Annotated in this window: 50 protein-coding genes and 1 tRNA gene (1 of these 51 running past the window's edge); 34 read left to right on the top strand and 17 right to left on the bottom strand. The window is 32.9% G+C overall.

What is annotated here, in order from left to right; genetic code table 11:
- Positions 1–198: 198 nt before the first annotated feature.
- Complete coding sequence (locus JS605_RS15275) at positions 199–2,028, bottom strand: SLC13 family permease (protein WP_203258596.1); 1,830 nt, start codon at positions 2,026–2,028, stop codon at positions 199–201.
- Between the two features lie 312 nt (positions 2,029–2,340).
- Between JS605_RS15275 and bshB1 the strand changes: the two genes are divergently transcribed.
- The 4 genes from bshB1 to JS605_RS15295 all read left to right on the top strand — a co-directional run bounded on the left by bshB1 (position 2,341) and on the right by JS605_RS15295 (position 5,459).
- Complete coding sequence (gene bshB1 / locus JS605_RS15280; RefSeq protein WP_203258597.1) at positions 2,341–3,060, top strand: bacillithiol biosynthesis deacetylase BshB1; 720 nt, start codon at positions 2,341–2,343, stop codon at positions 3,058–3,060.
- A gap of 167 nt (positions 3,061–3,227) precedes the next feature.
- A tRNA-His gene (locus JS605_RS15285) sits at positions 3,228–3,303 on the top strand.
- A 187-nt stretch (positions 3,304–3,490) separates the two neighbouring features.
- Positions 3,491–5,068, top strand: a complete 1,578-nt coding sequence (locus tag JS605_RS15290; protein WP_203258598.1) for a glycoside hydrolase family 19 protein — start codon at positions 3,491–3,493, stop codon at positions 5,066–5,068.
- A 7-nt stretch (positions 5,069–5,075) separates the two neighbouring features.
- A complete protein-coding gene (locus tag JS605_RS15295; RefSeq protein ID WP_203258599.1) occupies positions 5,076–5,459 on the top strand; it encodes a hypothetical protein in 384 nt (127 codons plus the stop codon).
- A 310-nt stretch (positions 5,460–5,769) separates the two neighbouring features.
- On the opposite strand, the gene JS605_RS15300 is transcribed toward JS605_RS15295, so the two are convergent.
- The 3 genes from JS605_RS15300 to JS605_RS15310 form a co-directional block, all read right to left on the bottom strand.
- Complete coding sequence (locus JS605_RS15300) at positions 5,770–7,851, bottom strand: DUF4139 domain-containing protein (protein ID WP_203258600.1); 2,082 nt, start codon at positions 7,849–7,851, stop codon at positions 5,770–5,772.
- 119 nt (positions 7,852–7,970) lie between these two features.
- A complete protein-coding gene (locus tag JS605_RS15305; RefSeq protein WP_203258601.1) occupies positions 7,971–8,390 on the bottom strand; it encodes a thiol-disulfide oxidoreductase DCC family protein in 420 nt (139 codons plus the stop codon).
- Between the two features lie 18 nt (positions 8,391–8,408).
- On the bottom strand, positions 8,409–10,307 hold the full coding sequence (locus JS605_RS15310; protein WP_203258602.1) for a tetratricopeptide repeat protein: 1,899 nt from the start codon (positions 10,305–10,307) through the stop codon (positions 8,409–8,411).
- A 308-nt stretch (positions 10,308–10,615) separates the two neighbouring features.
- Here JS605_RS15310 and JS605_RS15315 point away from each other — a divergent pair, with 308 nt between their 5' ends.
- A complete protein-coding gene (locus JS605_RS15315) occupies positions 10,616–12,160 on the top strand; it encodes a thiol-activated cytolysin family protein (protein ID WP_203258603.1) in 1,545 nt (514 codons plus the stop codon).
- Positions 12,161–12,371: 211 nt separating this feature from the next.
- On the opposite strand, the gene JS605_RS15320 is transcribed toward JS605_RS15315, so the two are convergent.
- On the bottom strand, positions 12,372–14,540 hold the full coding sequence (locus JS605_RS15320; protein ID WP_203258604.1) for an endonuclease MutS2: 2,169 nt from the start codon (positions 14,538–14,540) through the stop codon (positions 12,372–12,374).
- 157 nt (positions 14,541–14,697) lie between these two features.
- On the opposite strand from JS605_RS15320, the gene sppA reads away from it, so the two are divergent.
- On the top strand, positions 14,698–16,461 hold the full coding sequence (sppA, locus tag JS605_RS15325) for a signal peptide peptidase SppA (RefSeq protein WP_203258605.1): 1,764 nt from the start codon (positions 14,698–14,700) through the stop codon (positions 16,459–16,461).
- A gap of 93 nt (positions 16,462–16,554) precedes the next feature.
- On the opposite strand, the gene ccsA is transcribed toward sppA, so the two are convergent.
- The 5 genes from ccsA to JS605_RS15350 form a co-directional block, all read right to left on the bottom strand.
- Complete coding sequence (gene ccsA, locus JS605_RS15330) at positions 16,555–19,689, bottom strand: cytochrome c biogenesis protein (protein WP_239000374.1); 3,135 nt, start codon at positions 19,687–19,689, stop codon at positions 16,555–16,557.
- A gap of 73 nt (positions 19,690–19,762) precedes the next feature.
- Complete coding sequence (nrfA, locus tag JS605_RS15335) at positions 19,763–21,262, bottom strand: ammonia-forming cytochrome c nitrite reductase (protein ID WP_203258606.1); 1,500 nt, start codon at positions 21,260–21,262, stop codon at positions 19,763–19,765.
- 11 nt (positions 21,263–21,273) lie between these two features.
- The gene (nrfH, locus tag JS605_RS15340) at positions 21,274–21,876 is read right to left on the bottom strand and encodes a cytochrome c nitrite reductase small subunit (protein ID WP_203258607.1); all 603 of its coding nucleotides are present in this window, start codon (positions 21,874–21,876) and stop codon (positions 21,274–21,276) included.
- A 9-nt stretch (positions 21,877–21,885) separates the two neighbouring features.
- Complete coding sequence (locus tag JS605_RS15345; RefSeq protein ID WP_203258608.1) at positions 21,886–23,163, bottom strand: alginate export family protein; 1,278 nt, start codon at positions 23,161–23,163, stop codon at positions 21,886–21,888.
- Between the two features lie 198 nt (positions 23,164–23,361).
- Positions 23,362–25,005 (bottom strand): acyl-CoA carboxylase subunit beta, encoded by a 1,644-nt coding sequence (locus JS605_RS15350; protein ID WP_203258609.1) that lies wholly within the window; start codon positions 25,003–25,005, stop codon positions 23,362–23,364.
- A 141-nt stretch (positions 25,006–25,146) separates the two neighbouring features.
- Between JS605_RS15350 and JS605_RS15355 the strand changes: the two genes are divergently transcribed.
- The 7 genes from JS605_RS15355 to ettA all read left to right on the top strand — a co-directional run bounded on the left by JS605_RS15355 (position 25,147) and on the right by ettA (position 30,383).
- The gene (locus JS605_RS15355; RefSeq protein ID WP_203258610.1) at positions 25,147–25,677 is read left to right on the top strand and encodes an NADPH-dependent FMN reductase; all 531 of its coding nucleotides are present in this window, start codon (positions 25,147–25,149) and stop codon (positions 25,675–25,677) included.
- 3 nt (positions 25,678–25,680) lie between these two features.
- Positions 25,681–25,962, top strand: coding sequence for a GNAT family N-acetyltransferase (locus tag JS605_RS15360; protein ID WP_203258611.1), 282 nt, complete (start codon positions 25,681–25,683; stop codon positions 25,960–25,962).
- 5 nt (positions 25,963–25,967) lie between these two features.
- Positions 25,968–26,405, top strand: a complete 438-nt coding sequence (locus JS605_RS15365) for a MarR family winged helix-turn-helix transcriptional regulator (RefSeq protein ID WP_203258612.1) — start codon at positions 25,968–25,970, stop codon at positions 26,403–26,405.
- Between the two features lie 107 nt (positions 26,406–26,512).
- The gene (locus JS605_RS15370) at positions 26,513–27,382 is read left to right on the top strand and encodes a pirin family protein (RefSeq protein WP_203258613.1); all 870 of its coding nucleotides are present in this window, start codon (positions 26,513–26,515) and stop codon (positions 27,380–27,382) included.
- A 220-nt stretch (positions 27,383–27,602) separates the two neighbouring features.
- Positions 27,603–28,319 carry a pirin family protein gene (locus JS605_RS15375; RefSeq protein WP_203258614.1) on the top strand — a complete coding sequence of 239 codons (717 nt, stop codon included), beginning with the start codon at positions 27,603–27,605 and terminating at the stop codon, positions 28,317–28,319.
- 103 nt (positions 28,320–28,422) lie between these two features.
- Positions 28,423–28,605, top strand: a complete 183-nt coding sequence (locus JS605_RS15380; RefSeq protein WP_042243884.1) for a CAL67264 family membrane protein — start codon at positions 28,423–28,425, stop codon at positions 28,603–28,605.
- An 86-nt stretch (positions 28,606–28,691) separates the two neighbouring features.
- Positions 28,692–30,383 (top strand): energy-dependent translational throttle protein EttA, encoded by a 1,692-nt coding sequence (gene ettA, locus JS605_RS15385; RefSeq protein WP_203258615.1) that lies wholly within the window; start codon positions 28,692–28,694, stop codon positions 30,381–30,383.
- Positions 30,384–30,637: 254 nt separating this feature from the next.
- On the opposite strand, the gene JS605_RS15390 is transcribed toward ettA, so the two are convergent.
- Positions 30,638–30,877 carry a hypothetical protein gene (locus JS605_RS15390; RefSeq protein ID WP_203258616.1) on the bottom strand — a complete coding sequence of 80 codons (240 nt, stop codon included), beginning with the start codon at positions 30,875–30,877 and terminating at the stop codon, positions 30,638–30,640.
- Positions 30,878–31,202: 325 nt separating this feature from the next.
- Here JS605_RS15390 and JS605_RS15395 point away from each other — a divergent pair, with 325 nt between their 5' ends.
- The 10 genes from JS605_RS15395 (at position 31,203) to JS605_RS15440 (ending at position 42,098) form a co-directional block, all read left to right on the top strand.
- Positions 31,203–32,546 carry a microtubule-binding protein gene (locus JS605_RS15395; protein ID WP_203258617.1) on the top strand — a complete coding sequence of 448 codons (1,344 nt, stop codon included), beginning with the start codon at positions 31,203–31,205 and terminating at the stop codon, positions 32,544–32,546.
- A 199-nt stretch (positions 32,547–32,745) separates the two neighbouring features.
- Entirely contained in the window at positions 32,746–33,810 is a 1,065-nt protein-coding gene (locus tag JS605_RS15400) for a hypothetical protein (protein ID WP_203258618.1), read from the top strand.
- Between the two features lie 161 nt (positions 33,811–33,971).
- On the top strand, positions 33,972–34,331 hold the full coding sequence (locus JS605_RS15405; protein ID WP_203258619.1) for a four helix bundle protein: 360 nt from the start codon (positions 33,972–33,974) through the stop codon (positions 34,329–34,331).
- A gap of 66 nt (positions 34,332–34,397) precedes the next feature.
- Positions 34,398–36,362, top strand: a complete 1,965-nt coding sequence (locus tag JS605_RS15410) for an AAA family ATPase (RefSeq protein ID WP_203258620.1) — start codon at positions 34,398–34,400, stop codon at positions 36,360–36,362.
- The gene (locus JS605_RS15415) at positions 36,352–36,936 is read left to right on the top strand and encodes an NUDIX domain-containing protein (protein WP_203258621.1); all 585 of its coding nucleotides are present in this window, start codon (positions 36,352–36,354) and stop codon (positions 36,934–36,936) included. Before JS605_RS15410 ends, JS605_RS15415 begins: the two co-directional genes overlap by 11 nt.
- An 88-nt stretch (positions 36,937–37,024) precedes the next feature.
- Positions 37,025–38,260, top strand: coding sequence for a DUF6638 family protein (locus JS605_RS15420; RefSeq protein WP_203258622.1), 1,236 nt, complete (start codon positions 37,025–37,027; stop codon positions 38,258–38,260).
- Between the two features lie 39 nt (positions 38,261–38,299).
- Entirely contained in the window at positions 38,300–38,839 is a 540-nt protein-coding gene (locus JS605_RS15425) for a hypothetical protein (protein WP_203258623.1), read from the top strand.
- Between the two features lie 202 nt (positions 38,840–39,041).
- Positions 39,042–40,736, top strand: a complete 1,695-nt coding sequence (locus tag JS605_RS15430; RefSeq protein WP_203258624.1) for a hypothetical protein — start codon at positions 39,042–39,044, stop codon at positions 40,734–40,736.
- A gap of 20 nt (positions 40,737–40,756) precedes the next feature.
- The gene (locus tag JS605_RS15435) at positions 40,757–41,524 is read left to right on the top strand and encodes a hypothetical protein (protein ID WP_203258625.1); all 768 of its coding nucleotides are present in this window, start codon (positions 40,757–40,759) and stop codon (positions 41,522–41,524) included.
- 76 nt (positions 41,525–41,600) lie between these two features.
- Positions 41,601–42,098, top strand: coding sequence for a hypothetical protein (locus tag JS605_RS15440; protein WP_203258626.1), 498 nt, complete (start codon positions 41,601–41,603; stop codon positions 42,096–42,098).
- On the opposite strand, the gene JS605_RS15445 is transcribed toward JS605_RS15440, so the two are convergent.
- Positions 42,095–43,048, bottom strand: a complete 954-nt coding sequence (locus JS605_RS15445; protein ID WP_203258627.1) for a bifunctional helix-turn-helix transcriptional regulator/GNAT family N-acetyltransferase — start codon at positions 43,046–43,048, stop codon at positions 42,095–42,097. The genes JS605_RS15440 and JS605_RS15445 overlap by 4 nt on opposite strands.
- Positions 43,049–43,355: 307 nt before the next feature.
- Between JS605_RS15445 and JS605_RS15450 the strand changes: the two genes are divergently transcribed.
- Entirely contained in the window at positions 43,356–44,237 is an 882-nt protein-coding gene (locus JS605_RS15450; RefSeq protein WP_203258628.1) for a chromosome partitioning protein ParA, read from the top strand.
- 153 nt (positions 44,238–44,390) lie between these two features.
- Positions 44,391–44,972, top strand: coding sequence for a Crp/Fnr family transcriptional regulator (locus JS605_RS15455; protein WP_203258629.1), 582 nt, complete (start codon positions 44,391–44,393; stop codon positions 44,970–44,972).
- Between the two features lie 145 nt (positions 44,973–45,117).
- Here the strand turns inward: JS605_RS15455 and fumC are convergent, their stop codons facing one another.
- Positions 45,118–46,515: a class II fumarate hydratase gene (gene fumC / locus JS605_RS15460; protein WP_203258630.1), complete on the bottom strand. Its 1,398-nt coding sequence runs from the start codon at positions 46,513–46,515 to the stop codon at positions 45,118–45,120.
- A 188-nt stretch (positions 46,516–46,703) separates the two neighbouring features.
- On the opposite strand from fumC, the gene JS605_RS15465 reads away from it, so the two are divergent.
- On the top strand, positions 46,704–47,345 hold the full coding sequence (locus JS605_RS15465; RefSeq protein ID WP_203258631.1) for a peroxiredoxin: 642 nt from the start codon (positions 46,704–46,706) through the stop codon (positions 47,343–47,345).
- Positions 47,346–47,710: 365 nt separating this feature from the next.
- On the opposite strand, the gene arsC is transcribed toward JS605_RS15465, so the two are convergent.
- The 3 genes from arsC to prfB form a co-directional block, all read right to left on the bottom strand.
- A complete protein-coding gene (gene arsC, locus JS605_RS15470) occupies positions 47,711–48,052 on the bottom strand; it encodes an arsenate reductase (glutaredoxin) (protein WP_203258632.1) in 342 nt (113 codons plus the stop codon).
- Complete coding sequence (locus tag JS605_RS15475; RefSeq protein WP_203258633.1) at positions 48,052–48,669, bottom strand: HAD family hydrolase; 618 nt, start codon at positions 48,667–48,669, stop codon at positions 48,052–48,054. Before JS605_RS15475 ends, arsC begins: the two co-directional genes overlap by 1 nt.
- A protein-coding gene (prfB, locus tag JS605_RS15480) for a peptide chain release factor 2 (RefSeq protein WP_203258634.1) occupies positions 48,666–49,776 on the bottom strand; the annotation gives its coding sequence in 2 pieces (ribosomal slippage) (positions 48,666–49,712 and positions 49,714–49,776; 1,110 coding nt in all). The genes JS605_RS15475 and prfB overlap by 4 nt, the downstream gene beginning before the upstream one ends.
- A gap of 219 nt (positions 49,777–49,995) precedes the next feature.
- Here prfB and JS605_RS15485 point away from each other — a divergent pair.
- From JS605_RS15485 to JS605_RS15515, 7 genes are all read left to right on the top strand, one after another.
- Positions 49,996–51,015 carry a glycosyltransferase family 2 protein gene (locus tag JS605_RS15485; RefSeq protein WP_203258635.1) on the top strand — a complete coding sequence of 340 codons (1,020 nt, stop codon included), beginning with the start codon at positions 49,996–49,998 and terminating at the stop codon, positions 51,013–51,015.
- A 15-nt stretch (positions 51,016–51,030) separates the two neighbouring features.
- Positions 51,031–51,999, top strand: a complete 969-nt coding sequence (locus tag JS605_RS15490; RefSeq protein ID WP_203258636.1) for an ATP-grasp domain-containing protein — start codon at positions 51,031–51,033, stop codon at positions 51,997–51,999.
- Positions 51,989–52,654 (top strand): HAD family hydrolase, encoded by a 666-nt coding sequence (locus JS605_RS15495; RefSeq protein WP_203258637.1) that lies wholly within the window; start codon positions 51,989–51,991, stop codon positions 52,652–52,654. Before JS605_RS15490 ends, JS605_RS15495 begins: the two co-directional genes overlap by 11 nt.
- Positions 52,655–53,097: 443 nt before the next feature.
- Positions 53,098–54,135, top strand: a complete 1,038-nt coding sequence (locus tag JS605_RS15500) for a glycosyltransferase (RefSeq protein WP_203258638.1) — start codon at positions 53,098–53,100, stop codon at positions 54,133–54,135.
- Between the two features lie 7 nt (positions 54,136–54,142).
- Positions 54,143–55,165 (top strand): glycosyltransferase, encoded by a 1,023-nt coding sequence (locus JS605_RS15505; RefSeq protein ID WP_203258639.1) that lies wholly within the window; start codon positions 54,143–54,145, stop codon positions 55,163–55,165.
- A gap of 23 nt (positions 55,166–55,188) precedes the next feature.
- Positions 55,189–55,767 (top strand): beta-1,6-N-acetylglucosaminyltransferase, encoded by a 579-nt coding sequence (locus JS605_RS15510; protein WP_203258640.1) that lies wholly within the window; start codon positions 55,189–55,191, stop codon positions 55,765–55,767.
- A gap of 8 nt (positions 55,768–55,775) precedes the next feature.
- Positions 55,776–56,075, top strand: coding sequence for a beta-1,6-N-acetylglucosaminyltransferase (locus tag JS605_RS15515; protein ID WP_317194161.1), 300 nt, complete (start codon positions 55,776–55,778; stop codon positions 56,073–56,075).
- A 52-nt stretch (positions 56,076–56,127) separates the two neighbouring features.
- On the opposite strand, the gene JS605_RS15520 is transcribed toward JS605_RS15515, so the two are convergent.
- Positions 56,128–57,258 carry a hypothetical protein gene (locus tag JS605_RS15520; RefSeq protein WP_203258641.1) on the bottom strand — a complete coding sequence of 377 codons (1,131 nt, stop codon included), beginning with the start codon at positions 57,256–57,258 and terminating at the stop codon, positions 56,128–56,130.
- Between the two features lie 297 nt (positions 57,259–57,555).
- Here JS605_RS15520 and JS605_RS15525 point away from each other — a divergent pair, with 297 nt between their 5' ends.
- Positions 57,556–57,671 carry the beginning of a threonine aldolase family protein gene (locus JS605_RS15525; RefSeq protein ID WP_203258642.1) on the top strand. The gene runs 901 nt beyond the window's last position, so the window shows 116 of its 1,017 coding nt (coding positions 1–116); it begins with the start codon at positions 57,556–57,558; its stop codon lies beyond the right edge, outside the window.

The raw sequence follows: 57,671 nt of genomic DNA on the forward strand, positions 1-57,671 counted from the left end.
CGCGCCAAAAGCAGAGGATGGGACTAATACAGGCAATGGATCTTTAAATCTAGCCGGCAGGAAAGTTCACCCATCCTTATCTTTTGGAAAATTAATATAAAATCATTTTACAAACCTAAGAGCCGGCAGGCAGGCCTGACCCTTTAGGGTAACGCCCAAAAAACAATTAACTAACTTATTATTAATATTTTCATCTTTCTAAAAAGGCCATATTATTGGTACTAATAGTAGGGATATGATAAAGAATATTAAAAGTAAGGGTGCTCCAACTTTTAAATAGTCCATAAATTTATAGCCTCCTGCAGACATTACCATGGCGTTTGTTGTGGTGCCTACTGGTGTTAAAAATGCAGTTGAAGCACTAATGGCAACCACTATCATAAACGGTTCTGGAGAAATGTTTAAAGATGTTGCAGCTAAAATGGCTATGGGGGCCATAAGTACTGCTGTTGCGGAGTTATTAATAACCTGACTAAAGGTTGTGGTTAGTAAAAATATACCACCAAGTAACATTACAGGAGATACCGAACCTAGATAGGTTACTAAAGCGTTGGCAACCAATTGTGCAGTGCCAGTTTTTTGTAATGCTACACCCATGGGGATCATTGCAGCAATCATTACAACACTGGTCCAACTAATACCTTTATAGGCCTTTTGCATGGGCACACAGCCTGTAAGTAAAACAATGCCTGCACAAATTAGAGCAGCCATAGACCCTGGCACCAACTTAAATACAAGAAGCCCAATCATGAGTAATAATGCGCCTAGAGCTATAAATGATTTTGAATTTAAACTATCTATATTTTTAGCCATGCCTTCTGGGCTACCACATACTACTAAGTTTTCATGTTGTTGTTTTAAGCTTTCTATGTTTTCCCATGATCCTCTTAGTAAAAAGGCATCTCCAACCTTTATTTTTATGTCTTTCTCTAAAAGAGGTTTGTTGTTTCTGGAAGCAGCTAGCAATTGGATGCCGTAGCGTTTAAAATAATCGCCTAATTTGTATTTTCTACCAACTAGGATTGAATTAGGGTTAACAATAACCTCTGTCATTCCCACCTCTTGGTTTACCAGGTTGTTTTTTAGCTCATCAGTTACAGGTTCTAGAGGTAGTAAACCTAATCTGAATTTAATCATGATTTTATTGATATCTTCAGTACTCCCTTTTACAGTAATAATGTCATGATACATAAAAACGGTTTGATGATCTGGAAATTCTACAAATTGGGGAATGCCTTTTAGTGGATTGGGATGTCTTCTTTTTAAGCGTATTATAGAAATACCATGCTCTTTTTCAAAATTCCAAATTCCTATTTTGGTGTTTAAGAGTGGGGAAACCGAACGTACACGAAGTCTGTAATAATCGCCATCAATTTTATAAGCTTCAATCCATTTATGAAACGTAGTTTCAATATTTACGGGTTTGTTGTTGGTCTTGTTTTTTGGTAGCAATCGGTACCCTATATATCTAAAATATACCAATGCGATAATTAGTAATGGTAAACCTATCAATCCAAATTCAAAAAACGAAAATCCATCATAACCACTTTCAACAAGGGCGTTACTAGCTATAATGTTTGGCGGTGTGCCAGTTAGTGTTAGTAACCCACCCGTGTTAGATCCAAAAGCCACAGGCATTAACATTTTAGATGGTAAAGTGCCAATACTCCAAGCTGACGATATGGTAAGTGGCATTAAGGTAGCCACAGTACCTGTATTACTCACAAAACCAGAAAGTATACCAGAACCTAGAGAAACGATAACTAAAAGTTTAGGAATGCTTTTACCTGCCCATTCCACAAACTTTTTACCGGCTAAGGCGGTCCATCCCGTTTGAGATAAGCCTTCACCAATAATAAACAATGCGGCAATCATAATAACGGTTGGGTTACTAAAACCGCTCAAGGTTTCTTTGGCGTCTAATATTCCTGTTAAAAACAGACTTATCATTGACAGTAGTGCTACAATATCTGGTGTAAATTTACCCCATACAAATAATGCAATGGTTACTACTAGTATGGCAAGCATTAAATAGATCATGTTTTCTAAATTATTGGGTTTGTCTTGTTATTACGGTGTAAAATTACTTTGGCATATGTCCAATAAATATGACTATCGTCATTCTTTTCATGTCATCTTCATTTTTATGATATTGTTGTTTTATTAGCATTAAGAATTAGAAAAGATAACACGAAAACGCTTTCGTATTATCAGGTTACTAAATAAGCTTATCTTTATACTGTAATTATTGATAGTATGTTGGGCGTATTCGAATAAAAATGTGTGTATCTTGATATTTTTAATGCTGCATATCGTCCAAAATGAATAAAATTGTAATATATGAAGTTAGATATACTTGCTATTGGGGCGCATCCAGACGATGTAGAGTTAGGTTGTGGAGCAACAGTAGCGAAAGAAGTAGCCAATGGTAAAACAGTAGGGATTATAGATTTAACTCAAGGAGAGCTAGGAACACGAGGTACCGCTGAGACGAGAAAGGTTGAAGCCGTAAATGCAGCAACAATTCTAGGTGTGGCACTTAGACTAAATATGGGGTTTGCTGATGGTTTTTTTGTAAACGATAAATCACATCAACTAGCCATTATTACAAAGCTTAGAAAGTACCAACCTGATATTGTGTTGTGTAATGCGATAGACGACAGACATATAGACCATGCTAAAGGTAGTAAACTGGTAAGCGACGCCTGTTTTTTAAGTGGTTTGGTTAAAATAGAAACTAAAGATGAACATGGTAAAGTACAGCAACCATGGCGTCCTAAATTTGTATACCATTACATGCAATGGAAAAATTTAGAACCAGATATAGTAGTTGATGTTTCTGGTTTTGTAGATACTAAAATGAAAGCAGTTTTAGCTTACGAAACCCAGTTTTACAGTGAAAAAAGTAAAGAACCAGAAACACCTATTTCTAGTAAAAATTTTACAGATAGCGTTTTATACCGGGCAAGAGATCTGGGAAGATTAATAGGTACTGAAGCAGGAGAGGGGTTTAATGTAGAGCGATATCCTGCGGTTGACAGTCTTTTTGATTTGAAGTAGCTTCTTTTTAGAATATATACTTTTAAAAATTAAAAAAACCTTTGTAGAAATTCTTAAATCTGTTACATTTGCACTCGCATTGCAAAATGCGTTTTATACAACGGTTTAGCTTAGTTGGTTAGAGCATTGCTTCTGCTAAACTTTTTTAAAGTTTTATAAAAAAATATGGTGGTTGTAGCTCAGTTGGTTAGAGCGCCTGATTGTGGTTCAGGAGGTCGTCGGTTCGAGACCGATCTTCCACCCAAAAATACCAAGCCTTTCAAGAAATTGAAAGGCTTTTTTTGTTTTGTTAGTCCTTCAAGTACCCATATGTTATTTTTTGTAAGAATTTTATAATTTTTGTGTTATTATTTTATTATATTTGAAATAAATGTATACTTTTTAGTAAATTAAATATATTTTTATTTATTTATTTTTAAATAAAATAATTGTGAAAGTTAGAGTCAGCTTACTAACAAAAATTGTGATTTCTATTCTAGGGATTGTAGTTTTTCTTACTAATTGTGAAAAAAATAGTATTTCAGTTGAAGAAGAAATACTTGATACTCCAGTTAAAATTCAAGGACAGCCAATTTCAATTGAGATTATTGACTATTCTGATGAGGATGAAATACTAAGCGGATTGAGAAATACATACCATCTAGATAAACACATTGGACTAAGAGATTCAGGTAACATACAAACAAAATCAACAAAAAGCAATTCAGGTATAACCGTTTATACAGATGTTGTTAAAAAGATTACCAAAGGAAATTATAGTTCATATACTATGCTAATTAAGTCGTTAGATGATGATAAAAGTACATTTTATAACCTAACTGTAGAGGAATATGGAGATTCTACGGGTATGTTTGTTACACAATATAAAAACTTTTCTACTAAAACGGGAAAGTCATCTTTAACAAGTAAAACTTCGTCTTTAACAGGCATCTCAACAAAAAGAATAGATGGGCTACAGGAGCCTGTAGATAAAGAAGACTTTGGAAATGAAAACGGAGGTTCATCTGGAGGAACTGGAGGTGGGGCAGGTTCTGGTTCTACATATCCTACAGATTGTGATGGTATAGTTATTACTACACAAATAGCTGTACCTTATCAATGCCTTTGTAATCCCCATCACTGGCCTTGGGAACACTGTGATTGTCACACTCAACCAGGATATACTTATGAAGATAGTTATGAATGTGCTCCAATTTCTAATATTGGAGGTACGGGAGATACAGGAGTAAGTACTGTTGGCGGAACAGGAGATTCAGAAAATAGTAGCGGTAACTTACCAAATACATCATTGACAACACCTGTTAATCCAGACGGTAGTGGATTAGCTGATGATTGTAATACAAAGAAAGAAGATTTGAAAAAAATATTTCCTAATGCAAGTGATGCAGATATGAAAACTCTGGCTTATGTGTTGAATGAAAAGGCAGCGGATTTTGGTATTGATACGAAAGAAGAGTTACAGCACTTTTTAGCCCAAGCTGCGCATGAGACAGGAGGTTTTAAAAATTTGGGTAGTGAAGAGAACTTGAATTATACGACTAAATCAAGACTTCTAAGTATTTTTAAAAAATATTTTTCAGAAACTGACACCATAAAAAAGAGAAAGCCAGACGATTATGTGAAGAATGCTTCTAAATTGGCTAATTATGTTTATTGTTGTAGAATGGGTAATGGAAAAGAATCGACTGGTGATGGATACAAATATAGAGGGAGAGGTATCTTTCAATTGACTGGTAAAGAAAACTATACCAATTTTAAGACATGGTATAATGCAAAATATGAACCAGACAATGATTTTGTAAAATCACCTGAGACATTAAAGGATAATGATACCATAGCCATTCTAAGTGCGCTTTGGTTTTATAAAACCAAAGTTCTTGATAAGGTAACTGTAGATTCCACTACGACTGTAAAAAAAGTTACATTAAAAGTTAATGGTGGAGATAATGGTATAGAAGACCGGAAAAAACATTTCAAAAAAGCAAAAGACTCAATAACATGCAAATAATTTTAAAATGAAAAAAATTAATATAGTATTAATAATTCTGTTTTTAGGTTTAATATTTAACTGTAAAGCGCAAGAACGACAAGCAAATATCGCGACTGAAATCATTGGAACATGGATATCTGAAGATGATGCCAAAGTTAAATTGGTTTTTAATACGGATGGCACCTATACGAGCTATTATGACAATGAACCGACAGCTGTATTTAATTATTCTATTACTGATAAATGTGGTGATGAATATGATATTAATTCATGGTTTCTTAAAGCTATCGATAGGGATGATAACGATGAATATTGTTATGAACTCTATGGTGCTAACAGTCAACCAGGTGGTATTCTATCAATGAGATCAATGTTAAGTGGTAAAATATTCGTATATAATAAGAGCTGATAAATTTCTATTAAAACTATATGAAAAATATAAATGTAGTGCTGATATTATTGTTTTTTGGTTTCCATTTAAGCAGTTAAGAGGAGGATAATATGTCTTGCTATAATTTAGATTGGTAAAACTTTTATAAATTGGAAGTACAGTGTTTAATATTATCTGCTTCTAAGGAGACAGTCACAGGTTAAATTCTATTGTGATCTCTGGAATAAAAAGGCTTCTCAGAAAAGGAAAGCCTTCTTGTTTATATTTTTACATGTTAGAATTTAACATACAGGGATTTGTTTGATCATTATTTTTTAAATGTTTTAGTTTACAAATTAACCTTCCTATACCTAGGATATTTTACAACATAAGAGAATTTGTAGTTTTTAGTAACGCTGGATTCAATATTAGCTTTCCACGTTAAAATACCTTTTTTACTATTGTAATTAGAGTTTCCAGAATTGATATCATCTACTTTAATATCCTTATTTTGACTTATTGGAATTCTATCTACAATAACCACATCAATAGGCATGGTTTTATTGTTTTTTATTTGGATATCATACCCTTTTTCAACGATTCTATTGTTACCTATAAAATTGGTTTTCTTAAAATCGTTATTTGATGTTCTTGTAATAACCACATTTGGGTCTACACCTAAAGATACGGTTAAGCTATCTGTTGTTGCATACGGATTAATATGAGTAACACCAGAATAACTGTCTTCGAAGTAAATATTAGCTTCTCCTGGGAGCAAGTTTAGTTTTTGCCAATCTCCAATTTTTGCAGTAAGAAATACATTTTCATTAATCACAGGAGCTGTAAAGTATGAGAATGTGGCTGGTAATTTAAAATTATCAATTTCAATAACTGTTATATCTCCATCTGATACTACGGTTGATAACTTCTGAATTTCAAAGCTTGTATTGGAAATACCTTCAGTAATGATATCTCCATTAGATGTATAGTTGCCTTGTTTTGTAGTTATTACAATAACACCATTGGAAGCTTTGCTGCCGTATATGTTGGTAGCGGAAGAATCTTTTAATACATCGGCAGATGCAATCATACCTTCATCTAATTTTCTAAAATCACTAGGGCTACTAATAACTCCATCTATAACATACAGTGGTGTGCCTTTGGTTTTAAGAGTGCCAATACCTTTAATTTTAATATTTGATTCGCTAGGAACTGTAGAAACACTACCAGAAATAGAACTACTAGATTGAGTACCATAACCTACTATTACAACTTCGTCTAGTTGCGCTGTGTCTTCCTCAAGACTAAGATTTATAACACTAGAATGAATAGGAATAGTTTCGGTTGTAAACCCTAAATAGGAGAATACTAAAGCTTGCCCTTCATTTACTTGTAGGCTATAATTGCCATCAAAATCAGTAGCAACGCCATTAGCTGTACCCTTAACCAACACATTAACTCCTGGTATAGGGGTGCCACTGGCATCGGTAACAATACCACTTATGGTTTTTACAAAAGGATTAAACTTATATTGGTATTTTTTTGTTGCGTTTTGTGATTGATAATTGCTATTTCTACTTATAAAGTTTAAGTATTTGGTATCTACTACTGGCTTTAAATTATTGGTATTGGGGTCGTTTGTTGAAAGTGTTAGTTTTACATCTTCCCAACTTACACCTGTAGTTTGATATACATGTGCTTTATAGTTTAACTCCAAAGGTTTGTTTATATTTTTTGCTTTTAAGTCGTATATAGGAAACCAACCAGCATGTGTTACATTGTATTTTATTACTAAATTAAGTTGTTTACTAAGTTTAGAGTTTAACTTTACTTTTATTTCTCCTGTTTGTATTTTATCATCAACATTTAATTCAGCGAGTTGTTTTTTTATATCTGTAATCTGTTTGTCATATGCTCTCTTCTTTTTTAATGATTGATGGATTAAAGTATTCAACTCAGTTATACGTTTTCTATAATATGCTGCAAATTGCTTCAACTTATCCAAGTTTACAGTTTGGGTGTTATTGCCAAGCTTTCGGTTCTCTTCTATAAGTTTTATTTCTTGTTCATAACCTTCCATAAGGTTTTGCTCCAGTTGCATAGCATCATTTATAGTTTCAATTTCGTTTTGGAGTTTTGTTACAGCTTCTGTTTTATCAAATTTTGTAATATGATTAATCGCATAGTTTATAGATAGAATCGACGCATCATCAAGACCAGAGATTTGAATGCTATTTTCTTGGATGAAAGGGGAAAGTTTAACAAAAGAAAACTCTGTAGTACCTTGAGGTATTGAGATTTTTGCGTGACGTGTTACCTGAGCACCATCAACAAAAACTGTTACTGCTTCTATTGATGATGTTGTAGGATTGGTGTTTTTGGCTAATAAAACTGAAGTGAATAGTAAAAATAGAATACAAAGCTTTTTCATGATTAGTTATTTAAAGTTTGTTTTAAAACTATAACCAATCAAAATGTTATAAAATAAGTATTGAGTAAGTTGTACTTATAAATGAGTTAAGTATTAGTTTAAACGAGTTTCTTTTTAACTTAATCTAAAAACTTACTCTTCAGCTCAGGAGTAGGAATCATACATGCATCCCTTTTACCGTACCATTTATAACGATTTTTAGCGATAACATCATAAACCCAATTGCTAATGAATGATGGAATAATAAGAAATATACTCAATATTTTGGTGGGAAACCCTAATTGAGCCGCTACTTTTAACGCTGCAGTACTCTTGTAAGTAATACCCTTTTCGGGAGTATATAAGATTATGGAGTCTACCTTGCGAGTATCGATATTAAAATGATCAATTATTTTTTTACCAGTTTTACTTTGCAGTGCAGTAAACATAAAACGCTGGTTCTTATCATGTCTTATAACATATTGCACAGAAGAATTGCAGAGGTTACATACACCATCAAAAAGAATCAATTTTTTATCTTTTGGTACACCAAATGTCATGTTGCAAAGATACGCCCTTTACAACTCACTTAAAAACTGATTGAGGTCGGTTTCCTTATCAAGATTTAGTTTCTTTTTTAAGCGGTATTTACTCTTTAATACACTTTCAGGTAGTACATTAAGCATTGAAGCTATTTCTTTAGTTGCTAAATTCATACGTAAGAAAGAAGCTAAACGCATCTCTTTTTCGGTAATCTCTGGATAGATGTCTTTAATTTTATGATCGAAGTTATTATGGACTTCTGAAAAATACGATTTAAAAACTTCCCAATCTTTGTCTTCTGCACTCTCTTTTTTAAGAAGCATTACTATTCGTCTAAATTCTACTTTAAATAGTTCTGGAGATCGTTTTATCTTTTCTAGATTATCTTTTAATTCTTGTATAAATGTATTCTTTTGTACCAGGTGTAAGGTTTGTGAGGCGAGTTCTTTCTTTTTAAACTCAATTTCTTGTTTATAAATGGCTTCCTGCTTTTCGCGTTCAATGCGGTTTTTCTTTATACGTTGTTTGAAACTAAAATAGATTAACCCAGCTATTATAAGAAACGATACCATACCTATACCGTAAAGCGTTTTGGTAAGCTTATCGTTTGCTGCTTGCGTATTTAAAGTTTCAATTTCTTTTTTCTGTAATACAATTTCATTTTCTTTTTGCTCCGTCTCGTATATGGACTTTAATTCTTCAATCTGTTGTAGTTTTTTAGTGGTATATAGGCTATCGTTTATAGTTTGGTATAATTTTAAAAACTCTAAGGCATCATTATTTTTATTCATTCCTTCCAAGAAAGTTGAACGATTTTTATACAAACCTGCAAGGTGGGACATAGCTCCTAAAGATTTTGCAATAGATATGGCTTCAGTATTTTGTTTTAGTGCTGAATTATAGTTTTTATTTTCAAAGTCAATTTTCGATAGACTTATCAAAGCATTAATAGTACTTAGTTTAAGATGCTCTTTTTCAGCAATGGTTTTAGCTTCTTTAAGAACTATTTTTGCGTCACTGTAATTACCTTGTAAACGTTTAATCTCTCCAAGATTATGCAAAGCGTTACTGAGACCTAAGTTATCCTCTACTTTTTTAGCATTATCAACGGCTAGATTAAAATAATTTTCTGCGGAAGCGTAGTCATTTAAATTTTGATAGGAAATACCAAGAGAGTTTTGAGTATATGCTACATAAAATGTTTCTTCAAAACGCTCATAGATTTCCAAGGCTTCTTTAAAATATTGTATGGAAGATTCATGATTTTCTAAACCACTTTCAATATCTCCTATCTGTTTTAAAGCATCTGCCTTACGTGTTTCATGATGTATTTGTTTAAAACATTCCAAACCTTGAAATGCATAAATTAGTGCCGTCTTATAATTGGCTTTTTCAATGTAAATATTAGCTAGAGAAACGTATTGAGCACCTAGGAATTTTGTTTTGGCATCTCCTTCTTTTTCATGGGTTTTTATCAATTCAATATTTTCCTTAGTAATAGCAATAGCGTTATCAAGGCTACCATTAGAGCTTTCTATAGAAGAGAGAGAGTGGTTAACAAAAATTAGTCCTCGTGTGTTATTAATATCCTTAAAAAGTGTTTTAGACTTATTGTAATAGAACAAAGCGGAATCATTCTCGGATTTGTTGGCAAAGTAGTCGGCACGATGCATATAGCCAACAGCAATGCCTTTGGTATAATTTATGGTTTTAGAGATTTTAAGTCCTTGTTCTGCATATAGTTTGGCTTCTTCTGGTTTTGAGAACATCAATTTTTCATGAAGACGTGTTAAAATCATCACTTTAACTGAATCGTTTTCTTTTCTATTGGTAAGTTCTGTTTTTAAACTGTCAATCAATTTAGTGTTCTGTGAAAAACCAAAAGAGAAACTAAACAACAAAATTTGAATAAGGAATAAGTTAGGAGTTTTCATCTTTCATGTTAATTAGCTGTTGCTAAGTTAAATATTATATGAGTTCAAATTACAGAGGGCTTCTTTACCCGAATAGTGCTTGTCCATAGCTTGTCCATGATTTTGATGTTCACTAAATTTTTTAAAATTTATTTAAACAATTGATTATCAGTTTTCTAAAAGATAAATTTTAAAAGTTTAAAATAGCTTGTCCTATCAAAATTGAAGGTGCATTTGATATGTATGTCCCCTTTTTGTCCACCCAAAAAATTAGATTTAAGATGTGTTCATGAGTAGTTTCGAAGTGTTGAATCAAAAAATATATCATTATGAAAACACAGCTATTAACAATCAGAACTCTATTTAGAGCAACAAGTATGCTTGCTTTACTTACAATTTTTGGATGTAGTACCGAGGAAGCAGCATCAGTACCAACAGTAAACCCTGAAGCAGCAGAAATCTCAGATTTAATTTCAAGCTTAAGTTATGATGCAAACACCATGTTAAATGTAAAGAATACAGGTGGAGCACCAAAACAAAGAACGGTTACCAATACAAAGAATACCCAAACTTCTCCAGATAAAGGTAATTATAGTGCATGCGAAGAAAAATTCTATACACTGGAAGCTAATTTTGATGATGTGGCTATATTAAGACCTACTAATGGTATTATTTGGCCTGGGGCATTAGTTTATGGAAATCAGGATATGCTCGATGGTATGCCAAATCCAATTACGTTAGACAGGTCTCCAGTAACACTTCGTATAGATTTACCAGGAATAGGGGAGGAAGGCACTTTAGTAGTTGAAGATCCAAGAAACTCAAATGTACAAAGCAGCATAGATAATGCTTTAGAATGGTGGAATGCTAATGCCTATGAGGAAGGTTATGTAAATGCTTCTAATTCCAGCTACCAAGCTAATACATCTTATTCTTCAAAACAATTAAGTTTAGATGTGGGTTTAAATGTAGAGTGGGCAAATGGTTCGGTAGCATCTCAATTAGAGTATGAATCTAGTACAACAAAGCGTGTAGCTGCTATGGTATATAAGCAAGTGTTTTATACTGTAACAATGGATACTCCTAAAACTCCTGCTAGCGTTTTTGGGGTAGATGTAACGTATGATGACGTTGATAGTACTATCGATTCAGATACACCACCAGCTTACATCAACTCGGTGTCTTACGGACGTATTATCATGTTTAGAATGGAGACAACGGATATGAGAAAGTCCATTGATTTGGATTTAGTATTAGAATATGCTACAGGAGCAGCAAATGGTTCAGGTTCTGTAAATTCTGAATATGACGAAGTACTTAAAAAATCAAGTATTACCGTAGTAACTATTGGCGGAAATGCTGAAGTAGCTTCAGAAGCTGTAAATGCTGATGGATTTGCATCCCTTAAGCATATTATTACTGGCGAAAATGCTGTGTATAGTAGAAATAACCCTGGAGTTCCTATTGCTTATACGGTTAGATATCTAAAAGACAACTCTTTTGCTAAAATGGGCTATACTACCGATTATAAAATCAAAGATTGTACACCAAAGGTATTTTCTCATGCCAATGCAATTTTAGATAACAATATTACCCTTGATGTTCGTTTTCGTTTTAAGTATAAAAAACGTGGGTCAAACTCGATCGATTATACTAATTGGAAAAAAGTTAAGAAAAATGATGCACCACCAGCTATTAGACCTCCAAACGGTGCTCACGATGTAAAAGTACAGTTCGAGGTTTGGGACCTCACGTGGAAGCATATGGGCGAGTATCATGAAGGCTACCTTTATAGCGATAAAAAATTTGAGGCTTATTGTTCTAAACGAAATGTTATAGGTATTTGTACAGAAGTTAAAGTGAGGCGAGATTAGGGCTATTTAATTAGTTTGAATAGTTAATGCAGTCGGTACCTTAAGTTGTGATTCAACAACTTGGTGCTGGCTGTTATTTTTTGGTGTTCCCCTCCTAAGGTCGGGTCGGGCTATCCGTTTGTAGTTTTGGCTCGATGCACGCCTCCCCAAAAGCTATCACTACTATCCCTAACACACTTGTCTGCTAAAGTAAGTACATGTATAACGGACTCTACTTTTTTGCCTCAACCAGTTCCAATAAATCCAAAGCAACATTAGTAGTAAATATACCGTAATTTACATTGGCTTTGTTTTTTTCAATACTATCTATACTACCAACAGCTCTACCATCATGCATGCGTACACGGTCGCCTACTTTTAAAATAGGTTTTGGTTTTTGTGGAGCTTCAGCTGCTTTTTTCTTTTCAGCCTTTTTCTTTTTTCTAATAACATTTACTTTCTTTTCAGCTTCTTTCTTTACCTGTTCTTCTTTAGCTTTTTGGGCACGTTTTTGTTTAGCAGATACTTTTTTGCGTTTAGAATTTTCAATTTGTACCAATTTGAATAATTCTGCCATTAACTCGCGTTTCTTTTTGTTATCGAAGTATTTTTCGGCTATGTCGTTTACTTTTTGCCCTAAATAAATTAGGCGCTGATTACTATCATATAATTCCTGATAGCTTTCTAATTTCTTCTGTATTTTGGCATTTATCTCTTCGAGTTTATCAGCTTCCTCACCTTTTTTCTTTTCATTGAGTTTTAAAGATTGTCCAGTTTTCTCTAATCGAGAACGTTCTTTTTGAAGTTTAGCAATAGTGGCATCAAAACGTACTTTACTGCGCTCAATCTTCTTTTTTGCTCTGTTTATTAAAGAATAGGGAATGCCGTTTTTCTGAGCCACTTCAAAGGTAAAACTACTACCTGCTTGTCCTACCACCAGTTTAAACATAGGTTCTAGTGTACGTTCATTAAAAAGCATGTTGGCATTAATCATGTGTGGCAGCTCAGTAGCAAGAATTTTTAAATTAGAATAGTGTGTGGTAATAATTCCAAATGCTTCCCGATGGTAAAACTCCTCTAAAAACGTTTCAGCCAAAGCACCACCTAATTCAGGATCAGATCCTGTACCAAATTCATCAATTAAAAAGAGGGTATTTTTATTACACTTGCGCAAAAAATAGTTCATTTGTTTTAAACGATAGCTATAAGTGCTTAAATGGTTTTCAATAGACTGATTATCTCCAATATCACTTAAAATCCTATCGAACAGGCATACCTTACTACGTTCGTGTACAGGAATTAACATACCGCTTTGCAACATTACTTGTAATAACCCAACGGTTTTTAGGGTAATACTTTTACCGCCGGCATTAGGACCAGAGATTACTATTATTCGGCTGTCCTCTTTAAGCGATAGGGTTTGTGGAAACGTTTTTTCCTTTTTTTCTAAATTATTTAAATAGAGAAGCGGATGATATGCATCTCGCAAATACATACTTTTATCTTCTGATAGTTCTGGAAGTATACCATTCATAGATTTCGCATACTTCGCTTTCGCAGAAATAACATCGATATCAATTAAAAAAGTTTGGTAGTCTTTTATAAGCGGTAAAAACGGACGTATAAAATCGGTCACTTCTTTTAAAATACGAACTACTTCTTCTTTCTCTTCGTATTCTAAATTATTAAGCTCTCGTGTGTATTGTAGGGTAGTTTCAGGTTCAATATATACAATACTTCCTGTTTTACTACCTCCCATAATGGCACCTTTAACTTTTCGCCTATACATGGCCTTAACAGCTAAAACACGCCGGTTATCTACGACAGATTCTCTAATATCATCCAGATATTCTAAATTGTGATAGGTATTTAATGCAGAAGCAAAACTTTGATTTATTTTTCCTTTAACTTTACTTATGGATTTTCGTAAATCATACAAGGTGTCAGAGGCATTATCCTTTATATCTCCAAACCTATCTACAATAGCATCAACCTTTTCTATTAGAACTTTAGTAACTTCAATATGTGAAGCAAACTGATGTAAATTAGGATAGTATTCTTCAAACTTTTTTAAAAACGTAACAATGGTGTTTACCGTTAAAGACATTGAAACGATTTTTTTTAAACCATGTACTTCTAAAAAAGTATTCTCGATATTTAAAAGTTGAATTTCTTTGGTAATGGTATCAAATCCGTGATTGGGAATACGGTTGTCATTATAAAAAGAGGATACATATTCGTTGGTAAGTTGCAGTGCAAAAAGCAAATCTTCTTTAGTTTTATAGGGAGAAATTTCTAATACAGATTTATTGCCCATTGGCGTAATGCACAACTCGCTTATCTGTTGCAATACGGTAGGGAATTCCAGATCTTGTAAAGTTTTCTCGTGAATGTGTATCATTCGTCTCTTAACTATTCTTTTTCAAAAGCGCAAAGTTACAGAATATAGTAGATTTTTTTCTTTAAAGAATCCCTAGATTTGCAAAAGTGGAAATAGAGTTGTTTACAAATTGTAACAATTCGATGTTTATTAGACTAACGAATAAAATTGAAGCATTATGGGTTTTATTAAAAGGGTTTTATCTACAATAGTAGGGATTTTTGTGTTTTTGGCACTTTGTTTTATAGGTTTGATAATAATAAGCGCACTTTTTGGTGGGGCTTCAGAAGAAGTAGTTCAGGTAAAGTCAAATTCTGTATTAGATCTAAAGTTAGATTTTCCCATTAACGATTATGCAGGTAAAACTGTCTTTAAAGAATATCCTTTTTTAAACGAAGATGAAAGAAACGGTTTATTCAATTTAGTTGATGCTATAAGATATGCGAAGACTGATGAAAAAATAAAAGGAATATCCATTGATAATAATTTTGTCATGGCTGGTATTACACAAATAAAAACATTGCGGGATGCTTTAATAGACTTTAAGGCGTCGGGTAAGTTTATAGTGTCGTATGCTGATGTACTTACGCAAAAGGATTATTACTTAAACTCAGTTGCAGACACCATTTATATTAACCCAGCTGGTATGATGGAATTTAAAGGGTTATACACTGAGCGTTTATATTTTAAAGATTTTCAAGAGAAATCTGGAATTAAAATGGAAGTGGTGCGTCATGGAAAATATAAAAGTGCCGTAGAACCATTTTTAGAAAACGAAATGAGCGATAATAATCGTGAGCAAATTTCGGTGTATTTAAATGGACTTTGGTCTGAAATTAAAAAAGAAGTTTCGGAGGCTAGAAATGTATCGGTAGAGCAATTAGATGTAATTGCAGATAGTTTGTTAGCAAGAACACCAGAGCTCGCTGTATCTTCTAAATTAGTAGATAAAATTGCTTATCATGATGAGTTTGTTAATGGTTTAAAACATGCAATGGGTGTTGCTGAAGATAAAGATTTAAATAGTGTTTCCATAGAAGAGTATGCGAGATATGCTGCTCCTAAATTAAAAGCTAAGTCTAGTGAACATAAAATAGCAGTAATTTATGCTGAAGGCGATATTATGTATGGAGAAGGAGATAAGGGTATTGTAGGGCATATAACGATGAATGAATCCATTAAAAAGGCAAGGGACGATAAGCGTATTAAAGCTATTGTGTTGAGAATTAATTCCCCAGGAGGAAGTGCATTAGCTAGTGAATTAATTTGGAGAGAGATAGAGTTAACAAAAAAAGTAAAACCTGTTATTGTTTCTATGGGTAATTTGGCAGCTTCTGGTGGTTATTATATCGCTGCAAATGCTGATAAGATTATAGCTGAACCTACAACAATTACTGGTAGTATAGGGGTGTTTGGGGCTTTGCCAAACTTTAAAAACCTTGCTGATGATATGGGGATAAATGCAGAACAAGTAACAACTAACGCAAATGCGGTTACCTACAGTGTTTTTGAACCACTGAATAAAAATCAATATAAATATATAGAAGAGGGGATTATTGATGTATATAGTTTATTTACAAAACGCGTCGCAGATGGACGTAATTTAACAGCAGAACAAGTAGAAGAAATAGCTCAAGGACGTGTTTGGACAGGTAATGATGCTCTAGATAGAGGTTTGGTAGACGAATTAGGAGGACTAGATTTGGCATTGCATTATGCCGCTGATGCTGCAGAGATTGAAGATTATAAGATTAAAGAATTCCCAGTGTTTGAAAAGAATTTGGATGAAATGCTAGAAAGTTTTGGTTTGGCAAAAGCCAAAGAACAAATTTTAGCTGAAGAACTAGGGGAAGAAAACTACAAGCTAATTAAAGAGGTAAAACGTCTATCTCAGAAAAAAGGCGTTCAGCTAATGTTTCCTTACAGTACGGAGATAAAATGATTTATATCACATTGGTGTTGTTAAAGACAAAATAAAAAAGAGACTTTCACTTTGAAAGTCTCTTTTTTATTAAATGCACTAGTGTTCAGATTTTTAGTTCATTTTAAATGATTTTCTTCTAAAATAAGCAACTACCGCAACCAAAATAACAACTACAACCAATACATAGATAAACGTTGGAATAGGTAAGGGGTCGCCAGCTGCATAACTATGTAGCCCTGATAAATAGTAGTTTACTCCAAAGCTTGTCATGATTATAGAGCCAAAGGCAAAAATACTCGCTGTATTTAGTACATAATTACTTTTAAATTTTGGTATGAGTCTAAGATGTAATACAATAGCATATACTATGATGCTGATAAGTGCCCAAGTTTCTTTAGGATCCCAGGCCCAATAACGTCCCCAAGATTCATTAGCCCAAATACCTCCTAAAAACGTACCTACGGCTAAGACGAACAACCCAATAGTCATAGATATTTCATTGATATATGTAAGTTCTTTTATCTTTATATCCATTATTTTTTTTGTCTTTTTGGTTTTAAAGATGGTAAGTAATAATGCCATAAAACCTAAGATTGCCGACAAAGCCAAAGGCGCATAACTACTTACTATAGTTGCTACATGTACTTTTAGCCAAAACGATTTTAGTACAGGCATTAAATTTGTTATTTCTGGGCTTAACCAATCTAAATAACTTACAAACAACAAAGCGCCAGAAAACAGTGTGGCGAGTGGTAGTGCAAAATCAGATTTTCTAAACGTAAATAAACCGCATAATACTAAAACCCATGAAACGAATACGAGCATTTCATAACCATTACTCCAGGGCGCATGTTGAGAAACATACCAACGCAGGATTATATTTCCTGTAAACAAGAGAAAGCTTATTAAAGTAATGATGATTAGTGCATTCCAGAGGAATTCCACGAGTTTTTTCTTAGTAAATATTTTAACTATAGCTAAAACTAGAAGTAGGGCACCAAGTGTAAAAAATACTTGAAACAGCCAAAAATTTAAGTTAAGTTCGTTATACCAAAGTTCAGCCTCAATACGTTTTCTACTTGGTATAATCTCTTTGCCCAATTCATCTTGAAACGTTTTTATATACCCTAATTTTTCACTGGCATCAACCCATTTTTTTTGATTTACATCCTTATAATAGGCTGGTATAATTTGTTTAGCAAACTTACCATCAGCAGCAGGGAAATCGTTAAAATGATGGGTTTGGCTGTGCCATTTGTTACTTTTATCATTACTATTTGGAAATACCTTTAAATAGTTTCCAGAAAATACATTGTAGAGAATATTAAAACGTTCATCAACTTTTAAAATCTCTTTATCTAATTCACTACGCTCTGCTGGTTTCTTTTGGTTTGCACTTTCAGCAGCATCAGCTAAAATGTACTTTCCTTGATCTCCTAAAAGTTCAATAAATGAAACGAGTCCATCTTCACTAACATTTAAATGATTGAATAATTCGCCCCCTTTTTTTATATCAACTTTTATTAACGGGATGTGTTGCCAAATGTTAGATGCTGACTGCATTGCAAGAAAGGCTTGGTTAGCGTTGTAGCGAATACTTTGCCCGTTTTCTGTAAACTTAAAATAGGGTTTTATTGATAGCTTTCTTAAAAACTCCGATGCCAACGTATTCATTGGTTTTATACGACCATCTAAATCTTGAACCATTAAACGTCCAAAAAGTTCAGCATGCTGATGGTCTATTTCAAGTTGCTCTACTAATTTTAAGTTGATCTCGGGTGTTTTATCCTGAGCAAAACTCATATTACTTATAGTGCAGAGTATTAATAGTAAACCAGCGCTTTTCAACTTTAATTTTTTCAAATTTTTATTGATGAGGTTAAAGCGAGATGATTTTCCAAAAAGTGTAAAGAACATACCTATCATCATCAATAAATAGCCTATATAGGTAATGTTGGTTCCAAGTGCGTCATGGTTTACAGCTAAAACGGTTCCTAGTTCATCGGTATCATAACTTGCTTGAAAAAACCTAAACCCTTTATAGTCGAGCACATTATTCATAAATATGCGATGTGGTATTTCTTGATTGTTATCAATAACCCTTACTTCACTTGCATAGGAAGATGGACTGGTAGAACCTGGGTAGCGCTCTAATTGAAAATCGTCTAATTGAATAGAAAAAGGAACGGTAATGGCTTGAGAGCCATATGATAACGATACATTGATGTCATTAAAATTAGCTTCGTTAGATATAGGTAAAAAACCCTCTCTGTAAAGAAGATTAACCTCTTTTTTGTCTTTTCCAACGCTAACATTAACGATTAAGGCGTCATCTTTTTGTGCATCGTTATCCTTAGGTTTTTCCGAAGCACTTACTATTTTAATTTTACCTTTAGGATAATAGGCTAGGGGCACAAAAGAAGCATCACCATCACGATACAATGTTCTAAGTTGTATGCTTTGTAGACTGTCTTTTGCAATGGTTCCGGCGGTTTCGGTAGCCATTACAAAGGTGCTTAGATTTCTTGGAGAGCGTATACTAAAATTTCCATTTTCCTCAGTAATATTTATAACACCGTCTTGCTCTACATCAAAACCAATTTTATGTTTATGAGAACCAATTGCTTCAATTTCTCCTTTTTCAAGAAAAACAGATTCTCTTCCATTACCAGCAGAAATAATCATTTCTAGCATAGGTTTTCCTTCATTTTCATTATGCTCTATTTGCGGAATGGCATCTGCAATGAACTCATTATATGTTATAGAAACTGGGATGTTTTCAAATTTTGTATCAATACTAAAATTGTTACTACTTAATGGCGAAAAATCTAATTGTTTTTTTATTGTTTTGGTTGTTTTTCCATTTGAAATATGAACATGCAAATAGTTATTATCAGAAATCACGATATTAGAAGCAGCACCTTCACGAATTCTCATGATGCCCCCATAAGATACATACCGCGTAATACCAGCTCCTAAAAGAATAACTATAAATGCCAGATGAAATAGCAATAATGCCCATTTTTCTTTACGCCACAGTTTGTATTTAAAGATGCTCATTATAAAACAAACCCCTAAACCAATCATTACAAGTTCAAACCACCACGCATCATATATAAGTTTCCAAGCTGTTGCAGTGCCATAATCGTTCTCTATAAATGTTGCAGCAGCCATAGCAAAAGCGAAGGCAAATAGGCATAATACGGCAAGTATGGGAGAAGCAAAAAATCGTGCAAATTTATTCATGGTATAGTTCGTTAAAATAAAAGACACCTTATATTTTGAGACATAAGGTGTCTTTTGGGAAAATTATATGTGTTTATTCTACAGTAGAAGATACTGTACGTATTGGCATGGCATCTTCTCTAGCTTTAGCTTCCTCAAGCCATTTAGGTAATAGATTTTCTTTAAAGGCTTCTTTATCAGCCTCAAGTTTTTCCATATCCAGACCAATAAATTCTTGAGCCTTTTCTTTTGTAGAAATATCAGGCATCTCTATTGGATTGTTATGACCTAACTCTGCTAATAACCTAGCTAGTTTTACACGTGCTTCTTGAGCGATAACTAATCCACTTCCTATAACTCTTGCTGTTTCAACAGGAGAGTGGAACGATGCGCCATGAGCTGCAGCTGAGTAATCCCAACGCCACTGTCCGTGACGAATATCTGTTAATATGGGTTTCATTTGTGCCTCTGTAGCGCCTAAATCCCAACATTTTTTGGCTTCTAAATGTGCTTTTACAAGCAATTTTTCAAGTTTTAATCTGTTTTCTGTAGCCTTACGTTGTCTTTCATAAACATTAGCAATAAGCTTATTAGATTCTTCTCTATGACAAACCTGACATGCATTTGACGTATTATTTAAAGGCGATTGAATATGATGGTCTGTAAATTTTTGACCACCTTCACTTTTATATGGCATGTGGCAATCTGCGCAGGATACACCTCTATCTGCATGCACCCCAGTAGTAAATGTTTCATAACCTGGATGTTGTGCTTTAAGCATTGGTGCTTTACTTATTTTGTGTGTCCAGTCTTTAAACTCTAAATTATCATAGTAGTTTTCCATATCTTCAACCGTCATACCGTCTTTCCAAGGAAATACCAGATATGGTGTCCCTTCTTTCCCTGGTAAGTTTTTGTTAAAGTAATATTCAACATGGCATTGCGCACAAACCAAAGAGCGCATCTCATTATGGGTTGCATTATTTATATCTTTTCCCATGGCATCAAAGGCTTCAACAAGAGCTGGTCTTGTAATTTTTAATTTCATGGTTTTATTATCATGACAATCTGCACAACCAATAGGGTTTACTACTTCAGCTCCTTTATCTGCCCACTTTCCACTGTAAAACTCAGCAATACCAATCTCGTTCATTAAACGGGGTACATCAGGACTCTTACAAGTCCAGCATGTAGCTGGCATTGGACCGTCTCCTTTTCCTTTAGGGCCTCCTGTTCTTAAAGTGTTGTGAATATCCTCAACGGCATAGGCATGTCCTCTACCTTGGTTGTAGTCTTTGGAAAAACCATATCCAGCAAAGAGAATAACAAGATTTGGGTCTTCTTCTAAAACATCTCGCATTGCAGAACCACCTTGCATAGACGCAAAAGTTGTATCTAATGTTTGAAGGTATGATTGGTACTCCAATGGATAGTTTTCGCCCCATACGACATTTCTAGGTTCATTTTCGGCGATGTCTACACTAGGTGTGTATTTATATTTTGCTTCAGATTTTCTATTAACGATGCTTGAAGCTAGTAGTCCTAGCAAGAAAACTACAATAATAGTTACAATAAATAATACTTTGTTTTTCATTTGGTTTGTGTTTATTCTTTAGTTTGAAGTTGCTCTTCCATCCACTCTGGAATAACTAAATCCTGTTGGTCGGTTGGTAATGGTGCAACATTAAATTTTATAGTTGATAAGCCGTGTACTTTGCCGTGGGGCACTTGTTTATGGCAACTCCAGCATTGACGCCCAGTTCTATTTTCTCTATGGTCTTCTATATAACCATCGTATTTAGCCTGTGTTACTTGTTGTACATGGCAACGTATACAGTTATTTTGAACAACCTCTTGCGAGGCTTCTTTCATTTCTATAACATCTGGCTCTAAACGTGCTGTAAACACAGAAGCATGGTATAAACCATCCTTTGCTTTAAAATAATATTTGTTTACTACATTGTTATGTGGCACATGGCAATCGTTACAATTTGCCCATTCTCTGTGGGAGCTATGCATCCAGCTATTGTAAACTGGTGTCATAACATGGCAGTTTACACAAGCTTGCGGATCATCTGACATGTAAGATACAACCCGGGATTCTTTTGCCATGAATAACCCTAACCCGATAACAACCGCAATAAAGAATACTGCTATTGTACGCCATCGTGTTGTTTTAGGAGGTAATATGTTTCGTTTTGTTTTCAATGGTATGTTTTATTTACTTTTAAAGAGGCTAGGATTAACTATAAGTTGCATCCATCCCCAGTTATTTGTATTATCGTTAGGTCTTCCGCCCTTTATTAAACTCATACTATCAGAAGCAAACATTTGGGAATAACCAATATTCATTTTTATATTTTTTGCAATTTTATTGGTGTATACAATGTCAAATTCAGTTCCAAGATATTTATCGGCATTATTGCTTAAATCTGCATTAGCCAGAAAGTAGTGCGCTTTAGCTAGAAGGGTAGATGTTTTGCCAGTTTTAAACACCACCTTTCCGTAAAAATCATCTAGTCCCACATTGTTTGCATGGTTGCCCACAAAAAAATAATCCATAAATCCATTAAACTTATGGTTGGTGCCATATAGGGGTAAGAAAGATTTATTTTTAGAGTCTCCACTTTGGTCTGTACCACTTAATATCTCTATCCCCAATGCAAATAATGTATTGCTAGGTTTATAGCTAGCTTCAAGAGATACTTGGTAAGCACTTAAATCTGTAGTTTTGTTAGATTTTCCGAATTGATAATATGCAGATCCAGCCATTTTAACACTTTGTATTGGAAAAGTAAAATATGATCCAACAGTGTGCTTGTAAAATACACCATCAGCAATATCATTATCTGGACCTGTTAAACTTTGAAACCCTGTATTTAATAATAGAAAACTAGCAGAACTGTTCTCCCATGTTTTCTTTAAATAGGCAAATTGTAATGCTTTATATGTTGATGCGCCTTTTATGGTAAATACATTACCTTCTCTAGCTTGGGATTGCTGACTAAAAGCAAAGCCAAAGTGCGCTAAAAAGTTATCTTTTTTGTATTTAATTAATGCTGCATCATGAAAACGTCCTTGCATGGCCCAGTCTAAGCCTCCTAAAATTCTTTGATCGTCATAGGAGAGGACTTGTCTCCCTAATTTTGCAGACCAATTTTCATTCATGTGGTATTCGATCCAAGCTCTAAATAGTGAAAAAGAATTATTGCTGTCAGTAGCATCAATTTGTTGTGTGTCTCCCCAAACACTTACATCTTGGATACTTACCATAATATCTAAGTTTTCCATTATGTAGCTCACATTTAAACGAGAACGTTGTACTACAAAGGCTGCAGGTTCAGTATTATCAGGGAATAGATTGTTGAAACCATGGCGGTATTCAAATCGAGGTCTGATGTCTGCTCCAATTTCTAGTTGCGCATAAGTGTTTTGAATTGAAAAATAAATTAGAAAAAGAAGTAAAATCTTTGGTAGTAGTTGGTTTTTGCTCATCTTCAAGTTTGTTTAGAATTGCTGAACAAATTTGATGACATTTTGAGCTACTTTTTATGATAAATATCATAAACCAAAAAATATTTAGGATTTTTTGTATTTTTTTTAAAATGAAGTAGGTTTCACTCTACATAAATACTATATCTGCATTTTTGAATAGAATTTATAAAAGCGAGTAAGCCATGATAATTATAAACTTTAAACCTGCAAAACCCCCAAATTAAACGGTTTATCAATAGGTGCATGATTAGCAGCCTCAATCCCCATACTAATCCATGTTCTGGTATCTAAAGGATTGATAATACCGTCCGTCCATAAACGTGCAGCCGCATAATAGGGAGATACTTGGTTGTCGTACCTAGCTTTAATTTTATTGTAGAGTTCGTCTTCCTTTTCTTTGGTAAACGTTTCTCCCTGTTTTTCAAGAGACGCTTTTTCAATTTGTAATAAAACTTTAGCAGCAGAGTTGCCACTCATTACTGCGAGTTCTGCACTAGGCCATGCAAAAATCAATCTCGGGTCATACGCTTTTCCGCACATGGCATAATTACCAGCCCCATAGCTATTACCAATAATCACAGTAAATTTAGGCACTACCGAATTACTAACCGCGTTTACCATTTTAGCGCCATCTTTTATAATACCAGAATGCTCACTTTTACTGCCTACCATAAAGCCAGTAACATCCTGCAAAAACACTAACGGAATTTTCTTTTGGTTACAATTGGCAATAAAACGTGTGGCTTTATCAGCTGAATCATTATAAATCACACCACCAAATTGCATTTCGGTTGGTTTGGTTTTAGAACCTGTGGTTTTTACAATTTGGCGTTGGTTGGCAATAATACCAACTGCCCAACCATCAATGCGCGCGTAGCATGTAATAATAGTTTGTCCATAACCCGCTTTATATTCCTCGTATTCTGAGTTATCCACCAGTCGTTTTATAATCTCATACATATCGTATTGATCGGCGCGACTTTTGGGCAAAATACCAAATATATCTTCAGGATTATCAGCAGGTTTTTTAGCCTCAATACGGTTAAAACCAGCTTTATCATAATCCCCAATTTTATCAACGATGTTTTTTATTTTGTCTAAGGCATCTTTATCGTCTTTGGCTTTATAATCCGTAACCCCAGAGATTTCGCAGTGCGTCGTTGCACCACCCAAAGTTTCATTATCTATACTTTCTCCAATAGCAGCTTTTACTAAATAACTACCCGCAAGAAAAATACTTCCAGTTTTATCAACAATCAACGCTTCATCACTCATAATAGGGAGGTAGGCACCACCCGCAACACAACTACCCATAACCGCAGCAATTTGGGTAATACCAATACTGCTCATTACAGCGTTATTTCTAAAAATACGTCCGAAATGCTCCTTATCAGGGAAAATTTCATCTTGCATAGGCAAATACACGCCAGCTGAATCCACCAAATAAATAATTGGCAATCGGTTTTCAATAGCAATTTCTTGAGCACGTAAATTCTTTTTCCCAGTAATAGGAAACCACGCCCCAGCCTTTACCGTAGCATCATTAGCCACTACAATACACTGTTTTCCTTTTATATACCCAATTTTCACAACCACACCACCAGAAGGGCAACCACCATGCTCCGCATACATATCTTCTCCCGCAAAAGCACCAATTTCAATAGATTTAGCCTTGGCGTCCAACAAATAGTCAATACGCTCCCTAGCTGTAAGTTTCCCTTTGCTATGGAGCTTTTCAATACGTTTTTTGCCGCCACCCAGACTCACTTTAGCCAACCTTTTATTAAGTTCAGAAACTAAAAGTTTGTTATGATCTTCGTTTTTATTGAAGTTGATATCCATCTGTGCATTTTTATTTCAACGAAGTTACAAAACCATTTTTGCTCTAAAAAGTGAATAATTTGTTAAAATATATAACATGGAAATATATTCCTTGGAATATAAATATTTTATTTATATATTTGTGGTGTAAAAAAATAGAACATGAAACACATAATAGCATTTGCAGGAAGTAATAGTAAAACATCAATAAACAAGCAATTGGCAATTTATGCATCTAGTTTAGTTGAAAATGTAGACGTTTCTATATTAGATTTAGACGATTTTGATTTGCCTTTATACGGTATTGATTTAGAGAATGAAAAGGGTATTCCGGACAATGCGCACAAGTTTTTAAACTTAATAAAGGATTCTGATGGTATTATACTATCATTAGCAGAGCATAATGGTGCATACGCTACAGTATTTAAAAACCTGTTTGATTGGATGTCTAGAATAGAAGGAAAGACCTTTTTTGGAAAACCAATGTTTTTAATGTCTACATCCCCAGGGGGAAGAGGAGGTCTATCTGTTTTGGAAATAGCTCAAAATCGGTTTCCACGACATGATGCCAATATCGTTGAGGTATTTTCGTTACCGTCATTCAGTGCTAATTTTTCTGAAGGTAAACTTGTAAATGAGTCTTTGGACATCGAATTAAAGAAAAAGATATCCACGTTTCAAAAAACATTGTAAGCCATGGAAATTAAGCATGAAAAATTAGATAAAAAAGGACGCTTCTTTATAGAAATAGAAAATTTAAAAGTAGCCGAAATGACTTACACATATGCTGGTAATGAAAAAATTATTATCGACCATACAGAGGTAAAAGAGTCTCTAAAGGGACAAGGAATTGGTTATAAACTGGTGGAGGCAGCAGTGAGTTATGCAAGAGAACAGAATATTAAAATTTTACCATTATGCCCTTTTGCCAATGCAGTTTTTAAAAAGAGAAAGGAATACAGTGACGTATTATTTTAAAAGTTATGGGAGATTTATCCAAAGATATCAATTCGACATTTGCTAACAACAAGATAAAAGCTTTGTTAAATATTATTTATACAGCAAATTGGATTACGAGCCATCAAAACGAGTTTTTTAAAGGCTATGGCATATCGCCTCAACAGTATAATATACTAAGGATTTTAAGGGGGGCTAATGAGCCTTTGAGTGTACAAACTATAAAAGATAGAATGTTAGAGCGTGCACCCAATGCTACAAGATTGATGGATAAATTATGCGCAAAAGAATATATAGAACGTTGCCCGTCTGCACATGATAGGCGTGTGGTAAAAATAGCCATTACTAAAGCGGGGAAAACGTTTTTAGATAGTATACCCAATAATTTCAATACAGTTTTGTTGAAAAATTTGAATGAAGACGAAGCAGAACAATTAAGTAATCTGCTTGATAAAATGCGATGACGAAACGAAGTTTTGTCATGCTGAACTTGTTTCAGCATCTCATACGGGATAGCATATTTTTTTAACCAATTATTTTCCATGGAAAGTAAAATAAAAGGAGTTGTAAAATGAAACTAAATAGTATAAGAACGATAGGTCGAAGTGATTTTGTAAATATGGGTCCCATAAGATTGAGACAACCCATACCCACAAGAACCATTGATAATGTAGATCCGTTTATATTGTTACACCATTATGGACCTTATGAAATTTCAGAGCACAATAATCCCTTTGATTTGGGACCACATCCACATCGTGGATTTGAACCAATAACCTTTTTAGTCCAAGGAGAACAACTACATAGAGATTCTTTAGGAAATGAAAGTGTGGTTGGTGCAGGAGATGTACAATGGACAACAGCAGGCAGAGGTATTATTCATGCAGAAGCGCCTACCAAAACGTTTGTGCAAAAAGGAGGTGTTTTAGAAGGGATACAATTATGGTTGAATTTACCAGCAGACAAAAAGATGATTGAAGCTAATTATCAGCATGTTAAAAATAATGACTTTAGGGTAGTAGCTTCTGATGATGGTAAAGTTAACATACAAATTATTGCAGGAGTGTTGGATGGTGTTTACGGTCGAATAAAAACCCAAACCGCTGTTAACGCATATATGATTGATGTTGAAGCAGGTGGAAGTTTTGATGTGGCTGTTCCAGAGACTCATCAATCGATAATTTATTTATTAAAAGGCGATGTTACAATAAATGGTTCAGAACAATTGAAACTCAACGAAAATCAATTGATACAGTTCAATCAAGATGGAGAAGGGTTTACTATTGAAGGTAATGCGATAAGTAAATTATTGTTTCTCTCTGGAGAACCATTTAATGAGCCTATTCAAACTTATGGTCCCTATGTAATGAATACACAAACTGAAATTATGGAAGCCATGAGAGATTATCAAATGGGGAAAATGGGGTTTCTAGCCCCATAAGAGGCTCCCTAACCCCCGAAGGGGTAAAACTCATAACCTGCAAGGTTTTTGAAACCTTGTAGGTTTGAAAAAGTATGAGTAAGCATTCCCCTCCTTGGAGGGGCTAGGGGTGGGTTTGGAGAATGTTTTTAAAGTAGAATAAAAATTTGAGTAAGAATATAAATTAAAGTTTAATTAAAAAGAAGTTCCTCCTTTGGAGGGATTTAGGGAGGCTTATATTATGAAAACAATAGTTCACAAAGCAGACACAAGAGGATTTGTAAATCACGGTTGGTTAAAATCACACCATACGTTTAGTTTTTCAAGTTATCAAAATCCAGAGCGTATGAATTTTGGTAAGTTGCGCGTATTAAATGATGATGTGGTGCAACCTAAAATGGGTTTTGGAACGCACCCGCACCAGAATATGGAAATTATTTCGATTCCGCTAAAGGGTGCATTATCACATAAAGATAGTATGGGAAACAAAAGAGCCATTGAAGTTGGAGAAGTACAGGTAATGAGTGCTGGAACAGGATTGACGCATTCTGAATTTAACGATAGCAAAACAGATGAGGTTAACTTTTTACAGTTATGGATAATTCCAGAGGAAATGGGAGTTGAACCGAATTACGAGCAACGAAAATTTGATGTATCACAACGTAAAAATAAATTACAAACGGTAGTATCTCCAAAGGATAAACTAGAAGGGGAAGCACTACCCATTAGCCAACAGGCATACATTTACAGAACTGAATTGGATGAAGGTAAATCTGTAACTTTAAAACCCAAAGATGGGACAAATGGTTTTTATGTTTTTGTTACAGATGGTAATGTAAATGTTTCTGGAAATATTTTGGAAAAAAGAGATGCTATAGGTGTTTGGGAAACTGAAGACTTAGAAATTTTAGCAAAAAACAACTCTGAAATTGTAATAATAGAAGTTCCTATGAACTAATAAGTTATTCAGGTTAATAGTGAAAAAGCATCTTCAACAGGTGCTTTTTTTATTTAAAACTACGATATTTGTTTTTTCCACTAACTTATAAAAAGAAGAGATTATGGCGATGAATAAAAATACAGTACTCGCATGGGCTACAATTTTAATGATTATTATGGGAGTTGTATTGATTTTAATGGGGGCATACCGATATGATGATGTTGCCGGTTGGGGATTTGCAACCGTAGGCATTGGTTTTTTTGCAATAGCATGGGTGTTTAATGCACTAAAAGGCAGAGTTTAAGGACTCTTAATTAACGATTTTAAGTTTTATGATTAAACGAATAAACAATTAAACGATTAAACTTTATCAAAGGATAAACATATAATATGAGTGACGATAAGAAGATAATTTTCTCAATGTCTGGAGTAACTAAGACATTTCAAAGTGCAAATACACCAGTTTTAAAAAATATATACTTAAGCTTTTTTTACGGCGCTAAAATTGGAATTTTAGGACTTAATGGTTCTGGTAAATCCACACTTTTAAAAATTATAGCAGGAGTTGATAAAAACTATCAAGGAGATGTTGTATTTTCTCAGGATTATTCCGTGGGCTATTTAGAGCAAGAACCTCAGCTTGATAATGAAAAAACAGTAATGGAAGTGGTACGTGAGGGTGCAGCGGAAACTGTTGCTATTCTAGACGAATACAATAAGATTAATGATCAATTTGGTTTAGAAGAGGTGTATAGCGATCCTGATAAAATGGAGAAACTAATGAACCGACAGGCAGAATTACAAGATCAAATTGATGCTGCAAATGCTTGGGAGTTAGATACCAAACTAGAAATTGCCATGGATGCACTGCGTACTCCAGATGGTGATAAGAAAATAGGTGTACTGTCTGGAGGAGAACGCAGGCGTGTAGCGTTATGTCGTTTACTATTGAAAGAACCAGATGTATTATTACTGGATGAGCCTACAAACCATTTGGATGCAGAGTCGGTGCATTGGTTAGAGCATCATTTAGCGCAATACAAAGGCACCGTAATTGCCGTAACACACGATAGGTATTTCTTAGATAATGTTGCAGGCTGGATTTTAGAACTGGATAGAGGAGAAGGTATTCCGTGGAAAGGAAACTATTCCTCTTGGTTAGATCAAAAATCTAAGCGTATGGCTCAAGAAGGTAAAGCAGCTTCTAAGCGTCAAAAAACCTTAGAGCGTGAGTTAGAATGGGTGCGCCAAGGAGCAAAAGGACGACAAACCAAGCAAAAGGCACGTTTAAAAAACTACGATAAGTTAATGAGTCAAGACCAAAAGCAATTAGATGAAAAGCTTGAGATATATATACCAAATGGCCCACGCTTGGGTACCAATGTAATTGAAGCTAAAGGTGTTGCTAAAGGATATGATGATAAATTATTGTACGATGATTTAAATTTTAACCTTCCACAAGCAGGAATTGTTGGTATTATTGGCCCCAATGGTGCTGGTAAGACCACCATTTTCAGAATGATTATGGGAGAGGAAACTCCAGATAAAGGAGCCTTTGCTGTAGGAGATACTGCTAAAATTGCTTATGTCGACCAAAGTCATTCAAATATAGATCCAGAAAAGACGATATGGCAAAACTTTAGTGATGAGCAAGAGTTAGTAATGATGGGAGGAAAGCAGGTTAATTCTAGAGCATATTTAAGTAGATTCAATTTTTCTGGAAGTGAGCAAAACAAAAAAGTAAAACTGCTTTCAGGTGGGGAGCGTAACCGTTTACATCTGGCCATGACGCTTAAAGAAGAAGGTAATGTGTTACTTTTAGACGAGCCTACTAATGATCTTGATGTGAACACGTTACGTGCTTTAGAAGAAGGTTTGGAGAACTTTGCAGGATGCGCTGTAGTGATTAGTCACGACCGTTGGTTCTTAGATAGAATATGTACCCATATTTTGGCATTTGAAGGCGATTCTCAAGTATATTTCTTTGAAGGTAGTTTTTCAGACTATGAAGAAAATAAAAAGAAACGTCTTGGAGGAGACTTGATGCCGAAGCGTATTAAGTATAAAAAGTTAGTTAGGTAAATAACGTATTATGAAGTACAACTAAAAAAGCCCACTTTTTTATAAAGTGGGCTTTTATAATTTTATATATATTTTCTATTTGTAAATATGACCGTCTCCTAATTTATAATCAGAAATATCGATGTTTTCAAAACTCTTCCTTGTGACATCAAACTTATGTAATAATTTACTTTGCCTTTCTATATTTCTTGAAATAAGAAAAAGAAGTACGAAAATGGGAGTAAACAAGAGAATAACTAGAATCATGTTATATTTTAATTATTGTCGTATAAATGACCATCTCTAAAATCTTTGTAGGTTTTATTATCATCATCACTTTGTAAAGGACCGGATTTTGCTAATTGGTCATTTTCCTTTTTTAAAATATAAGATTTTCTTACACCTAGAATAAGAAGCACCAGAAAAAACACGACCACTATAGAAAGGACAGTGACAATTTGGCTTTGACTTATGAGTAAGGGAATTTTATTTGTGTATATGTTTATAAGAAACATTTACTAATCGATTTGGGTTAATAGCTATACAAATATAAACTTTTTTCATCACTAAAAGTCTAAAAATGAATAGAATATCTGAATTTTATTAACATAATGTTAATTAAAAACCTCAGAAATTTACTTAAATCAATGGTTTTCAATCATTTCTATTGAAGTATTATCTGACAGATTTTTTTTATTACTTCTAAAAATTTATACGCTATTGTAACAAATAGGGTTACGGGTATACTTGTATTTTAAGGTAAATTAAATTTTAAAAGTCATCTTTTTTAACGAAATTGCTTACCCTAAATATGTTCAACTTTAAAACACTACATATAACATGTCTGATGATTTTGATTTATTAGAAACCAATTCCAACGAAAAAACTGAAAAAGTAGATGTCAATTGGGGCAAGGCCATTGATACCATGAAATCTAAATTGGCACAAGAAGATGACCCTGAGGTTCGACAAAAAATATTAAATGCCACCTTGGATGATGTGGTAAATATGGCGGAAAAAGATAGAACAACACTTTTAGATGCTATTAAAGATTTAACAGATTATCAGGACGAAGTAGGTATATTATTTGAAAAATTTTCATCGTTAAATGCTACCGAGCAAAAGGTAATTGATGATGCGCAAAAGGCATTAGAAAGAGCAAGAGTAGTACTTGACGATGCTAAAGCTAAACCAGATACATGGTGGAATAACCTTTGGGGACGGAAGAGTAAAATAGCAAAAGCAGAACAAGCCTTAAAAGATGCGGAAAAAACAAGAGCAGCGGCAGATAATAAAGCAAAGGCCATGTTTCAAGAGCGTATAGAAAATGCAGATGTACAAACCCTTCTAAAGGAGTTGTCCTATAAATCACAAGCTGCTGTTACCCGCTTAAAGAATCGTGAGGTAGAGATAAAAGAAGTAGAAGACAAGTTGCAAGATGCCATTGTTGAAGCTACAAAAAATCACACTAAAGCATTAGAGAAGAAAAAAGAGGTAGAAGCTAAGCTTGAAGAACGCTATGCTTTGCTTAAGCAAGCGCGTCAAGAATTGGAAGACGTTGCTGACAAGCAATCTGCTGAATATGCGCAAGCTATTGGGAAAGTTACGGAATTGGAGCAAAAAGTAGAAGAACTGGAAGGGCTAAAAAATGCATATACTACTTTAGCGGCTAGTAAGGATAGTTTTGTGCATAAACACAATTTAACCATCAAGGTATTAACATCTTTAAGAAGCAATCTACAAACACACCGTGCAAAATTAAAGAGTGATACAGAAGAACGTTTAAAATATTACGATGGTTATGTGGTGGCGTTAAAAGCCAGAACAGACCAAGAGTTTGCTGCAATTTTAGAGCATTTGGGTGTAAAAACCGATGAACACATAGGGGAAACCCTTGCGGCAATGCACACGGCCAGTGCAAAGGCGCGTCAAGATATGATGGATAACATACCAGTACACGAAAAGGTAATGCAGGGTGTTTATAGTAGTTATGCTGAGGCACTACAAGAAATCCGTGAAAAAGATGTAGATATTCAAAAGAATTTTGCAGAGCGTTATGGTATAGATATGAAAGAGATTTTTGAAGAGTACTATAAGGCTGATGCTAATACACCATCTGGTAACGATGATGAACCTGCGGAAGCACCTAAACCAAAGACAGAGGATGATGACTTATTATCTTAATTATTCAACAAAAAAGCTATAAGTTTTAACTGCGTTAGGGATTGTCCCGCACATGCGGGATGAAATCCCCGACGTAGGAGGGATTGAGTAGTGAAAGCCTGCCTAACGGTAGGTCCGACCCTTGTGATAACGCCCAAAAAGAATAAATAATTCTGCATGTTGCTACTACAAACTGCGACTGATTACTGAGCACTGAAATATGTCAATTAACCAAATAGTTACACCTTTAGATTCTGCTATTTTAGATTCCAAAGCACACTATACATTTTACCATAAAATGATAGATTTTGTGTTTAAAGAATTGGTAGTTGCAGTGCAGCGCGAAAACATCTGTAACAACGCTGAGGTGGCCATGTTTAAGCAATATTGTGATTTGTTGTTATACTCTATTGAAGCTATGCGCATTAAATATATGTACGATGATGAAGATAATATGAAGGTGGATTTAACTGAGTCTGGCTTTCCTAATTATTTAGAATTTAGGTACCTATTTAACGATTTGGAGTTACGGGAGGAATATTTAGGGAGATTAACACCAATAGCAACACTTAAGGAAGAGTTTTTAGATACTTTGATGCGTAAAAAAGAGCATGTAAAGAAAAACAGATTGTTTCAGGCAGCATCCATTGTGTATTATGCTTCGGTAAATAAAACATATATTTTTAATCGCTTTGTGCAAGGTAAAATTATAAGTGCCCCAGAAGGTGCTAAAGCAGATTTATTAACAAGTTGGAGTTTTTATGATGTGGTTAAAAATAGACCGTTTATTTGCTTTATGTACTTCAATTATGATGGTAACCGCATTAATGATTACAAGAGTGAAATTTACGAGGTACTTAAAAATGTAGCGGATAGAGATATGAACTTAGATACAATGGCTTATGCCATAGATAAGAAATTACCTAAAGTATTTCCAAAAGTCATTAAACGTATAGATTTGGGGCCTGTACATAATATGTTTACCAAAGATGAAAATATATTAACACATACAATTTTAGAAGCAATTAGTAAAAAAACCATTCCTTTAGAATCCTATGCGGTATCCCTAAAAGTTACTGAGGTAGCCTCAAAAAGTGAATTTAAGGAAGGTAATTTTTTTAATAAACAGATTTTTCAAAACTGGGACGATGTATTCCAACAAAAATATGTGCTGGCACCGCATCGTGTGATTCAATTATTATACAATAAAACACCAGACATCATGAATGGCTTGGCAAAACCACCTATTGAGATTGCTGGGGTGGAAATAGAGTTAAATAAGTAGGTAATATTTAGTATGCAGTATTCAGTCTGCAGTGGGCAGTATTGAAAAAATGAAATATAAAATGATAGATATTTTAAAATGAGAAGAGGAATTAACACAAATATATTATTCTTTAGATTAATTACTGGCTACCTACTGAGTACTGTTTACTGAATTTTAGCATGAGTTTTAAAACATTATTGGCATATCAAAAAGGATTTGAATTGGCTATGGAAATTTTTCATTTGACTAAAGATTTTCCAAAATCGGAAATATTTGGTTTAACATCTCAAATGGTACGTTCAAGTAGGTCTGTATGGTCAAATATTGCTGAAGGTTATAGAAAACGTCAATATGAAAAGCATTTTAAAAGCAAAATATCTGATGCTGATAGTGAAAACTCGGAAACCCAATTATGGTTGGATTTTGCATTAGCATGCGAATATATTTCAGAAGAAAAAAGATTAGAATTACTGAATAAAAGTGAAGTAGTTGGTAAACTTTTAAACTATATGATAAATAATCCAAATAAATTTAGATAGAATACCAAGTACTTTTAAGCAGAGTAATGACTGCAAACTGAGTACTGCAAACTGCATACTGAAATCATGGAACATAACTCAACATTCCCTATAAAACTATCAGAACTCGATATGCTTCGTGATGAAGCCTCTTCATACCTAAAAAGTGTGCAATGGGAGCAAGGAGCTCGTGCTAAAAATAGAGATAAGGAAGCGAAGGACGAATCTATTTTACTGTATTTGTCGAGAGCCAATAATGGTTCTAATACAGCATCTATTACATCGGTTTCTAAAACTATTTTGGCGCTTAAAAAACGATTATTACCAGATTCTGTAGCAATACCTATTTATTTAAATCAGACGCTCTATGCAGTTCAGGAGGGAATAACACTTGGTATTTGGATTAAAGATAGTTATTACGATGCGTCTGGATTGGCAAGTTTAAATGAGAATAAGTCTGCTTTAGATAATAGTGGTAAACGCGAGTTTGAGAGTAAAATGCATACCGCTACGGCTTTTATGCTATTTACTCAGGCTTACAAAATTTTACACGATTTAAAACCACATGCCTCAGATGACTTGAGTGTCATGAAACAAAAGTTCGCGGGTATTCCTGAGGTATCTTTAATGTCTCCCATAAAAGGAATTTCCTGTAGTTTATTCTATTATGATAAGTATTTGGGGCATCCAGAAATTATCAAATCTGATAAAGATGTTGTCGATTTTACGGTAGTTTATTATGAAGCTCTAATTGATGAAATTCAATTACGTAAAAGTACATTAGAATATACCGAAACTATTGAGGATAGAACCTATAAATTAGAAAATTCAGAGTTTGCCGTTTCTGGATGGAATAATGTGTTTCAAGGGGCTGCTAAAAGTGTAGAGTTTAATAAAATCCAGTTTGAACAAATTGTTGGTAACCGTGATGCAAAGCATTTTGCGCGTCGTTTAACCGAGCGTTTGTTGAGTTACGATTTTGCAGCTAAGAAAAACCCTTTTCAAGAATTAGGAGGTTTTATGCCAGTATTTATGGGGTATGGCATACCAGGTACTGGAAAAAGTATGCTTATCGCAGCAATAGCTACGCGATTGAAAGAGCATTGTGATACGTTGGATATTCCGTTTCTATTCCATCCTATGCCAGATACCTTAATATCTACCTTTCAAGGTGGTTCTGCTGAAAAAATGGTAGAATGGATGAAACCATTACAAGATCCTTCAAAATTAATTTTTGCACCTATTGATGATGCGGAGAATAATTTGCAGGAACGTACCTCGCAAGGTGTTTCAGCAGGTGTAAAAGAAGTAATTGGTGTATTTTTAAGATATACTGAAGGAGCTTATGCAGTGAATTATGGTAACAGCTCTATTGGTTTGTTTACCAACCTCCCAGAGATGTTAGATAAAGCTGTGATTTCTCGTGTACAGGGACGTTTTAAAATTGATGGTGCCAGAACGGAGCATGACTTTTTAGATCAAGATCATTTATGGTGGCGAAAAATTGATGATACTATGCCAGATTTTGTAAATATGCAAGGGCCTGAAAGCTACAGGTATTTACAAGATCAAGGTTTGGCTAAAAATATGGGTGACATATTAAGCAGTGTTGAAAAGCCAACAGAAGAACGTGTGCATGCTGTTTATGATAAAGTAGAAAAGCAGTTTAAAACGAACCAGCATTTGTTTTATGCGAATCTCTATAAAGAAATTCAGGCGATATTCCCGTTCTTTTCATCGCGCGATGTTCGTAATATTCAATCTGCTATTTCTTTACGATTAACAGATTTTGATTTAGAAGAAGACTGGTTTGAAAACCCAGAGATTTACTTTAAACAGGAGTACAATGCTAAGTTTAATATGCTTCAAGAATTGATGCGTAGTAATATGAAAGGCTTAGATTTTTCAGAGATTCGACGTCAAGAAGTAGTGCGTTACTTAGATAATGTGGCAACTATCGCAGATACAGACTTTAAACGAAAAGTAGATGCTAGAGTGAATCAGTTAAATATTGAAATGGAAGCGAGACAACAGTTTGAGAATGAGAAATAATAAGGTTAAAGATATACAGCAAAGCTTACTTTCAGATAACTATTATATTCTAAATAAAGTCACTTTTGATTATATGATGAAAAGTGGTGTGTGGGTAAACCAAATGCGAGAGGTCTATGATAGAGGTGATGGGGCTGGAATTCTCTTGTACAATAGAGAGAAGAAAACTGTGATACTTACCAAACAATTTAGAATGCCAACTTACTTAAATGATAATGATGATGGTATGCTGGTAGAAGTTGCTGCGGGTATGTTGGACAAGGATAATCCTGAAGCTTGTATTATAAGAGAAACCGAAGAAGAAACAGGGTATCGCTTAAAGAAGGTGAAAAAAATATATGAGGCATACTCATCTCCAGGAGTAATGACCGAAAAAATGCATTTTTTCATTGGAGAGTATACCGATGCCATGAAAGTAAGCGAAGGCGGTGGATTGGACAGTGAAGCTGAGGATATAGAGGTATTGGAAATACCTTTTGAAAAAGCTGTTAATATGCTGAATAATGGAGACATTGTAGACACTAGAACGATTGTGTTGTTGCAGTATGCTATCATTCATAAGTTACTCGATTAAATGTTGTCATTCCTGTGAAAGCAGGAATCTATAAATCTAAAAGAAAATAAAAATTAACAAGATTCCTGCTTTCAAAGGAATGACAGAAATGGACAAACTAAAACAAGCAAACCTATACAGAAGTGATCTTATCCCTGTAAGTGGAAAACTAGTAGAGCGTTACAATAAATGCTTGGTAAAACTCGGGTTTACCAAAACCAAACTCAAAACCTTTCATATAGATGGCATTGGTTGGAGTCCTGAAGTTGCTGATGAAAAGGAAGATACTGCCTATTTAAACAACGGAGAGGCAAATCCGCATGGTATTATCATTTCTCCTTTACAGAAAGGAAAACCAGTGTATTTACCTTTTCATACGTTTGATAGAGATATGATGAAATATATCTTTAAAATTCACGGTGTAAAGATTAAAGACATCACAAGAGATTCCGCGATTTGTTTGGATTTTGATCAACATATTGATGCATTTTACGAGCCATTAGATGTTTTAAAATACAAAGAAGTTACAATACATTTTCATTTAATAGATAACTTAGATAAAGTTAAAGAGGAACAGTTGCAGCTTGTTGAAGAGTTCAATAGAGGGAATAACTTTATTAGCGAAACCATGCACCAAAAGTTATTAGATTCAGCTAAAGCTTATGGTGATTTGCGTGACAGAGATTTAGATTTACATGAGCTACAATACACCACAGATTCATTTTACACAAGAGCTTTTGGGGGTGTTTATATTTTAAGGGATTTTATTGTACCAATTGTTGTTTTTGAAGATGAACAATGGCATAAAGAAGCAATAAAAGACACAACCCATGATATTTTGATATTTCATATTAATCAACCTGAACTGATGGACAAGTTGAGAAGTCACTCTATAGTAGATTACAATTTAGAAGCAGATGTTAAAACGGATAGGTATAACAGAATTAAGAAATTTGAGCTATTTCAATATCTAAAAAAAACACAACATCCAGTTCAAGAGATATTGGAAAACCCTATATTATTTAAAAGTTATTTGAATAAATTGGATATTACATCTCGAAAAAAAGTAATGAGTGTAGAACGTTATTTGGAAAAGATAGAGACTAGTAATCAATTTAAAATAGCTGATATTATTGATGACTCATTATTTTTTGCGCTGCATAAACCACATTCCTCGTTAGAACCTAAACACCAAGATTTAATTTGGAAACTTCTGGTAAATATTGCACCAAAAGACGTATTGTTTTGGTATTGGTATGATAAACCAGATTTCTACGAAAATTTTAAAACTTGGGATGATTCATTTAAAGATTGGGTTGTGGATACCATAAGTAACAATATTTAAGTTTTTTAGACTAATTTTATACAACCAACAATTATCGTTATGGGATTAGATTTAGTAATTTTTATAGCAGCTATTTTATTAGGGGTTTTTGTGTATTGGAGAGAGTCTCAACGTAATACACTGTATCGTTTTTTTAATAAAATTTTTAATAGTAAGGAGTTGCAGATGAAACCTGAAAACAAAAAAGGTTTTATCTACAAACAGGCGTTTTTACCGCGAATGGTTTATGTGGTAGGCTTTTTATTATTAATAGGATTAATAATTCAATTTTTATCTCCAATTTCAATATTTACAAGTTATTACGGCATCTCGGCATTTGCATCTATTTCAGTGGGTATATTAATAGGTACTTATGTGGCAAATTTTGTACTAAAATCAGGAAAGGTTATTGAGGAAAAAGGAGATTCTATCGAAAATATGGTTCAAGACACTATTGAAAAAGGAAAAGATTTAATAGAGGATTTGAAAACTGAAAAACCAGAAGAGACAAAAGAGGTTAAAAACGAAACAAAAAAGACTTCTAAGTCTGAAGAAAAAAGTGCTAGAGAACGTTTAAAAGATAAAGGCTATTTAAAATGAAAACATCTAAAAATAAGTTTCGGTATATACTCATAGTAATTTTTAGTATTTTATTTTTAATAAATTTATTAAACTTAGACTATACTTCTTTTCCCAGCATTACAGAAGGGTTAAATGTACTTGTACCCATTTTAATGATAATAGCTATGCTTCTAAGTATAAAGCATGCAAATAAATATGGAGAAAACTAACAGAATTTAACATGATAAAAAATTATTGGAATAAGGGCGGGAAACAAAAGACAATTGTCATTAGTGTTAGTTTAATTGTGCTCGTAGCTTTATTTGTACTTCGTGATGATTATCAACCAGCATTATTATTTGTTAGAAAGTTCATTTTTATCATCTTACTAAGTGTATTGGTATTATTTTTTGGACTAAGGAAATTTAGAAAATCGGCGAGTACAGGAGCAAGATTAGGAATCCTTGGAATTTTGTTGTTGTTTTTTGGAATTTTATATGTGGTTGGTTGGCATTTTAAAATGTATGATTATATGAAAACCTACAATGTATTTAATCATTTAAATAAAATAGAGATTAATGAGTTACCATTAACACAAAATGAGCGTATTCAACCTTTAAGAAATGTGTTTTCTATGGCTAATGAAAGTGTTGGAGAAACTAAAGATGTATCATTACCTCATTTAGTTAGGATTGAAAATGAAAATAAATGGACCATGGCCATACAACCCACCGAAAAATATGTTTGGCAAGGGATGACCGATAATACAGAGGAGGTATTTGCAGTATCTAGTACAACACCATTTCCAAGGTTTTCAAGTGAAAATAGAATCCCAGTAACATTTTCTATTGGAGAGTCTCTAAAATTTAGCAGAAACACATATAATGCCGTAGTGCAACGTTTCAACTTTTTTCAATTGTTTACATTGGAACCAAGTGATACCTATTATATGAAAAATGATAAAGGAGCTTGGGTTCAAGTAGTAAGTTTAATAAAATGGAAAGGCTTTTTATTTCCTTATCCAACCTTTGGGGGTGTTATGGTAATTGACAATGGTAAGCATGATTTTAATGATTATGTGGAGCGTATTTTGATAGGGAAAGGTACTTATGTAAGTCCAGAAAACATGAAAAACCACAGCTACCTTACAAGACAAAATACCTTAGCTGAAAAAGTATCAAGATTACAAGCAGAATCTCTTAAGTTTTTAGGAGGTTTCAGTGATCCTCTACCTTGGAATATGGAAACCGCAGTAAAAATTCCTGAAATGCCCAAAGATCAAAACCAACAACCTTATGTCACTGATTTTAATTTTTCTGAAACAGGAGAGGAAGCTTACAGCGGTTTGTACCATTGGTTTGGTTTAGAACCAGTGGGAGATGAGCGTACCAGTTTAAGCTTTAGTGTATTTGTACCTGCAGATGGAACAGATAAATTATATTATTATAATCATGCTGCCAAAAAGCAGGGTTATGCAGGAGTTTCTGCTATGCCTCTAAAAGTAAAGGAATCTCGTAAGGAATATGATTGGACGGCTAATACACCAGTAGAGTTTAGGCCATATATAAAGAATATAGCAGGTAAGAAACGTATGTTTTTTATGGGAACAGTATCATCTATTAGCGATAAAAATGCACAACAATTTGACGGTGCAGCTACACCAGATTTAGTATTGATTGATAGTGAATATCGTGATGTGGTATGGATAGATGTGAAGCATCCCAGTCAATGGGATAAGACAGTGTATAATCAGCTAAATGAAGCCTGGAGGGCTAGTGAAGGCATTGGCTATTATTTTGCAGAGGACACAAAAACTATTGATATGCAGCAGCAAACTATCGATTCTACCAAAACCATTCCTGTAGTTGATAAAAATGCTGAAGAAATTGAACGGCTTCAACGACAGATAGACTCTTTAAGGTCTAATTCTAATTAATTAATTTATGCTTTCTTTATATGAAGGTATCTGAGTTTAAATTCTTAGGAGTTAATCTCTATGAAAGGCATAGATATTCAGAGGAGAAACTAGAGTTCAATACAGAAAGCACACCTTGTGAAGATATTGGTTTATATATTATAGGCGAATACCCAAGGTTAAAGTATAATAATGTTGCGATATCAAGTAAATATGAATGGAAAAAAATACTGCATGAAACAATTTGCTTATCAATTCTTAACTTAATCAATACTCAGAAAATTCATGTAACTTTATTTAAAGACAAAAAATCATACCTTTTTAATATTTTGAAATTTAATTTCAAAGGTTATTGTTTAAAGGCCAATGTTTCTTTCGATGAAGAAAAAGATTTACTTTCAAAAGATATTATTAATGCTATACGAGAAGCAGAAGTAATATATGATAGAAAAACTGATATCTATTTTGTAATTCATTTATTAATAAACAAATATTTAGGAGAAAATGGAGAATATAATAAACCTGCAAAGCAGTTTCTTATTAGAAACTTAAAAAATTATTCAAAAACATTTAACTGGATTTCTATACATGAGCAAAAGAAGTTGTTAGGTATTTATAAAGATTACCAAGTTAATTTAAATGAAATTTATATTCCTAGAATAAAAATGCAACACAAAAATTTAAAGCATCAATATTCTAGATTAAGAAATTCAGATACGATTTATTGGTACTTTTCCGAAAGTATAAAAAAGCAAATAAACAAAGATTTGAAGAGGCGTGAACCTAGTGACGATTCAGATTTTGATTAGAACATATTAAGACTTATTTTAAAATAATTTTAATGTAACATTTTCTCAAAAACATATACCAATAAATAAAGCAATCATGTTTGGTTATATGGGTTTTGGAATGCAATCTCACGTTTATAAAAAACGTGCTAGAAAACCTTTTTCTAAAAGAAGCAAAATTGTAGCTTTTGTACCTCTACATACCAATCTTAGGGTCTTTAAGTTAAGAAAGCGAGCTTCAGAAAATCTTAAAGTTAACGGGATAGCCCTGATACTAGCAGTTTTGATAAGTCTGTTTTTAATTTTTAATTTTGTTAATAATGTAAAAAGGTATACAGCGTCTCATTATTTAGAGGTACAAACAAAAGTGCAAGAAAGGGATTCAGTCGCTTTTAATTTTTTGATAAATTCCGGTATATCAAGACTAAAACAAGATAATGCTACAGGAGCATACTCTGAATTTAAACTTGCCTATCAAATAGATTCTAGCAACAAAGAATTATATCAATTATTAACAGAAACACTTACTACGCTTTGTACTGATGACGGGAAATATTGTGACCAATTAGACGACTTATTGAACCAGCAGTTTTAAAAAACAATTTCCATTTTAATATCACTTCTTTGGTAAGGGCTGTTGGGTTCAACTGGAATTTCTATAAAACCAAATTTCCTGTAAATATAAATTGCATTTTCCAGTTTTGTATTAGAGTATAGTACCAGGTTTTTTAAACCAAGTTGTTTTGCAAAATCTAAACAAAATTGCATCAATTGTTGTCCTATTTTTTTTCCTCTATGCTTTGGAGAAACAGCCATTTTTGTCAATTCAAATGTGTTTTGGTCGGGTAGAGGCATTAGAGCAACTGTTCCTATAATACTATTATTTAGCTTAGCGAAAAATATATGACCTCCCTCTCCAATAATATATTTATCAGGGTGCCTTAATATTTCTTCATCAAAAGATTCAACATAAAAATAGGTTCGCAACCATTCCACATTCAAATTATAAAAAGCATTTCTTTCTTCATCGGTATTTTGATACGTTGAGATTTTGATTGTATGATTATTTGAATCTACACTATCTATAATTCTTTCACTAAATGAAGAAGTCTTTAATTTAAGCTCTAAACTATTGAGATGAGAAATTAAAGATGTGGATGTTTCTGTAGTAAATTCTTTTATTACTGCATCAATAGTTTTCCAAATGGGCTGCAATTGAAGTAAAAGTGTATTTCCCTTTTCAGATAAGTAAATAATTTTTTTACGTTTATCTTTATCATCAATATCAAAATATATTAACTTCTTTTTAGTCAATTTGTTTATAGATTGCGTAATAGCAGGTTGTGTTAATCCAACAGCGTTATAAATTTCCGTATTAGTAATGCCTTTCTTTTGGCTTATTAATTTAAATACAGGGAATAGATAAGGATCAAAGTCAGTATTAAAATGATTATATACCAATTGGGTTTCTTTCATTAAATAATCACTAATGCGTTTTAACCGAGAGCCTATACCTAATTCTCCAAAACCCTGTAATGCATCCATTTAATATAAATGTTTATATAAGTACTTATATAAATATATAAATTTTTAGAACAAAGTTGTACGTTTTTAAATTTTTTTATGCATGTAATTATTTAATTAAGTTTTAATTACCGTATCTTATTAATTTAAAATATTGATTTTCAGTGTTTTAATATTTATGTGCTTTTCGGTTTAAGTATAAAAACATCTAAACGAGCTAGTTAAGCGTATATGTTTTTGAGAGGCTAAAAAAATTAAAGTACCTTTCAACCAATTAACAAATTAGAAATTTTATAGTTCACTATTAATACTAAAAACAATAATAATTATGGAAAATAAAAGTAACACAGGTTTAAAAGTGGGATTGGGTATAGCACTAGTATTATTTTTAGCAACAGGGTTTTACACAATGAATTTGTATAAAGAAAGTAAGGATACTAAAAATGAATTAACTGCTGAAAAAGAATTGGTAATGAACGATTTAAATGCCATGGCAAAACAGTACGATGAAGCCATAGCTGAAAATGACATTGCAAATAAAGATTTAATTGAAGCAAGAGACCGTATACAAGGTTTAATAGATTCTTTAAGAATCTCTGAGACAAATGTGAAAAGTTTATGGCGTTATAAAACAAAATACAAAAACCTACAAAAGGAAATGAATGTTTTATTAGCGCAAAACGATTCGCTTAAAATTGAAAACTCTTATTTGGCAACATCATTAGACAGTACGCGTGTTAGATTAGAGGAGAGTGCAATGTTTAGAGACTCATTACTTGTACAAAATACAGCTCTAGCAGAAGTAGTAGAAAATGCATCAATTTTAAATACTGTTGATTTAAAAGGCTTTGGAGTCATAGAAAGAACTTCTGGAAAATTAATTCCTACAGAGCGAGCAAAAAGAGCAGACAAAATAAGAGTTTGTTTTACTGTTGCAAAGAACCCATTAGTGCAGGCAGGAGATCAAGAATTGTATGTTCAGGTTATAGACCCTAATAATAACATACTTGGAGCCAATGAACAGATTGCTTTCGAAGAGAAAACACTTAACTATAGCACAGTTAGTAAATTTAACTACGAAAACTCCAATTTAAATGTATGTGAGTTTGTAACGTCAAGTAATGGCAGTGATTTTGAAAAAGGACGTTATGTTGTAAATGTATTTAATAAGAAAAACTTAGTGTCTACTTCAGAATTTACGCTTAAGTAAAAACCGACACATCTAATTATCAAAGCCCAAAGGTTATACTTTTTGGGCTTTTTTGTTTTTTTAATAGGAAATTCGAGCCATATGTAGAGTTTTTTTCTCTGTATTGTAAACAAATTTTATATTGCGGGTACCAACCAACCCAAAATAACCCTAATGTTTAATAATGATGAATTTTTAGACTCTTTTGGTCATATACCTGAAGACACTTTTTTGAAATTGAAAGGCATTTCTCAGTTTAAAAAAATTGATGCGAATACGCAACTAGATGAACTCGGAAAAGTCCCTTCGAAAGTATATTTACTAATATCTGGAGTAATGCGTTGCTACGTAACTTCAGAATCAGGAAAAGAGTTTAATAAACGTTTTTTCTTTGCAATGGACTTTGCTGGATCTCTAACAGCCTTGATAAAGAATGCTCCCTCAGAAATAGTATACGAGACTATCACGCAATGTACTCTTTATGAAATAGACTACAAGGAATTAAGGGAAATGTGTGCTACAGATATAGTGGTTAGTAATTTATATACCTCTATGTTAGAAAAAGTTTTTATGCGATATGAAAAACGACAATTAGAGCTAATTTCGTTAAATGCCTCACAACGCTATTTAAAACTAAAATCAGATATACCAGATATAGATAAATTAGTACCTCAATATCATATTGCTTCATATTTAAGTATAACCCCTGTTCAATTAAGTAGAATAAGAAAAAAGTTGAAAGAATCGTTGTATTAACAAATGTTATCTTGTAAAATATTTGTTAATTATATATTTGTATCGATATCTTCTAAGATAGATTCATTTAGAGGATTAATAGCTAACCGACCAAAAAAAGCAGGTGTTTACCTGCTTTTTTTATATATTATTTTCAAGTTTAAAATTATTTTAAGCTTCCAACCATATCTTCAGGTTTTACCCATTCATCATAATCTTCTGCGGTAACATATCCTAAGTTAATTGCTTCTTCTTTAAGGGTAGTTCCATTTTTGTGCGCAGTATTAGCTATTTCTGCGGCTTTGTAATAGCCTATTTTGGTGTTTAGTGCCGTAACCAGCATTAAAGAGTTGTTTAATAACTCTTTAATTACAGTATAATTGGGTTCAATTCCAACAGCACAATTAACATCAAAACTAACACATGCATCTCCAATTAACTGCGCAGATTGTAAAACATTGTAAGCCATAACAGGTTTAAAAACATTTAATTCATAATGTCCTTGTGTACCACCCACAGAAACAGTTACATCATTTCCAATTACTTGAGCACATACCATGGTAAGTGCTTCACATTGGGTTGGGTTAACTTTCCCAGGCATTATGGAACTTCCAGGTTCGTTAGCAGGAATAATTATTTCTCCAATTCCAGAACGAGGACCAGAAGCCATCATTCTAATGTCGTTCGCAATTTTATTTAGTGAAACGGCTAATTGTTTAAGGGCTCCATGGGTTTCCACTAAAGCATCATGAGCAGCTAAGGCTTCGAATTTATTTGGAGCAGTAACAAAAGGTAATTCAGTAAACTCTGCAATATAATTTGCTACTAGTGTACTGTAGCCCTTAGGTGTATTTAAACCTGTACCTACGGCGGTACCTCCAAGCGCTAACTCACTTAAGTGCTTAAGCGTGTTTTCCAAAGCCTTAATCCCATAATCTAATTGCGCTACATAGCCAGAAAGTTCTTGTCCTAATGTTAATGGTGTAGCATCCATTAAATGTGTCCTACCAATTTTTACAACATCTTTAAAATCCTGCGATTTTTTATTTAGGGTTTCTCTTAATTGTTTTACTCCAGGAATTGTTGTCTCTACAATTTTTTTATAAGCAGCTATATGCATTCCTGTGGGGAAGGTGTCATTTGAGGATTGCGACTTGTTAACATCATCATTAGGTTGGATGGTTTTATCTCCCTCTCCAATTACTTTACCAGCTAATTGATGTGCTCTGTTGGCAATTACTTCATTAACATTCATGTTACTTTGTGTGCCAGATCCAGTTTGCCATACTACTAAAGGAAATTGGTCATCGTGTTTCCCTTCTAAAATCTCATCACAAACTTTACTTATTAAATCACGTTTTTCAATAGGAAGTACCCCAAGTTCACAATTTGTATATGCGGCTGCTTTTTTTAAGTATGCAAACCCGTATACAATCTCTAAAGGCATAGAACCACTAGGTCCAATTTTAAAATTGTTTCTAGATCGCTCTGTTTGCGCTCCCCAAAGTTTATCTGCAGGCACTTTTACCTCGCCCATGGTGTCTTTTTCTATTCTAAAACTCATCTTATTTGGATATTAAAAAGTAAGCTGCAAAGTTAGTTTTTTTAATGATGTTTTGAATATGATTTTTGTTAGTTTTTGCAGTTCTTTTTTAACATATAAATAACTATTTTAGTTCTGATTAAAACCTTAAATCTATTAATTTAGTAGGATTAAGAATTTTATAAATTAATTATATAAACTAAAATATTATGGCAACAATTAGATTAGGAGACGAAGCTCCAAATTTTAAAGCGAATTCAACTGAAGGAGAAATAAATTTTCACAAGTGGTTAGGAGATAGTTGGGGGATATTATTTTCTCATCCAGCTGATTATACTCCTGTTTGTACTACAGAATTAGGTACAGTAGCTAAGTATAAAGATGAATTTGATAAGCGTAATGTAAAAGTTGTAGCTTTAAGTGTTGACGGTTTAGAATCTCATAAAGGATGGATAGGAGATATTAACGAGACCCAAAACACTACTGTTAACTTTCCGATTATAGCAGATGAAGATAGAAAGGTATCTGAGTTATATGATATGATCCATCCAAATGCCGATAGTAAGTTAACTGTACGTTCTGTTTTTGTTATTGGTGATGATAAAAAAGTAAAGTTAATTATAACGTATCCTGCTTCTACTGGTAGAAACTTTGATGAGTTGCTAAGGGTTATCGATTCATTACAGCTTACCGCATACCACAAAGTGGCTACACCAGCAAATTGGAATAATGGTGAGGATGTAGTAGTTTCTCCAGCTATAGCCACAGAAGATATACCAAGTATGTTTCCAAAAGGGCATAAGGTAGTGAAGCCTTATTTGCGTACAACGCCGCAACCTAATTTAGATTAGTTGAAAAAATTGTTAATAAATCTTGATTTGATTTTGTAAAACAAAATGCTTTATGCTAAATTTGCAAAACATTACTAAAGACGCTTACTAATGATGTTTGAATTTGACCAATATTTAGGATTTTTAGCCTTTTTAACCATTTTAACCATAGGTTTTTGGTTAATGATTTTCTTGTTAACTTTCGTTATACCTTACTGGATTGGAGGTTCTTTAATAGAAAGACTTAAAGAGATTAGAGAAGAAAAGAAAGCGAAGCGTCTACAGAGTTAAGACACATAATTTTTAAATATTAAAGGAAGCATATTATGCTTCCTTTTTTTATACACTACCATCAATACTAATTGAATCTCTTGTATTCTGGTAGATTAAATTATATTTAGAATCGTTTCTGGAGGTCTTCCTATAACAGCCTTTTGTTTATTAATAACTATAGGCCTTTCAATAAGTTTAGGGTTTTCTATCATTGCTGTGATAATCTCATCATTGGTTAATTCTTTTCCTTTGTAATCAGATTTCCATATAGCCTCATTTTTTCTTACCAATTCAATAGGTTGAATATCTAAAAGACTTATGATTTTCTCTAGCTCTTCTTTTGAAGGTATATCTTCTAAATAAGTAACAACTTCAAATTCTTTTCCCGAATTTTTAAGTATCTCAAGCCCTTCTCTTGATTTTCTACAGCGATTATTGTGGTAAATAGTTATCATTATATAGTAATATTATAGTTCTTTAAATCTAAGATAAGTTGTTTAGGGGTAGAGAATTGTATACCATTTATCCCAAGTGTATTTGCCATTTCAATATTTTTTGCATTATCATCAATAAAAATTGATGTTTCAGCTTTAATATTGAACCTTTTTAAAGTGATTTCAAAGATATCTTTATAAGGCTTTCTAGTTTTTTCCTCTCCAGAAACAACAATACCTTCAAACCATTTTAAAAATTCAAAATGTTTTTGTGCTATAGGAAAGGTTTCAGCACTCCAATTTGTTAAAGCCACAATTTTATATGATTTTGATTGTAATAAACATTTAAGGATATCAACAGTGCCTTGAATTGGACCATTTAGCATGCTTTCCCATTCTCCATAATACATCCTTATATACATTTCATAATCTGGGAATTTTTCAATTAAATCTTCACTAGCTTTAGCTATGGGGTAACCAGCATCTTGATTTTCATTCCAGCTCATGGTACAAACATTATCCAGAAACCATTGCATTTTTTCTCGATTACCATCAAAAGCCTTTAAAAAAACATATTCTGGATTCCAATCAATTAAAACGCCTCCTAAATCAAATATAATCGTATCTATTTTTGTCATAATTGATTGTCGTCTTCTGTTTTCTGCCCCATCATCATCAAATATGCTTTTAAAAATGCTTCAATATTACCATCCATCACAGCATCAACATTCCCTGTTTCATGATTGGTTCTTACATCTTTTACTAGCTTATATGGGTGCATTACATAGTTTCTAATTTGGCTTCCCCATTCAATCTTCATTTTACTAGCTTCAATATCATCTCTTTGAGATAATTGCTTTTGCAATTCAATCTCATATAATTGAGACTTTAGCATTTGCATAGCTCTGGATCTATTATCATGTTGCGATCGTGTTTCAGAACAAGAAATCTGTATGCCAGTAGGTTTATGGGTTAACTGAACTTTAGTTTCAACTTTATTTACATTTTGTCCACCAGCACCGCTAGAACGAGCTGTGGTAATCTCTATATCTGCAGGATTTATTTCAATTTCTATAGTGTCATCAACTAGAGGGTAAACGTATACGGAAGCAAAACTTGTATGACGTTTTGCGTTGCTATCAAAAGGAGAGATGCGTACTAAGCGGTGTACTCCATTCTCACCTTTTAGCCATCCAAATGCAAAATCGCCTTCAATCTCTATAGTTACAGTTTTTATTCCAGCAACATCGCCTTCCTGAAAATTTAGTTCTTTTACCTTGAAACCACTTTTTTCAGCATACATTAAGTACATACGCATTAACATACTAGCCCAGTCACAACTTTCTGTACCACCTGCTCCAGCTGTAATTTGGAGAACAGCACTTAGACTATCGCCTTCTTCAGAAAGCATATTTCTAAACTCAATATCTTCTAATAGCGTAGCTGCTTTTTCATAACGGTTTTCAACATCCTCTTGAGTAGATTCCCCTTCTTTAAAGAATTCATAGATAACCTCTAAATCTTCAATAAGTGTTTTTATATTTTTAAAATCCTCAACCCACTTTTTCTTCACACGAAGTGATTTCATTAGAGTTTCGGCTGATTTAGGATCGTTCCAAAAATTAGGATCAAAGGTTTGTTCTTCTTCGTTCTGTATCTCTATAAGTTTGGCATCTATGTCAAAGATAGTGCCTAAGTTTGTCTAGGCGGGTGTTAAGGTTTTTAATACTATCTGATGTTATCATAAATATAGGTTTTGGGCAAAAATAGAATTTAAATGTTTAAATCGAAATTTGATTCATTTTTTAATAGATAATTAATACTTTTTATCGGATTCTTTGGTCTGATAAAAAGTCAAAAATTTATATTTGATTACAATAACCTAATACAAACCAAAACCCTTTATTTGAGATGGCACTTTTAGTATGCTGAAAATTCTTAAATAAAGTATTAATAAAGTTTTTTTGAGATTAAGTATCATTATACCACTATACAACGTAGAAGATTACCTAACCCATTGTATCGAAAGTCTTTTAAATCAGAATTTATTGATAGACGATTATGAAATACTTATTATAGATGATGGTAGTACTGACAATAGTTTGAAGATTGCTAAATCTATCGCATCTAGTTCGAAAAACATCAAAGTTTATAGTAAAGAGAATGGTGGTGTTGGAAGTGCAAGAAATAAAGGTTTAGATTTAGCCATTGGAGAATATATTTACTTTATCGATCCCGATGATTATTTAGCATCAAATGTCTTAAAAAGTATACTGGAAAATGCTGAGAAAAGTAAATTAGATGTGTTAACATTTGTATCCTTAGGAACAGAAAAATTTAATCTTAGTAAGTCTTTTACTCATCCAAAGCAGCAATTTGTTGTTGAGAAAAAATCAGGTATCGATTTCATAGGAGATTTTTGTTTTAAAAATGAAGTTTGGTGGTATATTGTTAAAAGAGCTTTTGTAAAAAAAATAAATTTAAGGTTTATTGAAGGAAGGTGGATGGAGGATGCTATTTTTACCGCTAACCTTTTAACGAAAACAAAAAAAATAGGACACTTACCGCTTGATGCGCACAGACATGTAAAAGTTAAAGGTTCTGCAATGACTAGTAGAGAACCTAGTCACTATCTAAAAGTAATACATGACAATGCCAATGCGGCTTATGTTTATAGTGGAATAATAGAGTTTGTTGAAGTGAATCACGCATCCAAAATGGATAGTATTAGGAGACTTAAATCTAGACAGCAGTCATTCGTGTTTTTTTTGATGGTTAGAATGTTGAAATCGACAATTAAATTAAAAGAAGCAAAAGATATAATAAGTGGTATGGAGAAAATAAAAGCATATCCACTAAAGGCTTTTTTAGGTAAAGACTACGGTGGTTTATTTTATACTATTTTGGTAAGACTATTTAATATAAAAAATATTTATTTTCTACTTTTCTTAATAGCCAATCCTATTTTAAAACTAAAAAAATAAAACTAGTTTTATAGAATGAACAATATTTTAATAACTTCAGGAGGTAGAAGGGTCTCATTGGTAAGAGCTTTTGCAAAAGAGTTAAAAGCTTTCTTTCCATCAGGTAAGGTGTTTGTTGCCGATTTTAACCCAAGTTTATCTCCTGCATCCAATATAGTTGATACATCCATAAAAACATGCAAAGTACAAGATGAAGGATATATTGATGATTTACTAAAAGAATGTATTAAAAATGATATAAGGCTTGTTATACCCACAATTGATACAGAATTATTGATTTTATCCCAAAATAAGCAAAGGTTCTTGAATCACAATATTAACATTGTAGTTTCAGATGAAGACTTAATTAAAATATGTTTAGATAAGATAAGTACCCATGCTTTATTTAGAAAATTGAATGTAGGTGTTGCTAAAGAATATGCAAAAGACGATTATAAACTTCCAATTTTTATAAAACCAGTGAATGGTAGTGGAGGTAAAAATAACTTCGTAATCAAAAAGAAATCACAACTCTCAAAACATCTATTGAAAAAGAAGTCTCTTAGGTTTTTTGAATATTTAGATTCTAAATTATACGATGAATATACCTGTGATCTATATTATGATAAAAACAGTAATTTAAAATGTGTTATTCCTAGAAAACGCTTGGAGGTAAGGGCAGGAGAGGTAAGTAAGGGAGTTACTAAGCGTAATGCATTAAAGCTATTTATTGATAAAAATTTTTCAGTTTTAGATGGGGCGCGAGGATGTTTAACAGCGCAGTTTTTTCTACATAATCAGAGTGGCGAAATAAAAGGCATAGAAATAAACCCAAGGTTTGGTGGGGGATTCCCATTATCTTATTTGGCAAAAGGCAATTACCCCAAATGGATTATTAAAGAATATATGTTAAACGAGGCAGTAGAATACTTTGATGATTGGGAAGAAAACTTATTGATGCTAAGATATGATGATGAAATTATAATAAATAATTATGTCGAATAAACCTGTTGTTATTTTCGATCTTGACGATACACTTTACTATGAAATTGATTATTTAAAGTCTGCATATAAAGAAATATCAAAACTTCTTGGCAAGGAGGTATCTGTAGATTATTATGTTATTTATAAAGAAATGTTGGAATTTTATAATGAAGGATTGGATGTTTTCAAAAGTGTAATTAAAAAATACTGTTCCTCATTCAAAAAAGAAGATTTGTTAAATACATACAGGATTCATAAACCAAATTTAAAATTACCTCAAGATAGGATAGATGTGCTGAATAAGTTAAAAACTGAACATGTTAATGTAGGTTTGCTAACAGATGGTAGGGGGCATCAACAGAGAAATAAAATTCATGCTCTACAACTAAATAATTGGTTTTCAGAAATAATAATCTCTGAAGAGTTTGGTAGCGAAAAACCAAACGTAAAAAATTATAAATACTTTGAAGATGTTTTCGGAAAAGGACATTTTTTTTATGTTGGTGATAATCTTAACAAGGATTTTGTAACACCAAATAGTATAGGTTGGACAACTATATGTATGAAGGATCGTGGAGTAAATATTCACCGGCAAAATAGAGAAAAAGTACCAAACTTAAATTATCTGCCACACTATACTATTAATTATTTTAACAGTATTGTTGATTTGATCTAAAAAGTAAAAACTAAATGAAATTGGGCTGTGTTTTCAGTTGGTTAAGACAAAATAGAAAGATATTAGCTTTGTTTTTGTTTGTAGATATTATTTTCATCTTATTTGTATAGTTTGTGATTTTTGCTTTAAATTTTCTAACAGTATAAATGCCATAAACACCTGAGATTAAAAAAATGATGAATGTTAAAAGTTCTACAGGTGCATTTTCCTCCATGAGCCAAAACCAAATTTCTCATTAGTTGGAAATATAAACAAACAAATTACTGCACAGGTTAATACTACAGGTAGAAAAAAAGTAACCTTGATTTTTGTGCGGAAACACCATAAGTAGAAGAAAGCAATACTGACATAATTTTGACTGACTAATTAATTTTACTCAAACATAAGTTTTTTTTGGAATGTAAATACCATATTTCTTAGTTTTACTTTACAGAACTAATAGTATGAAGTTAAGTATCATAGTACCATTTTACAATGCCGAAAACCACTTAGATAGATGTATAAAAAGTTTACTAAATCAAAATATAAATAGCGAAGATTACGAGATAATACTTATCGATGATGGTTCAGTGGATGGCGGATCTAAAATTGCTGATTATTTTGCCCATGCTTACAAAAATATTTCTACCTATAGTCAGGAAAATAAAGGTTTAGGTGCTTCTAGAAATATAGGGATGCGATTGGCTAAAGGAAATTATGTTTATTTTATTGATTCTGATGACTACCTGGCTCACAATACAATAGGAAATATTTTGGGTTATGCCCAAAAGTTTGATTTGGACATAGTAGGTTTTAACACAATCCCAACTACTGAAACAGGTATGTATACAACCAAATCCAAACTTGAATTTAGAAAACCTAAAGTTTTAAAGGGGGAAGATTTTCTAGTAAAACATAAATACCATAGACTTGAAGCATGGTGGTATTTAATTAAGAGGGAATATTTGATGAAAAAGGGTTTTAAGTTTGAAGAGGGGAAGTTTATGGAAGACGCAGTATTTACATTCAACATTTTTTTAGAAGCAGATAAAACTATGTTTTTACCCGTAGATGCCCACAGGTATGTTAAGACTCATGATTCTATAATGAACAATAACGATAAGAACCATTTAGTAAAAGTAATTGATGATTATATTAGTTTGGTTATGAGGTTTAATGATTTGTCAAATCAAGTTAAAGCTAAACAGTACTCAAATGCTAATGAAATTACAAAGAGTATTAAGTACAAAAGTGTGGTAAGTGTATACTTCATGTTTTTTAAAATATTAAAGTCTAGATTGTCTGTATTTAGAATTCATAAGATGCTTTCAGAATTAAAAAAAATAGGAGTTTATCCTTTGAAGGGTTTTATTGGAGAGCAATACAACCATAAAAAATTTAAATTAACCGCATTTGTTTTTAACCACAAATATTTGTTTTACTTATCATTATACCCCATTAGAGTACTTTATCGTTTAAAATTGATAAATTTAGATTTATAGATATTATATGAGACTAAGTATTTTGATTCCCATGTACAATGCCCAATCTTACATTGAGAGATGTTTAAAATCGGTATTGGAACAAGATATCCCCAAAAGTGACTATGAGATAATAGTTTATGATGATGGTTCAACAGATGGGAGTAAAGATATTGTTACAGGTCTCACAGAAACTTTTAACAATATTCGTTTATATTCAAATAAAAATGAAGGTGTAGTAAAGGTTAGAAACAAACTTTTAAGTTTAGCAAAAGGTTCCTATGTTTATTTTATAGATGCAGATGATTATATCGCCCATAACATGCTAGGCAAAATAATTGAGTTTTCATTAAACAATAATATAGATGTCTTCGGTTTTCATACTCGAGTTACTAATGATGAAAACTTATTTAGTGAAGATAAGTCTTTTGTTGATTATGAATTGCCTAAAATTATATCAGGGTCGCAGTATCTTAAAGAAAATAAAGATCTTAGGCTAGAAATTTGGTGGTATATTGCCAGAAGAGACTATTTAGTTGAAAAAAAACATTGTTTTGATGAAAAAGTTACTGGTTATGATGGTGACGTAGTATTTACATATCGCTTATTTATTTTTGCTTCAAGAGTGGCTTATTCTCCAGTTTCTGTATATAGATACTTCCAAAGTCCGGAATCTACAATGCGAACAAAAACTCAAAGTTTTAAAAAAAGAATTGCAGAATATTTCCTGGCTTTAATTTTTGATTTAGAGAATTTTATAACTAGTCTCGAACATTTATCAATAGCTCACAAGGATATTATCATAGAGCATATTAAGTCAAGACGCGATTCATTTGTCTTTTTTACTATAATAAAAATGATTAGGGCTAGGTTTGGCATTAATACATTTAAAAAAAATATTTCCGCATTAACAAATATTGGGGTTTATCCAATACAATATTTTATGTGTAATAAGTATAATACGTTCAAATATAGGATGTTAAATTATATTTTAAATAATAGATTTTTGCTTTTTACTATGGTAAGAATTCATCATATGGTTACTAAATAGAAGCAATTGTACAAACAATAAAAATGAAGCAGGCTATTTTAATAACCGCATATAAAGATTTTGATAATTTAGTTGATATAATTTGTTTTTTTGATAACAGCTTCAATTTTTATATCCACATAGATAAAAAAAGTAAACTCTCCAGAGAACAGTTAAGTAAAATAAAAACAATCAATAATGTAAAGATTCTATCTAGTAAATATAAAGTAAACTGGGGAGGGTTAAATCACTTAAAAGCTATATTGTTTTTAGCTAATAAGGCTTTAAAAGAACATGAAAATCATTTTTTTCACTTAATAAGCGGTCAGGATTTTCCAATCCAAAAACTAGAAGTATTTAAGTCTATAGGCTTAAGTATTTTGCCAAAAGATTATCTAGAATATTTTATATTCCCATTGAAATCGTGGGATAATAAAAATGGTGGTTTCGATAGAATTGAGTATTATCATTTATACGACATAATTAATGCCAAAAGGTACATTAAATTGTTATGGCGAATTGTGAGAATTCAAAAAAAAATAAGATATAAGAGAGCTTTAGCTCTAAATTACCTAATTTTTATGGAGGTTCTACATGGTGGAGCCTTTCTAGGGAAACATTAAATTATGTTGTGTCTTACACTAAAAACACTCCTGTTTTAATAAAAAGATTAACTTGTACCTTTTGTCCAGAAGAATATTATTTCCAAACTGTTATAATGAATTCCAAGTTTAAAGATGGAGTGGTAAATAATAATTTAAGGTATATAGATTGGGAATCAACTAGAGTTGGAAAATATAGTCAGTTACCAGCTATTCTTACGGAGAGACATTTACAAGAAATAGAGAAATCTGATTGCCTATTTGCAAGAAAGTTTGAGACACTACAATCAAATCAATTAAAGGAAGTATTAATAAAAAATAGAGGCTAAGAAATTTTTCTTAGCCTCTACTAGAATAAATAATTTATTCTTATCTCATCTGTTATTTTTTACACACTTCTGCATGAGCAATGATATAAATTTCTCCAGATAAGTTAGGAGTTATCGTGTATTGTCCCGGAGCTACAGTATTCTCTCCATTTTTTGTTGGATAAGCGTATTTACCGGCATAGGTATGTGTTTCATTTTCATAATAGTCTTCGTCTATATTATAAGTAACACTAACGTTACCTGCACTATAATTCACGGTAACAGTACCTACCAATTCGCCTTTTCCAGTATCACAATGCGCAGCACCTGCGTAGAAATCATAAGTGTATTCGCCTTCTGAAAGTGGCCCTATTGTCCATCCCCATCTACTAAATCCATCTTCTATAAAGCAAGTAGAATCGTCTCCCTCACCAGAAAGTGTATTTCCTATAGCATAAGCTGTGTCACAGTCCTCTTCGCATTCTAAATTAAAATTAAAGTCAATAATATAAAGGCGCTCACCTGTGGCTAGGTCAGTAAGCCATCCCCATGTACTTAAACCATAAGCGTTTATATCAGAATCATCAAATAAACCAGCACCAGGTCCTACAATTACTCCAAAATGAGGAGTGGAATCATCATTAGGATCAGGTCTTTGTTCTACGCCAAAAGTTCCCTCTTGATAACAATCACCACCAGTTGCTGTAATTGTACTTCTACTAGAATCTATTACATAATAATGTAATGAAGTTGGATCAACGTCAGTACAATCGTTTTCTTCATCCTTGAACGAACCGCCATTTTCTACACTGCTAAATGCTTCCCAATCTAGCCTATTGTTTAGCCATACATCAACACTAACAATACAATCTCCTAGGATGGTAGATCCTGAAATATGAGCAGTTCCATTATCGTATTCCTTAAAGTAAAGATTGTTATTTTCGTCTGAATGAAAAAGTCCTTGGGTCCAATTACCATTTTGTTCTGGCCACCAAAAGTTAGCAGTGTAACCCGTTAAATCACATCTGTCCAAGTCTACAACCTTGCATTCTTTTATTACTTTAGGTTCTTTAATACGCTTATTTTTATCTGTAAGCTCATTTTCTGTAGTGGTAAGAGTTTCTTCTTCAGAAGAAAGTTTCTCGATCTGGCATGAAAAGAATATGAAACATATTCCTGTTAAAATTAAAATAGTTTTTTTCATAAGTTTATGATTTTTGGATAATAGCATTAATTAAAACTACTGCAAATAAACTTAGAGCTCGTGTAAATTTAAAATTTAATGGATAAATCATTCTTTTATTCGCTGAATAGTTGAAATTCAAAAAATTACGGTTAAAAAGTAAGATGTCTTTATTGAAAAAGCGGAGGTATCATGTGTTGAAGTATTGTTCTAATCACTTATGTGAGAACAATATTTACTACCTACAAACAAGTTCACATTTCAATATGAATTAATGTTGGAAACGTCTGGTATTGATTTTTTAACGATTTTTGTTTTATGACAATAGATTTAAGAAGTGATACCGTTACAAAACCTTCTAAAGAAATGTTAGGTGCTATGATGAGAGCTGAAGTAGGTGATGATGTTTTTAGAGAAGATGCTACGGTAAACAA

This window comes from Hyunsoonleella ulvae, assembly GCF_016827605.1.
Taxonomy (GTDB): domain Bacteria; phylum Bacteroidota; class Bacteroidia; order Flavobacteriales; family Flavobacteriaceae; genus Jejuia; species Jejuia ulvae.

What these genes read in the sequence shown, in the direction of transcription:
- JS605_RS15490 (WP_203258636.1), top strand. Translation starts at nt 51,031, where the DNA reads ATGAACAATATTTTAATAACTTCAGGAGGTAGAAGGGTCTCATTGGTA.
- JS605_RS15405 (WP_203258619.1), top strand. Translation starts at nt 33,972, where the DNA reads ATGAGTTTTAAAACATTATTGGCATATCAAAAAGGATTTGAATTGGCT.
- JS605_RS15465 (WP_203258631.1), top strand. Translation starts at nt 46,704, where the DNA reads ATGGCAACAATTAGATTAGGAGACGAAGCTCCAAATTTTAAAGCGAAT.
- JS605_RS15345 (WP_203258608.1), bottom strand. Translation starts at nt 23,163, where the DNA reads ATGAGCAAAAACCAACTACTACCAAAGATTTTACTTCTTTTTCTAATT.
- JS605_RS15315 (WP_203258603.1), top strand. Translation starts at nt 10,616, where the DNA reads ATGAAAACACAGCTATTAACAATCAGAACTCTATTTAGAGCAACAAGT.
- JS605_RS15370 (WP_203258613.1), top strand. Translation starts at nt 26,513, where the DNA reads ATGAAACTAAATAGTATAAGAACGATAGGTCGAAGTGATTTTGTAAAT.
- JS605_RS15300 (WP_203258600.1), bottom strand. Translation starts at nt 7,851, where the DNA reads ATGAAAAAGCTTTGTATTCTATTTTTACTATTCACTTCAGTTTTATTA.
- JS605_RS15400 (WP_203258618.1), top strand. Translation starts at nt 32,746, where the DNA reads ATGTCAATTAACCAAATAGTTACACCTTTAGATTCTGCTATTTTAGAT.
- JS605_RS15390 (WP_203258616.1), bottom strand. Translation starts at nt 30,877, where the DNA reads ATGTTTCTTATAAACATATACACAAATAAAATTCCCTTACTCATAAGT.
- JS605_RS15310 (WP_203258602.1), bottom strand. Translation starts at nt 10,307, where the DNA reads ATGAAAACTCCTAACTTATTCCTTATTCAAATTTTGTTGTTTAGTTTC.
- JS605_RS15440 (WP_203258626.1), top strand. Translation starts at nt 41,601, where the DNA reads ATGTTTGGTTATATGGGTTTTGGAATGCAATCTCACGTTTATAAAAAA.
- JS605_RS15455 (WP_203258629.1), top strand. Translation starts at nt 44,391, where the DNA reads ATGTTTAATAATGATGAATTTTTAGACTCTTTTGGTCATATACCTGAA.
- JS605_RS15500 (WP_203258638.1), top strand. Translation starts at nt 53,098, where the DNA reads ATGAAGTTAAGTATCATAGTACCATTTTACAATGCCGAAAACCACTTA.
- JS605_RS15430 (WP_203258624.1), top strand. Translation starts at nt 39,042, where the DNA reads ATGATAAAAAATTATTGGAATAAGGGCGGGAAACAAAAGACAATTGTC.
- JS605_RS15420 (WP_203258622.1), top strand. Translation starts at nt 37,025, where the DNA reads ATGGACAAACTAAAACAAGCAAACCTATACAGAAGTGATCTTATCCCT.
- JS605_RS15475 (WP_203258633.1), bottom strand. Translation starts at nt 48,669, where the DNA reads ATGACAAAAATAGATACGATTATATTTGATTTAGGAGGCGTTTTAATT.
- fumC (WP_203258630.1), bottom strand. Translation starts at nt 46,515, where the DNA reads ATGAGTTTTAGAATAGAAAAAGACACCATGGGCGAGGTAAAAGTGCCT.
- sppA (WP_203258605.1), top strand. Translation starts at nt 14,698, where the DNA reads ATGGGTTTTATTAAAAGGGTTTTATCTACAATAGTAGGGATTTTTGTG.
- JS605_RS15305 (WP_203258601.1), bottom strand. Translation starts at nt 8,390, where the DNA reads ATGACATTTGGTGTACCAAAAGATAAAAAATTGATTCTTTTTGATGGT.
- JS605_RS15275 (WP_203258596.1), bottom strand. Translation starts at nt 2,028, where the DNA reads ATGCTTGCCATACTAGTAGTAACCATTGCATTATTTGTATGGGGTAAA.
- JS605_RS15410 (WP_203258620.1), top strand. Translation starts at nt 34,398, where the DNA reads ATGGAACATAACTCAACATTCCCTATAAAACTATCAGAACTCGATATG.
- JS605_RS15365 (WP_203258612.1), top strand. Translation starts at nt 25,968, where the DNA reads ATGGGAGATTTATCCAAAGATATCAATTCGACATTTGCTAACAACAAG.
- ccsA (WP_239000374.1), bottom strand. Translation starts at nt 19,689, where the DNA reads ATGAATAAATTTGCACGATTTTTTGCTTCTCCCATACTTGCCGTATTA.
- bshB1 (WP_203258597.1), top strand. Translation starts at nt 2,341, where the DNA reads ATGAAGTTAGATATACTTGCTATTGGGGCGCATCCAGACGATGTAGAG.
- JS605_RS15360 (WP_203258611.1), top strand. Translation starts at nt 25,681, where the DNA reads ATGGAAATTAAGCATGAAAAATTAGATAAAAAAGGACGCTTCTTTATA.
- JS605_RS15450 (WP_203258628.1), top strand. Translation starts at nt 43,356, where the DNA reads ATGGAAAATAAAAGTAACACAGGTTTAAAAGTGGGATTGGGTATAGCA.
- JS605_RS15520 (WP_203258641.1), bottom strand. Translation starts at nt 57,258, where the DNA reads ATGAAAAAAACTATTTTAATTTTAACAGGAATATGTTTCATATTCTTT.
- JS605_RS15505 (WP_203258639.1), top strand. Translation starts at nt 54,143, where the DNA reads ATGAGACTAAGTATTTTGATTCCCATGTACAATGCCCAATCTTACATT.
- JS605_RS15380 (WP_042243884.1), top strand. Translation starts at nt 28,423, where the DNA reads ATGGCGATGAATAAAAATACAGTACTCGCATGGGCTACAATTTTAATG.
- arsC (WP_203258632.1), bottom strand. Translation starts at nt 48,052, where the DNA reads ATGATAACTATTTACCACAATAATCGCTGTAGAAAATCAAGAGAAGGG.
- JS605_RS15350 (WP_203258609.1), bottom strand. Translation starts at nt 25,005, where the DNA reads ATGGATATCAACTTCAATAAAAACGAAGATCATAACAAACTTTTAGTT.
- JS605_RS15510 (WP_203258640.1), top strand. Translation starts at nt 55,189, where the DNA reads ATGAAGCAGGCTATTTTAATAACCGCATATAAAGATTTTGATAATTTA.
- JS605_RS15445 (WP_203258627.1), bottom strand. Translation starts at nt 43,048, where the DNA reads ATGGATGCATTACAGGGTTTTGGAGAATTAGGTATAGGCTCTCGGTTA.
- ettA (WP_203258615.1), top strand. Translation starts at nt 28,692, where the DNA reads ATGAGTGACGATAAGAAGATAATTTTCTCAATGTCTGGAGTAACTAAG.
- JS605_RS15395 (WP_203258617.1), top strand. Translation starts at nt 31,203, where the DNA reads ATGTCTGATGATTTTGATTTATTAGAAACCAATTCCAACGAAAAAACT.
- JS605_RS15425 (WP_203258623.1), top strand. Translation starts at nt 38,300, where the DNA reads ATGGGATTAGATTTAGTAATTTTTATAGCAGCTATTTTATTAGGGGTT.
- JS605_RS15320 (WP_203258604.1), bottom strand. Translation starts at nt 14,540, where the DNA reads ATGATACACATTCACGAGAAAACTTTACAAGATCTGGAATTCCCTACC.
- JS605_RS15415 (WP_203258621.1), top strand. Translation starts at nt 36,352, where the DNA reads ATGAGAAATAATAAGGTTAAAGATATACAGCAAAGCTTACTTTCAGAT.
- JS605_RS15375 (WP_203258614.1), top strand. Translation starts at nt 27,603, where the DNA reads ATGAAAACAATAGTTCACAAAGCAGACACAAGAGGATTTGTAAATCAC.
- JS605_RS15495 (WP_203258637.1), top strand. Translation starts at nt 51,989, where the DNA reads ATGTCGAATAAACCTGTTGTTATTTTCGATCTTGACGATACACTTTAC.
- nrfA (WP_203258606.1), bottom strand. Translation starts at nt 21,262, where the DNA reads ATGAAAAACAAAGTATTATTTATTGTAACTATTATTGTAGTTTTCTTG.
- JS605_RS15295 (WP_203258599.1), top strand. Translation starts at nt 5,076, where the DNA reads ATGAAAAAAATTAATATAGTATTAATAATTCTGTTTTTAGGTTTAATA.
- JS605_RS15435 (WP_203258625.1), top strand. Translation starts at nt 40,757, where the DNA reads ATGAAGGTATCTGAGTTTAAATTCTTAGGAGTTAATCTCTATGAAAGG.
- JS605_RS15355 (WP_203258610.1), top strand. Translation starts at nt 25,147, where the DNA reads ATGAAACACATAATAGCATTTGCAGGAAGTAATAGTAAAACATCAATA.